Annotated in this window: 50 protein-coding genes and 1 tRNA gene (1 of these 51 cut by a window edge); 25 read left to right on the top strand and 26 right to left on the bottom strand. The window is 72.4% G+C overall.

Annotation, left to right across the window (positions count from 1 at the left end):
- On the top strand, positions 1–1,017 hold the 3' portion of the coding sequence (gene xseA / locus ABGB11_RS01685; RefSeq protein WP_347628001.1) for an exodeoxyribonuclease VII large subunit. 198 nt of this gene lie to the left of the window's left edge; the window shows 1,017 of its 1,215 coding nt (coding positions 199–1,215); its start codon lies off the left edge, out of view; its stop codon occupies positions 1,015–1,017.
- A 10-nt stretch (positions 1,018–1,027) separates the two neighbouring features.
- A complete protein-coding gene (locus ABGB11_RS01680; protein WP_347627999.1) occupies positions 1,028–1,264 on the top strand; it encodes an exodeoxyribonuclease VII small subunit in 237 nt (78 codons plus the stop codon).
- Positions 1,265–1,275: 11 nt separating this feature from the next.
- On the opposite strand, the gene ABGB11_RS01675 is transcribed toward ABGB11_RS01680, so the two are convergent.
- Both ABGB11_RS01675 and ABGB11_RS01670 read right to left on the bottom strand, forming a co-directional pair.
- Positions 1,276–1,965, bottom strand: coding sequence for a DUF4245 domain-containing protein (locus ABGB11_RS01675; protein ID WP_347627997.1), 690 nt, complete (start codon positions 1,963–1,965; stop codon positions 1,276–1,278).
- 20 nt (positions 1,966–1,985) lie between these two features.
- Positions 1,986–2,651, bottom strand: a complete 666-nt coding sequence (locus ABGB11_RS01670) for a TetR/AcrR family transcriptional regulator (protein ID WP_347627995.1) — start codon at positions 2,649–2,651, stop codon at positions 1,986–1,988.
- A gap of 202 nt (positions 2,652–2,853) precedes the next feature.
- Between ABGB11_RS01670 and glpX the strand changes: the two genes are divergently transcribed.
- Positions 2,854–3,888 (top strand): class II fructose-bisphosphatase, encoded by a 1,035-nt coding sequence (gene glpX, locus ABGB11_RS01665; protein WP_347627993.1) that lies wholly within the window; start codon positions 2,854–2,856, stop codon positions 3,886–3,888.
- A 2-nt stretch (positions 3,889–3,890) separates the two neighbouring features.
- Here glpX and ABGB11_RS01660 read toward each other — a convergent pair whose 3' ends face one another.
- Positions 3,891–4,502 carry a DUF1707 domain-containing protein gene (locus tag ABGB11_RS01660; protein WP_347627991.1) on the bottom strand — a complete coding sequence of 204 codons (612 nt, stop codon included), beginning with the start codon at positions 4,500–4,502 and terminating at the stop codon, positions 3,891–3,893.
- A gap of 83 nt (positions 4,503–4,585) precedes the next feature.
- Here ABGB11_RS01660 and ABGB11_RS01655 point away from each other — a divergent pair, with 83 nt between their 5' ends.
- The 3 genes from ABGB11_RS01655 (at position 4,586) to ABGB11_RS01645 (ending at position 7,845) form a co-directional block, all read left to right on the top strand.
- Positions 4,586–5,539, top strand: coding sequence for an ABC transporter ATP-binding protein (locus ABGB11_RS01655; RefSeq protein ID WP_347627989.1), 954 nt, complete (start codon positions 4,586–4,588; stop codon positions 5,537–5,539).
- Between the two features lie 158 nt (positions 5,540–5,697).
- On the top strand, positions 5,698–6,495 hold the full coding sequence (locus ABGB11_RS01650) for an ABC transporter permease (protein ID WP_347627987.1): 798 nt from the start codon (positions 5,698–5,700) through the stop codon (positions 6,493–6,495).
- Between the two features lie 120 nt (positions 6,496–6,615).
- Positions 6,616–7,845, top strand: coding sequence for an MFS transporter (locus ABGB11_RS01645; RefSeq protein WP_347627985.1), 1,230 nt, complete (start codon positions 6,616–6,618; stop codon positions 7,843–7,845).
- A 24-nt stretch (positions 7,846–7,869) separates the two neighbouring features.
- Here the strand turns inward: ABGB11_RS01645 and ABGB11_RS01640 are convergent, their stop codons facing one another.
- Positions 7,870–8,100: a hypothetical protein gene (locus tag ABGB11_RS01640; RefSeq protein ID WP_021595371.1), complete on the bottom strand. Its 231-nt coding sequence runs from the start codon at positions 8,098–8,100 to the stop codon at positions 7,870–7,872.
- Between the two features lie 29 nt (positions 8,101–8,129).
- Positions 8,130–9,554: a PLP-dependent aminotransferase family protein gene (locus tag ABGB11_RS01635; RefSeq protein WP_347627983.1), complete on the bottom strand. Its 1,425-nt coding sequence runs from the start codon at positions 9,552–9,554 to the stop codon at positions 8,130–8,132.
- A gap of 113 nt (positions 9,555–9,667) precedes the next feature.
- Between ABGB11_RS01635 and ABGB11_RS01630 the strand changes: the two genes are divergently transcribed.
- The 4 genes from ABGB11_RS01630 (at position 9,668) to ABGB11_RS01615 (ending at position 15,143) form a co-directional block, all read left to right on the top strand.
- The gene (locus tag ABGB11_RS01630; RefSeq protein WP_347627981.1) at positions 9,668–10,609 is read left to right on the top strand and encodes a DMT family transporter; all 942 of its coding nucleotides are present in this window, start codon (positions 9,668–9,670) and stop codon (positions 10,607–10,609) included.
- 1 nt (position 10,610) lies between these two features.
- A complete protein-coding gene (locus ABGB11_RS01625; RefSeq protein WP_347627979.1) occupies positions 10,611–12,251 on the top strand; it encodes a fumarate hydratase in 1,641 nt (546 codons plus the stop codon).
- A gap of 130 nt (positions 12,252–12,381) precedes the next feature.
- The gene (locus tag ABGB11_RS01620) at positions 12,382–13,644 is read left to right on the top strand and encodes a serine/threonine-protein kinase (RefSeq protein ID WP_347627977.1); all 1,263 of its coding nucleotides are present in this window, start codon (positions 12,382–12,384) and stop codon (positions 13,642–13,644) included.
- Between the two features lie 98 nt (positions 13,645–13,742).
- Positions 13,743–15,143, top strand: coding sequence for a class II fumarate hydratase (locus ABGB11_RS01615; protein ID WP_347627975.1), 1,401 nt, complete (start codon positions 13,743–13,745; stop codon positions 15,141–15,143).
- A gap of 69 nt (positions 15,144–15,212) precedes the next feature.
- On the opposite strand, the gene ABGB11_RS01610 is transcribed toward ABGB11_RS01615, so the two are convergent.
- The 8 genes from ABGB11_RS01610 to ABGB11_RS01575 form a co-directional block, all read right to left on the bottom strand.
- The gene (locus tag ABGB11_RS01610) at positions 15,213–16,103 is read right to left on the bottom strand and encodes a lytic transglycosylase domain-containing protein (protein WP_347627973.1); all 891 of its coding nucleotides are present in this window, start codon (positions 16,101–16,103) and stop codon (positions 15,213–15,215) included.
- A 510-nt stretch (positions 16,104–16,613) separates the two neighbouring features.
- Positions 16,614–17,993, bottom strand: coding sequence for a PhoH family protein (locus ABGB11_RS01605; RefSeq protein ID WP_347627971.1), 1,380 nt, complete (start codon positions 17,991–17,993; stop codon positions 16,614–16,616).
- 75 nt (positions 17,994–18,068) lie between these two features.
- Positions 18,069–18,956: an isoprenyl transferase gene (locus ABGB11_RS01600; RefSeq protein ID WP_347627969.1), complete on the bottom strand. Its 888-nt coding sequence runs from the start codon at positions 18,954–18,956 to the stop codon at positions 18,069–18,071.
- 161 nt (positions 18,957–19,117) lie between these two features.
- The gene (locus tag ABGB11_RS01595) at positions 19,118–19,639 is read right to left on the bottom strand and encodes a hypothetical protein (protein ID WP_347627967.1); all 522 of its coding nucleotides are present in this window, start codon (positions 19,637–19,639) and stop codon (positions 19,118–19,120) included.
- Positions 19,640–19,777: 138 nt separating this feature from the next.
- The gene (locus ABGB11_RS01590) at positions 19,778–20,947 is read right to left on the bottom strand and encodes a C40 family peptidase (RefSeq protein ID WP_347627965.1); all 1,170 of its coding nucleotides are present in this window, start codon (positions 20,945–20,947) and stop codon (positions 19,778–19,780) included.
- Positions 20,948–21,161: 214 nt separating this feature from the next.
- On the bottom strand, positions 21,162–23,147 hold the full coding sequence (locus ABGB11_RS01585; RefSeq protein WP_347627963.1) for a thioredoxin domain-containing protein: 1,986 nt from the start codon (positions 23,145–23,147) through the stop codon (positions 21,162–21,164).
- Positions 23,148–23,178: 31 nt separating this feature from the next.
- Positions 23,179–24,555, bottom strand: a complete 1,377-nt coding sequence (locus ABGB11_RS01580) for an NAD(P)/FAD-dependent oxidoreductase (protein ID WP_347627961.1) — start codon at positions 24,553–24,555, stop codon at positions 23,179–23,181.
- Between the two features lie 24 nt (positions 24,556–24,579).
- Entirely contained in the window at positions 24,580–25,515 is a 936-nt protein-coding gene (locus tag ABGB11_RS01575; RefSeq protein ID WP_347627959.1) for a ribonuclease Z, read from the bottom strand.
- A gap of 79 nt (positions 25,516–25,594) precedes the next feature.
- Between ABGB11_RS01575 and ABGB11_RS01570 the strand changes: the two genes are divergently transcribed.
- Positions 25,595–26,071: a pyridoxamine 5'-phosphate oxidase family protein gene (locus ABGB11_RS01570; RefSeq protein ID WP_347627957.1), complete on the top strand. Its 477-nt coding sequence runs from the start codon at positions 25,595–25,597 to the stop codon at positions 26,069–26,071.
- A 25-nt stretch (positions 26,072–26,096) separates the two neighbouring features.
- Here ABGB11_RS01570 and ABGB11_RS01565 read toward each other — a convergent pair whose 3' ends face one another.
- Genes ABGB11_RS01565 through mca form a run of 3 tightly spaced genes read right to left on the bottom strand, consistent with a single transcriptional unit; the run spans position 26,097 to position 27,814 of the window.
- The gene (locus ABGB11_RS01565) at positions 26,097–26,666 is read right to left on the bottom strand and encodes a tetratricopeptide repeat protein (protein WP_347627955.1); all 570 of its coding nucleotides are present in this window, start codon (positions 26,664–26,666) and stop codon (positions 26,097–26,099) included.
- Between the two features lie 48 nt (positions 26,667–26,714).
- Positions 26,715–26,957 (bottom strand): hypothetical protein, encoded by a 243-nt coding sequence (locus ABGB11_RS01560; RefSeq protein ID WP_347627953.1) that lies wholly within the window; start codon positions 26,955–26,957, stop codon positions 26,715–26,717.
- Entirely contained in the window at positions 26,957–27,814 is an 858-nt protein-coding gene (gene mca, locus ABGB11_RS01555) for a mycothiol conjugate amidase Mca (RefSeq protein ID WP_347628541.1), read from the bottom strand. Before mca ends, ABGB11_RS01560 begins: the two co-directional genes overlap by 1 nt.
- 180 nt (positions 27,815–27,994) lie before the next feature.
- Here mca and ABGB11_RS01550 point away from each other — a divergent pair, with 180 nt between their 5' ends.
- Both ABGB11_RS01550 and greA read left to right on the top strand, forming a co-directional pair.
- The gene (locus ABGB11_RS01550; RefSeq protein WP_347627951.1) at positions 27,995–28,378 is read left to right on the top strand and encodes a DUF4307 domain-containing protein; all 384 of its coding nucleotides are present in this window, start codon (positions 27,995–27,997) and stop codon (positions 28,376–28,378) included.
- A 204-nt stretch (positions 28,379–28,582) separates the two neighbouring features.
- Complete coding sequence (greA, locus tag ABGB11_RS01545) at positions 28,583–29,083, top strand: transcription elongation factor GreA (protein WP_347627949.1); 501 nt, start codon at positions 28,583–28,585, stop codon at positions 29,081–29,083.
- A gap of 85 nt (positions 29,084–29,168) precedes the next feature.
- On the opposite strand, the gene ABGB11_RS01540 is transcribed toward greA, so the two are convergent.
- Entirely contained in the window at positions 29,169–29,690 is a 522-nt protein-coding gene (locus ABGB11_RS01540; protein WP_347627947.1) for an Lrp/AsnC family transcriptional regulator, read from the bottom strand.
- A 128-nt stretch (positions 29,691–29,818) separates the two neighbouring features.
- Here ABGB11_RS01540 and hppD point away from each other — a divergent pair, with 128 nt between their 5' ends.
- The 6 genes from hppD (at position 29,819) to ABGB11_RS01510 (ending at position 36,979) form a co-directional block, all read left to right on the top strand.
- Positions 29,819–30,910 (top strand): 4-hydroxyphenylpyruvate dioxygenase, encoded by a 1,092-nt coding sequence (gene hppD, locus ABGB11_RS01535; RefSeq protein ID WP_347627945.1) that lies wholly within the window; start codon positions 29,819–29,821, stop codon positions 30,908–30,910.
- Positions 30,911–31,005: 95 nt separating this feature from the next.
- Positions 31,006–31,812, top strand: a complete 807-nt coding sequence (locus tag ABGB11_RS01530; RefSeq protein ID WP_347627943.1) for an RDD family protein — start codon at positions 31,006–31,008, stop codon at positions 31,810–31,812.
- Between the two features lie 109 nt (positions 31,813–31,921).
- Positions 31,922–32,785, top strand: coding sequence for an RDD family protein (locus ABGB11_RS01525; RefSeq protein ID WP_347627941.1), 864 nt, complete (start codon positions 31,922–31,924; stop codon positions 32,783–32,785).
- A 77-nt stretch (positions 32,786–32,862) separates the two neighbouring features.
- Complete coding sequence (locus ABGB11_RS01520) at positions 32,863–33,729, top strand: RDD family protein (RefSeq protein WP_347627939.1); 867 nt, start codon at positions 32,863–32,865, stop codon at positions 33,727–33,729.
- A 64-nt stretch (positions 33,730–33,793) separates the two neighbouring features.
- Positions 33,794–35,398, top strand: a complete 1,605-nt coding sequence (locus tag ABGB11_RS01515; protein ID WP_347627937.1) for a M1 family metallopeptidase — start codon at positions 33,794–33,796, stop codon at positions 35,396–35,398.
- A gap of 159 nt (positions 35,399–35,557) precedes the next feature.
- Entirely contained in the window at positions 35,558–36,979 is a 1,422-nt protein-coding gene (locus ABGB11_RS01510; protein ID WP_347627935.1) for a M1 family metallopeptidase, read from the top strand.
- 4 nt (positions 36,980–36,983) lie between these two features.
- Here ABGB11_RS01510 and ilvA read toward each other — a convergent pair whose 3' ends face one another.
- Genes ilvA through ABGB11_RS01495 form a run of 3 tightly spaced genes read right to left on the bottom strand, consistent with a single transcriptional unit; the run spans position 36,984 to position 40,412 of the window.
- Positions 36,984–38,207 (bottom strand): threonine ammonia-lyase, encoded by a 1,224-nt coding sequence (gene ilvA / locus ABGB11_RS01505; RefSeq protein WP_347627933.1) that lies wholly within the window; start codon positions 38,205–38,207, stop codon positions 36,984–36,986.
- 25 nt (positions 38,208–38,232) lie between these two features.
- Positions 38,233–39,183, bottom strand: coding sequence for an ROK family protein (locus ABGB11_RS01500; protein WP_347627931.1), 951 nt, complete (start codon positions 39,181–39,183; stop codon positions 38,233–38,235).
- Between the two features lie 50 nt (positions 39,184–39,233).
- Entirely contained in the window at positions 39,234–40,412 is a 1,179-nt protein-coding gene (locus tag ABGB11_RS01495; RefSeq protein ID WP_347627929.1) for an FIST N-terminal domain-containing protein, read from the bottom strand.
- 154 nt (positions 40,413–40,566) lie between these two features.
- Here ABGB11_RS01495 and ABGB11_RS01490 point away from each other — a divergent pair, with 154 nt between their 5' ends.
- Both ABGB11_RS01490 and ABGB11_RS01485 read left to right on the top strand, forming a co-directional pair.
- A complete protein-coding gene (locus tag ABGB11_RS01490) occupies positions 40,567–41,988 on the top strand; it encodes a sigma 54-interacting transcriptional regulator (protein WP_347627927.1) in 1,422 nt (473 codons plus the stop codon).
- A gap of 37 nt (positions 41,989–42,025) precedes the next feature.
- Positions 42,026–44,140 carry a hypothetical protein gene (locus ABGB11_RS01485; RefSeq protein ID WP_347627925.1) on the top strand — a complete coding sequence of 705 codons (2,115 nt, stop codon included), beginning with the start codon at positions 42,026–42,028 and terminating at the stop codon, positions 44,138–44,140.
- Between the two features lie 43 nt (positions 44,141–44,183).
- Here ABGB11_RS01485 and ABGB11_RS01480 read toward each other — a convergent pair whose 3' ends face one another.
- Positions 44,184–45,203 carry an alpha/beta hydrolase gene (locus ABGB11_RS01480; protein ID WP_347627923.1) on the bottom strand — a complete coding sequence of 340 codons (1,020 nt, stop codon included), beginning with the start codon at positions 45,201–45,203 and terminating at the stop codon, positions 44,184–44,186.
- A gap of 147 nt (positions 45,204–45,350) precedes the next feature.
- On the bottom strand, positions 45,351–46,499 hold the full coding sequence (locus tag ABGB11_RS01475; RefSeq protein WP_347627921.1) for a cystathionine gamma-synthase: 1,149 nt from the start codon (positions 46,497–46,499) through the stop codon (positions 45,351–45,353).
- Positions 46,500–46,654: 155 nt separating this feature from the next.
- Between ABGB11_RS01475 and ABGB11_RS01470 the strand changes: the two genes are divergently transcribed.
- Positions 46,655–48,814 carry an MMPL family transporter gene (locus ABGB11_RS01470; RefSeq protein WP_347627919.1) on the top strand — a complete coding sequence of 720 codons (2,160 nt, stop codon included), beginning with the start codon at positions 46,655–46,657 and terminating at the stop codon, positions 48,812–48,814.
- Positions 48,815–48,949: 135 nt separating this feature from the next.
- On the opposite strand, the gene ABGB11_RS01465 is transcribed toward ABGB11_RS01470, so the two are convergent.
- On the bottom strand, positions 48,950–50,341 hold the full coding sequence (locus tag ABGB11_RS01465) for a cystathionine beta-synthase (protein ID WP_347627917.1): 1,392 nt from the start codon (positions 50,339–50,341) through the stop codon (positions 48,950–48,952).
- Positions 50,342–50,524: 183 nt separating this feature from the next.
- Between ABGB11_RS01465 and ABGB11_RS01460 the strand changes: the two genes are divergently transcribed.
- The 3 genes from ABGB11_RS01460 to ABGB11_RS01450 all read left to right on the top strand — a co-directional run bounded on the left by ABGB11_RS01460 (position 50,525) and on the right by ABGB11_RS01450 (position 53,465).
- Positions 50,525–51,523 (top strand): SGNH/GDSL hydrolase family protein, encoded by a 999-nt coding sequence (locus ABGB11_RS01460; RefSeq protein WP_347627915.1) that lies wholly within the window; start codon positions 50,525–50,527, stop codon positions 51,521–51,523.
- Between the two features lie 315 nt (positions 51,524–51,838).
- Positions 51,839–53,059 carry an acetyl-CoA C-acetyltransferase gene (locus tag ABGB11_RS01455; protein WP_347627913.1) on the top strand — a complete coding sequence of 407 codons (1,221 nt, stop codon included), beginning with the start codon at positions 51,839–51,841 and terminating at the stop codon, positions 53,057–53,059.
- A gap of 178 nt (positions 53,060–53,237) precedes the next feature.
- A complete protein-coding gene (locus tag ABGB11_RS01450) occupies positions 53,238–53,465 on the top strand; it encodes a DUF4287 domain-containing protein (protein WP_347627911.1) in 228 nt (75 codons plus the stop codon).
- Positions 53,466–53,642: 177 nt separating this feature from the next.
- Here ABGB11_RS01450 and ABGB11_RS01445 read toward each other — a convergent pair whose 3' ends face one another.
- The 3 genes from ABGB11_RS01445 to ABGB11_RS01435 form a co-directional block, all read right to left on the bottom strand.
- Positions 53,643–54,449, bottom strand: a complete 807-nt coding sequence (locus ABGB11_RS01445) for a Bax inhibitor-1/YccA family protein (protein WP_347627909.1) — start codon at positions 54,447–54,449, stop codon at positions 53,643–53,645.
- 294 nt (positions 54,450–54,743) lie between these two features.
- Positions 54,744–54,816, bottom strand: a tRNA-Leu gene (locus tag ABGB11_RS01440).
- A gap of 113 nt (positions 54,817–54,929) precedes the next feature.
- The gene (locus ABGB11_RS01435; RefSeq protein ID WP_347627907.1) at positions 54,930–56,279 is read right to left on the bottom strand and encodes an NAD(P)/FAD-dependent oxidoreductase; all 1,350 of its coding nucleotides are present in this window, start codon (positions 56,277–56,279) and stop codon (positions 54,930–54,932) included.
- Positions 56,280–56,587 lie beyond the last annotated feature (308 nt).

Genomic DNA, 56,587 nt, shown 5'->3' with positions numbered 1-56,587 from the left:
GTGTTCGAGGCCGCCGGTCCCGCGGTGACCGACGGGGCCCGGGTCGTGGTGCACGCCAAGCCCGACTTCTGGATCAACCGGGGGACGTTCTCGCTCAGCGCCCTGGAGATCCGGCCGGTCGGCGTCGGCGAGCTGCTCGCCCGCCTGGAGCGGCTCAAGCGGGTGCTCGCCGCCGAGGGGCTGTTCCGGCCCGAGCGCAAGCGCCCGCTGCCGTTCCTGCCCGGGAAGATCGGGCTGATCTGCGGGCGCGACTCCGACGCCGAGCACGACGTCCTGCAGAACGCGCGGCGGCGGTGGCCGGCGGTGGCGTTCCGGGTGGAGAACACCGCGGTGCAGGGTTCGTACGCGGTCGGCGAGGTCATGGAGGCGCTCCGCACGCTGGACGCCGATCCCGAGATCGATGTGATCATCATCGCGCGCGGCGGGGGCGCGATGGAAGACCTGCTGCCGTTCTCCGACGAGGCGCTGGTCCGGGCGGTCTCCGTGGCCCGCACCCCGGTGGTCAGCGCGATCGGGCACGAGCAGGACAGCCCGCTCCTGGACCTGGTCGCGGACGTGCGCGCGTCCACCCCGACCGACGCGGCGAAGAAGACCGTCCCGGACGTGCGGGAGCAGCTCCAGCTCGTCCGGCAGCTGCGCGACCGCGGCCGGCGGTGCCTGTCCGGCGCGGTGGAGCGGGAGGTGGCGTGGCTGCGGTCGGTGCGGTCGCGGCCCGCGCTGGCCGACCCGATCCGGGAGATCGAGCGGCAGTCCGAGCAGGTCACGGCGCTGCGCGACCGGGCGCGCCGGTGCCTGTCCGCGGCGCTGGACCGGGCCGGGGACGAGCTGTCGCACACCCGCGCCCGGCTGCTCGCCCTCTCCCCCGCCGCGACGCTGGAGCGCGGGTACGCGATCGTCCAGCGGGACGACGGGTCGGTGGTGCGGGAGTCGGCCGCGGTCAAGGACGGGGAGAGCCTCACCGTCCGGCTGGCGGAGGGCCGCCTCGGCGTGACCGTGTCCGAGCGCGCGGGGTCGTAGGGTGGGGCGGGTGGCGGACGACAAGGAGACGGCGGAGAAGCCGTCGTACGAGCAGGCGCGGGACGAGCTGGCCGAGGTCGTCAAGCGGCTGGAGGCGGGCGGGCTCACGCTGGAGGAGTCCCTGAACCTGTGGGAGCGCGGCGAGCGGCTCGCCGCGATCTGCGAGGAGTGGCTGGAGGGAGCCCGCGCGCGGCTGGCCGCGGCCCTCGACCGGCCCGAGAACGGCGACGCCGCCGCACCCTTCTAGTCGTCTTCCGTTCAGGAGCGGGGCGTGGCCGTCGCGGACGGGGTGAGCTTCGCGTCCTTCTGCTGCGGCCGCAGGGAGGCGGCCAGGACCGCCAGCTCCTCGTAGGACGCGGTGCCCGTCACGACGAGGCTGACCCCGTCCGGAAGGGTCCGGGCGAGCGAGTTCGCCTTCTTGTCCTTGCGGTAGTACGTGCTCCACGTGACGCCGTTGACCTGCCGCGTGCCGGTCGGCGTGCTGCTGTTGGTCATGCGCGGGACGTACTCGGACGCCTTCTCGTTGCTCTGCTCCAGCGCCGCGTACTCGTCGCTGGGCGTGACGAAGCCGAGGTGCCACGCGACGGGCTTCCGTCCGCCGGAGTCGAGCCCGGACACCCGCGAGCTGGTGGGACGCCACCGCGGGCCGAGGTTCTCCGGCGAGTACACGGTGAAGGGCGCCTCGTTGCGCATCGCCCACAGCTGCGAGCCGTAGTCGACGGTCGGCAGGACCTCCTCGTTGCTGCGCGGCGTGATGACGTAGATCGCCAGCACCAGCAGCAGGCACGCCCCCATGGCCATGGCGAAGCCGCTGAGGCCCGTGGTCAGCCGCTTGTGCACGCCGGGGCTGACCTGCACCACGGGACGTCCCGCCGGGGCGCCCTGGTCCGGCGCCGCGTCGCCCTGGGGCGGCGCCTCCTGCTCGCGTGTCGCGTCCTGCTCGGTCACCCCTCCAGGATCCCCCACGGTCAGCGCAGCTCCCTACCGGGGTTCCTGATCGTGCCGACGATGGCCATGATCTCGTCGGCGAGCCGGCGGGCGGCCTGCTCGTCGTCCAGCAGCGCGATCTCCGACACCGCGCCCGCCATCGCGCCGGTCAGCACCGTGACCAGGGCCTCGTCGACGCCGCCGTCGGCGGTGTGGAACAGGGCGGCGTTGCGGCGGGCCCACTTGTTCAGCCGCTGCCGGTTGACGCGGTCGAACCCGGGCGGGCCGTCGCCGGAGATGAACAGCCGCGCGACGTCCCGCTCGTCGAGGCATCCGTCCAGATAGGCGCCCGCGCCCGCGATGAACTGCCTCATGGGGTCGGTCTCGCCGGCCTCCCGGAGCGCGTTGATCGCCTTGCGGGTGCGCTCCTGCTGGCGTATCTGGAACTCGTCGAACAGCGTCAGGTACAGGTCGGCCTTGCCGTTGAAGTGGTGGTAGAGGCTCCCCACGCTGGCGCCGGCCTTGGCGACGATGTCGGTCACCGCGGCCTGGGCGAAGCCCGACTCGCAGAAGACGTCCCTCGCCGCGGCCAGCAGGGCGCCGCGCGTGGCCGCGCCGCGGTCGGAGGTCCGGGCCGGGCCCTCACCGGACGGGGCGCCCCCGTTCTGTACCGCCCCACCGGACGAGACGTCGATGTCGCTGCTCATGACGCCAGAGATTACGCCCTCTCCCAGGGGGAAACGATCCCTTGTCCGCGCGACCGTCGAAACCCGGCTCCGCCCGCGCACGTCCGACCCGCGTTCCACCGGTGCCGAAAGACCCGCGGACCGGCTGGTCTGGTCCAATTTGTGGCCTGCCGTCCGGTCCACGGAGAATCCGTGGCACCACCGACCGAAGGGGCTGCTTCGCATGTCCGAAGAGACCACCGTCACCTCGCCGCTCGAGACCGAGCCGGCGGCGCCGGACCGCAACCTGGCGATGGAACTGGTCCGCGTGACCGAGGCCGCCGCGATGGCCGCGGCCCGCTGGGTCGGACGGGGAGACAAGAACGGGGCCGACGGCGCCGCCGTGAACGCCATGCGCCAGCTGATCAACACGGTGTCCATGCAGGGCGTCGTGGTGATCGGCGAGGGTGAGAAGGACAACGCGCCCATGCTGTTCAACGGTGAGGAGGTCGGGGACGGCTCCGGCGCGGAGTGCGACGTCGCGGTCGACCCGGTGGACGGGACGCGGCTGACCGCGCTCGGCATGAACAACGCGATCGCGGTGCTGTCGGTGGCGCCGCGCGGGTCGATGTTCGACCCCTCCGCGGTCTTCTACATGGAGAAGCTCGTCACCGGCCCGGAGGCGGCGGACGCCGTCGACATCGAGCGCCCGATCGCCGACAACATCCGCGCGATCGCCCGCGCGAAGGGCTCCTCGCCGCACGACGTGACGGTCTGCATCCTGGACCGGCCGCGGCACGAGGGCATCGTCAAGGAGGTCCGGGAGGCCGGGGCGCGGATCAAGTTCATCATGGACGGCGACGTGGCCGGCGCGATCATGGCGTCCCGCCCGGGGACGGGCGTCGACCTGCTGCTCGGCATCGGCGGCACCCCGGAGGGCATCATCGCGGCGTGCGCGATCAGGGCGCTCGGCGGGGTGATCCAGGGCCGGCTGTGGCCGCAGGACGACGAGGAGAGGCAGAAGGCCGCCGACGCCGGGCACGAGCTCGGCACGGTGCTGACCACCGACGACCTGGTGACGTCCGACGACGTGTTCTTCGCCGCGACGGGCATCACCGACGGCGAGCTGGTCGACGGCGTCCGCTACAGCAAGGGCACGGCGGTCACGCACTCGCTGGTCATGCGGTCCCGCAGCGGCACGATCCGGACGATCCACAGCGAGCACCAGCTGAGCAAGCTGCGCGCCTACAGTTCGATCAACTTCGACACGGCGGTGTAGGGCTACCGGCCCCGGGTGAGGCGCTTGCGGACGCGGGTGCGCAGCGGGAGCCTCGGCGCCCGCGCCCGCACCGACCCGAAGATCATCGTGCCGGCCACCTCGATCGTCGGCCCCTCCGCCGCGGGCCGGGCCCGCAGGTCGCGGGTGGTGAGGACGGTCCGGCCGGTGACGTCCACGCGGACGCCCTCGGGGACGAGCAGCCGGATCCGGCCGCCGAGCACCATCGAGTCGACCACGATGTGGCGGCGCTGCAGCACGGCCTCGCGCAGGTCGAGCTCGACCGTCCCGAACAGGGCGAGGATCGGGAGCTTGACCGGGACGACCCAGCGCCCCTCCCGGCGGGTGCGGCCGAAGACGACCGACACCGGCCGGTCGTCGACGAGGATCGGCTGCGCCTCCTCGGGGCTGAGGTCGCCGGTGAGGCCGGTCAGCTCGCCCAGGGTGCGGGCGGCGTACGCGCGGGAGGTGCGCTCGGAGTGCTCCTCCATGGTGAGCCGCCCGTCCGCGAGGGCCTCGCCCAGGACGGCGACGACGCGTTCCCGGTCGGCGTCGGACGCGCGCAGATCGCGCACGCGGGTGACCTTCTCGGCGGCCGGGCGATGGGGGACGTCCACAGGTAGAGGTTAACCTCCGACCAGAACCCGGCCGGAGGAAAACCAGTGGGGTTTTGTCCGGCCCCATCCTTAGTGTGAGGTGTATGACCCTGCAACGTGCCCAGCTCGCCGACGCCCGCGAGGGGGCCGAGACAGCGGCGATCAGTCTCCGCGGCGTGGTCAAGCGGTTCGGCGACTTCACCGCCGTCGACGGGCTCGATCTCGAAGTCCCGGCGGGCGTCTGCCTGGGATTGCTGGGCCCGAACGGCGCGGGCAAGTCGACGACGATGAAGATGCTGACCGCGCAGGCGATCGCCACCGAGGGCAGCATCCACGTGCTCGGCTTCAGCATCCCGCGCGAGTCCAAGCGCGCGCGGGCGGCGATGGGGGTCGTCCCGCAGCAGGACAACCTCGACGAGGAGCTGACCGCCCGGGAGAACCTGGAGGTGTTCGCGCACCTGTACCGGGTGCCGCGCAGAGCGCGCCGCCAGGCGGTCGACGACGCGCTGGCGCTCGCGCACCTCACCGATCGCCAGCTGACCAAGGTCGACGACCTGTCCGGCGGCATGCGGCGCAGGCTGCTCATCGCCCGGGGGCTGGTGCACCGTCCCGCGCTCGTGCTGCTGGACGAGCCGACCGTGGGCCTGGACCCGCAGGTGCGGGCGGAGCTGTGGGGGCTGATCGACGGGCTGCGCGCCGGCGGCACCACGGTGCTGATGTCGACGCACTACATCGAGGAGGCCGAGCGCCTGGCGGACGAGTGCGCGCTGATGTCGCACGGCCGGGTCATCGCGCGGGGCTCGCCGTCGGACCTGGTCGCCGAGTACGCGGGCGAGCGGGTCGTCGAGCACTACGGGCCGCCGGACCGGCTGACGGAGGTGGAGCGGCTCGCCAGGGCCGCGGGGCTGCCGACGCGCCGTACCGGCCCCTCGGTGTCGGTGCTGAAGGCGGAGACCATCACGCCCTCGCTGGAGGACGACCTGGGCCCGGACGGCGTCCGCCGCGCGGCCAACCTTGAGGACGTGTTCGTTGTGCTTACCGGGGAGCGCGTGGAATGAGCGAAGCGAACCGGGGGGGCGTGGGGGGTCGCCCCCCACAGAGGAAACGAATGAGCGAAGCGAACCCGGGGGGCGTGGGGGGGCGCCCCCCACGGAGGAAACGAATGAGCGAAGCGAACCGGGGGGCGCGGGGGTCGCCCCCCACGGAGGCAACGCGTATGAGTGTTGACGTTGAGCGGGCGCCGCGGTTGCGGCGGTTCGAGATGGCGCCGGTGCGGGGGATCTGGCGGCACGAGCTGGCCCTCTACAAGCGGTACTGGAAGTCGCAGTCGTTCGCTTCGATGGTCGAGCCGACGTTCTTCCTGCTGGCCTTCGGCTACGGGTTCGGCTCGATGGTCGCGGTGATCGGCGACTACCGGTACCTCGACTTCGTCGCGACGGGCGTCGTCGGGACGGCCGCGCTGTTCACCTCGGTGTTCCCGGGCATGTTCAACGGCTACATCAGGCGGGTGTTCCAGCACACCTACGACGGGATGCTGGCGGCGCCGGTGGACGTCCACGAGCTGGTGACGGCCGAGGCGCTGTGGATCGCGGCGAAGTCGGCGGTGTACTCGTGCACGCCGATCGTCGTGGCGTTGTTCTTCGGCCTGGACCCCTCGCCCGGGATGCTGCTGGTGCCGATCGTGACGTTCTTCACCGCGCTCGGGTTCGGGCTGTTCGGCATGTGGACGTCCTCGGTGGTGCCGTCGATCAACTCGTTCGACTACGTGATCACCGGTGTGGTGACGCCGCTGTTCCTGATCGCCGGGACGTTCTTCCCGATCGAGGCGCTGCCGGGGTGGGCGCAGAAGGTCTCCTACTTCAACCCGCTCTACCACTGCGTGGAGCTGGTGCGGGACGCCGTGTTCGGGCTGCACCCGCTGGCCGACCTCGGGCACCTGGCCGGGCTGGTGCTGTTCGCCGGGCTGATGTGGCTGATCGCCGTCCGCGGCATGCGCAACCGCCTCATCGACTGACCATTGACCTGTCATTCCGGGGGCAACCCCCAGGCCCCCGGCATTGACCTGGCACGTCCCCCCTCTCTACGCTGACGCGAATCTTTCTCGCGTTATGCAGGTCGGAGAGGTCGGGGCCGCATGAGCCAGGGCACCACCGCGCGGGACCGCCAGGCGCGGTTCGCCGCCTACACGGCGTTCGCCGTCCAGGGGCTCTGCTTCGCCTCCCTGGTGACGCAGGTCCCGCAGATGCAGAAGGCGCACCACCTGAGCGACGCCACGCTGTCGCTGGTGCTGCTGATGGTGCCGCTGATCGCCGGGGTGGGCAGCGTCGCGTCCGGGGCCCTGTTCCAGCGGTTCGGCAGCGGCCCGGTGCTGCGGGTGTCCCAGCCCGCCGTCGCCGTGACGATCGCGCTCATCGGCCTCACCGGCGACAACGACGTCGCGCTCTACGTCGCGGTCGCCGCGTTCGGCCTGTTCGTCGGGGCGGTCGACGCGTCGATGAACGCGCAGGCGATCGCGGTCGAGCGCCGGTACGGCGTCAGCCTGATCACCGGCTTCTACGCGGTGTGGAGCGTCGCCGGGATCCTCGGTGGCCTGTGGGCGTCCCTCACCAACAAGCTCGACCTGTCGCTGTTCACCGGCTTCGCGATCGCCGCCGCCGTGGGGGTCGCCGCCGCGCTCGCCACCGGCCCGCGCCTCTACCGCCGCGCCGAGGAGGGGGACGGGCCGACCGCCGCGGAGCTGAAGGCCGCCGGGCGCCGCGTCCCGTGGCGCCCGATCCTGGTGGTGGGCGCCGCGATGGCCGTCGCCTACCTCGCGGACTCGGCGATCTCCAGCTACGGCGCCAAGTACCTGGACGACGAGCTGTCGGCGAGCGACTGGGTCGCGCCGCTCGGTTACGTCGCCTACCAGATCACGATGGTGATCAGCCGGGCGGTCGCCGACCTCGCCGTGCGCCGCTCCGGCGCCGTGCAGGTGGTCCGGATCGGCGGGCTGGTCGGCATCGTCGGCATGTTCGGGGTGGTGGCGGCCCCCAACGCGGCCTTCGCGATCGCCGCGTTCGCGCTCGCCGGCCTCGGCCTCAGCGTGATCGCCCCGGTGTCGTTCTCCGCCGCCGGGCGGGTCGACCCGACGGGCCTCGGCGTCGCCGTGGCCCGGGTGAACATCTTCAACTACGTGGGGTTCGTCCTCGGTGCCGCCGTGGTCGGCGCCATCGCCCCGCTCAGCGACGACCACGGCCTGCGGCTGGCGTTCATCGTCCCGTCCGCCCTGATCCTGGTCGTCTTCGCCACGGCCAAGGGATTCGCCCCGGAACCGGTCAGGGGCGCCCGGCCGGACGCCCCCGCCATGGAACGCCCGGTGGCCTGACGGCCACCGGGCGCTACCGGAGGATCATGCGTCTTCCAGGGCCTTGAGAGCCCGTTCGCCTTCGGCCTGGGCCTGTTCGGGGCTCATGTCCTGCAGGGCGCGGCTGAGCGCCACCTCGGCGGCGTCGGCCGCCGCCCGGAGCGTCACGGCGTGCTCCTGTGCCCGTTCGAGGTCGCCCAGGCCCACACAGTCGAAGGCCACCTGCGCGTCGTGGCCCGCCATCTTCAGCTGCCGCGCGGCCTCTTCCAGACTCATCCATACCTCCTACACCAGGGATGCTGGTCCTACCCCCCGGCACCGTGCGTAACCGCTTGACCCAGCAGTTGCGCCGCCTTGACCAGGCGAGGCTCGGAGAGCCGGGCGTAGCCGAGGACGAGCGCGGGCGGCGCGCCGGCGGCGCGCTCGGGCGACCACATGGGCCGGCCCGCCGCGACCGCGACACCGAGATCGGCGGCGCGCGCCACGACCTCGTCCTCGTCGCATCCGTACGGGAGTTCCACATAGAGGTGGATGCCCGCCGACACGCCGCGAACCATCGTGCCGGGGAGATATTCGCGCAGGGCCCCGGCGAGGGCGTCGCGCCGGGCCCGGTACCGGCGCCGCATGGTGCGCAGATGCCGGTCGTAGCCGCCGCCGGCGAGGAACTCGGTCAGCGCGTGCTGCTCCAGGACGGGCGCCCCGAGGTCGCTGTGCACGCGGTGGTCCCGCAGCCGCCGGGCGACGGACGGCGCCGCGACGGCCCACCCGAGCCGCAGCGCGGGCGCCAGCGACTTGCTGACCGAGCCGAGGAGGACGACCCGGTCGGGGTCGACGCCCTGCAGGCAGCCGACGGGATCGCGGTCGTAGCGGAACTCGGCGTCGTAGTCGTCCTCCAGGATCAGGCCGTCCACGCCGCGCGCCCAGGCGATCAGCTCCGCGCGGCGGGCCGCCGACAGCACGACGCCGGTCGGGTACTGGTGCGCGGGGGTGACCAGGACGGCCCGCGCGCCGGAGGCGGCGAGCGCGGCGACGTCCAGGCCCTCGGCGTCCACGGGGACGCGGACGACGCCGGTCCCGGCCGCGGCCAGCATCGGCAGCTGCCGGTCGCTGGTGGGGTCCTCGACGGCGAGCACGGTGTGCCCGTCGGCGCGCAGCAGCGCGATCATGGCGGACAGCCCGTGCGCCACCCCGTTCATGATCACGATCCGGCCGGCGTCGGCGTGCGCGGCGCGCACCCGGCCGAGGTAGGACGCCAGCTCGGCGCGCAGCGCGGGGACGCCCGCGGGGTCGGGATAGGTGAGCGCGTCGTGCGGCAGGGTGCGCAGCGCCGCGCGGGCGGCGGCGATCCAGCGCTCGCGGGGGAAGGCCGACAGGTCGGGCTTGCTCGGCCACAGGTCGTACCGCACCTGCGGGCCGGGCGAGGGCTCGCCGTGCGGGGCGGGGGCGGAGGGCCGGTCCGGCGGCAGGGCCTCGTCGTCGGGACGCGCCAGCGGCGCGATCCGGGTTCCGTCGCCGCGCCGGGCGATCAGGAAGCCCTCGGCGGTGAGCTGCTCGTAGGCGGTCACGACGACGCCGCGGGAGACGTCCAGGTCGCGTGCCAGGTCGCGGCTGGAGGGCAGCCGCGTCCCGGCGGTCAGCCGGCCTGACCGCACGGCCGCGCGGAAGCCGGCCGCGATCTGCGCCGCCAGCCGGCCGGCGGACCGGTCGAGGGGAAGATGTAGGTCGGTCACATGACACTCAGCGTCGGTGGGGAGCCCGGACGTCACGGGCACCCAAATGGTCCACGATTTGACATGTCGATTGGCACTGGGGCATGGACCAAGCGGCTTCTAGCGTTCCGTCCATGAACAGTTCACACAGACGCGGCACGGCCGGCGCGGGCGCCGCGATGTTCTTCGTCGGCACGCTGACCGCCGTCTCGGCGACCATCTCCGGCTATCCCGTCTTCGGCGGCCAGGCGGCCCGCTACGCCGTCGCCGCGCTCGTCCTGCTGGCCGTGGCCCGGTTCACCGGGCGGCCCGCCCGCCGGCCGTCCGCGCGGGACTGGCTCCTGCTGGCGGCCCTGGCGGCGACCGGCCTGGTCGCGTTCAACGTGTGCATCGTGGCGGCCACCGCGGACACCAGCCCGGCCACGATCGGCACGGTGATCGCGACCGTCCCGATCGTGCTGGCGCTGGCCGGACCGCTGCTGGAGGGCCGCCGCCCGGCGCCGGCGATCATCGTGTCGGCGTGCGTGGTGGCGGCCGGGGCCGGCCTCGCCAGCGGGTTCGGCGGCGGCAGCGCCCGCGGGCTGCTGCTCTCGCTCGGCGCGCTCGCCGGCGAGGTGTGCTTCTCGCTGCTGGCCGTCCCGCTGCTGCCGCGGATCGGCCCGCTGCGGGTCTCCGCCTACTCCGCCGCGCTCGCCGCCCCGATGCTGCTGGCGGCCGGCCTCGTCACGGACGGGACGGCGGCGCTGCGCGTCCCGACCGCCGCCGAGCTCGCGGGCTTCGCCTACCTGTCGGCCGTCGTCACCACGATCGCGTTCCTGCTCTGGTACGACGCGATCGGCCGGCTCGGCGCCGACCGGGCCGGGCTGTTCGCGGGCCTGATCCCGGTCAGCGCGGTGATCACGACGGTCGTGCTCGGCATCGACCGGCCGGGACCGGCCGACCTCGCGGGCGCCGCGCTGGTCGCGGCGGGCGTCGTGCTCGGCCTGCGCAGCCGGGTCGCCCCCCGTGAACCCGCGGTTCCCGAGCCCGTAACCTGTGAGGCGGCCCCCATCGGAATCGCGCGAGGATCTGCCTGAGATGCCTGAGTTCTCCTACACCGACCTGCTGCCGCTCGGCCCGGACGACACCGACTACCGGTTGCTGACCTCGGACGGGGTCTCCACGTTCGACGCGAACGGGCGGACGTTCCTGCAGGTCGAGCCGGAGGCTCTGCGGCTGCTCACCGAGACCGCGATGCGCGACATCGCGCACCTGCTGCGCCCGGCGCACCTGGCGCAGCTCCGCCGGATCCTGGACGACCCCGAGGCGTCCCCCAACGACCGCTTCGTCGCGCTCGACCTGCTGAAGAACGCGGGCATCGCGTCCGGCGGCGTCCTGCCGATGTGCCAGGACACCGGGACCGCGATCGTGATGGGCAAGCGGGGCCAGCACGTCCTCACCGACGGAGCCGACGAGGAGCACATCTCCCGCGGCGTGTACGACGCCTACACGAAGCTGAACCTGCGCTACTCGCAGATGGCGCCGGTGACCATGTGGGAGGAGAAGAACACCGGTTCCAACCTCCCCGCGCAGATCGAGCTGTACGCGGCCCCCGGCGACGCCTACAAGTTCCTGTTCATGGCCAAGGGCGGCGGCAGCGCGAACAAGTCGTTCCTCTACCAGGAGACCAAGGCCGTCCTGAACCCCAAGCGGATGATGTCCTTCCTTGAGGAGAAGATCCGCTCCCTGGGCACTGCCGCGTGCCCGCCGTACCACCTGGCGATCGTCGTCGGCGGCACGTCGGCCGAGTACGCGCTGAAGACCGCCAAGTACGCCTCCGCCCACTACCTCGACACGATGCCCACCGAGGGCTCGCCGCTCGGGCACGGCTTCCGCGACCTGGAGCTGGAGCTCCAGGTGTTCGAGCTGACGCAGAAGCTCGGGATCGGCGCGCAGTTCGGCGGCAAGTACTTCTGCCACGACGTGCGGGTGATCCGGCTGCCGCGGCACGGCGCGTCCTGCCCGGTGGCGATGGCGGTGTCGTGCAGCGCCGACCGCCAGGCCCTCGCCAAGATCACCACCGAGGGCGTGTTCCTGGAGCGGCTGGAGACCGACCCGGCCCAGTACCTCCCCGAGACGACCGAGGAGCACCTGGACGACCAGGTCGTGCGGATCGACCTCAACCGCCCGATGGCGGAGATCCGCGCGGAGCTGACCAGGTACCCGGTGAAGACGCGGCTGTCGCTGACCGGCCCGCTGGTCGTCGCCCGCGACATCGCGCACGCCAAGATCAAGGAGCGCCTGGACGCGGGCGAGCCGATGCCGCAGTACATGCGCGACCACGCCGTCTACTACGCGGGCCCGGCGAAGACGCCCGAGGGCTACGCGTCCGGCTCGTTCGGACCGACCACGGCCGGGCGCATGGACTCCTACGTCGAGCAGTTCCAGGCCGCCGGGGGCTCGCTGGTCATGCTGGCCAAGGGCAACCGGTCGAAGCAGGTCACCGACGCGTGCAAGGAGCACGGCGGGTTCTACCTCGGTTCCATCGGCGGCCCCGCCGCCCGGCTCGCCCAGGACTGCATCAAGAAGGTCGAGGTCCTGGAGTACCCGGAGCTCGGCATGGAGGCCGTCTGGAAGATCGAGGTGGAGGACTTCCCCGCTTTCATCGTGGTGGACGACAAGGGCGAGGACTTCTTCGCCGACACCACCGGCCCCGTCCTCACCATCGGCCGCCGCTGACACCGGCGCCCCCGCCGTACCGTGTTCGCGCAGGGGTTTCTGGTGAGTAGGTCACAGTATTGGGCCAAAATCGACGTTGGTCATGAGGTCTCCCGGATGACCGGCTGGCCACTCCGGTATCTTTTCCGCCATGTCTCAGTCAGAGCGCCTCGTTCTCGCGACGCGCTACCGGCTGGTCTCGGAGATCGGTCAGGGTGCCAACGGCACCGTGTGGAGAGGGCATGACGAGCTCCTCGATCGCGCCGTGGCGATCAAGGAGCTGCGGCTCCCCGAGGACCTCTCCGAGGACGACCGGGTGGTCTTCTACCGCCGCACCCTCCGGGAGGCGCGCGCACCCGCACAGCTGCGCACGCACTCCATCGTCGAGGTGTACGACGTGGTCATCGAGCAGGGCCGTCCCTGGATCGTGATGGAGATGATCGAGGCACCCAGCCTCGAACAGCTCATCGAGCGCTCGGGACCGCTCCCGCCCGACCGCGTCGCGCACATCGGCCGCGCCCTGCTGGACGCGCTGAACACCGCGCACAAGTCCGGCATCGTGCACCGCGACCTCAAACCGAGCAACGTCCTGCTGGACGGGGACCGGGTCGTCCTCACCGACTTCGGGCTCGCGTTCTCCTCCGGTTCGGCGAGCCTCACCAAGACGGGCCACTTCATGGGCTCGCCCGCCTACGTCGCGCCGGAGGTCGCCGCCGGGGACAAGGCCACCCCCCGCTCCGACCTCTGGTCGCTCGGCGCGACCCTGTACGCCGCGCTGGAGGGCCGCCCGCCGTTCGAGCGCGAGAACGTCATGGCGACGCTGTCCGCGCTGGCCAACGAGTCGCCCCCGGCCCCGCAGAACGCCGGCGCCCTCGCCCCGGTGATCAGCGGACTGCTGGAGAAGAACCCGACCCGCCGGCTCAGCCACGCCCGCGCCGTCGACCGGCTCGAACGGGCCATGGCGGGCCCGCGCTCCGGGCGCCGGGCCCCGACGCCGCGCTACCGGCTGATGGTGGTGATCGGCCTCATCGGCGCCACCGTCGCCTCCTGCGGGATCGGCGCCACCGCCCTCATCGTCGGGATGATGCGCGAGAGCCCGGGGCCGTCCCCGACCGCCTCGTCGTCCGGCCCGGCGGGCACCGGCCAGGTCGCCGCGCCCCCGGGCGTGGAGTCCAGCACGCTGGTCGTCCGCGCCCGCAGCGACTCGTGCAAGATCTTCGTGTCCGTGCCGGGCAACGCGATCACCGTGCTCAGCGACGAGACGCTGCGCCAGGGCGAGGCGCGCCAGTACGACCAGCCCCGCATCAACGCGGTGATCTACGACGCGTCGGCCTGCGACGTCTGGGTGAACGGGACGCAGAAGCCGGTCGGCAAGCCCGGCGAACGCCAGAACTACACCCTGACCAAGGAGTGATCCGCCCCTCACCCGGGAATGCGTGAGCCACCCGGCCGGCTGCCATGGACGACGGCGGCCGTCCGCGCCGGCCGAGCGATGTCGAGTGGAGGCGTTCCATGAGCGAGCAGGGGTTCCGGGTCGAGCACGACTCCATGGGCGAGGTCCGGGTGCCGGCCGCGGCCCGGTGGCGGGCGCAGACGCAGCGCGCGGTGGAGAACTTCCCGATCTCCGGGCGGGGCCTGGAGGCCGCGCACATCGCCGCGCTCGGCCAGATCAAGGCCGCGGCGGCGAGGGTGAACGCCGAGCTCGGGGTGCTCGACGAGGACGTGGCCGCCGCGATCGCCGAGGCCGCCCGGGAGGTCGCGGACGGGCGCTGGAACGACCACTTCCCCATCGACGTGTTCCAGACCGGGTCCGGGACGTCGTCCAACATGAACGCCAACGAGGTCGTGGCGACGCTGGCGCAGGAGCGGCTCGGCCGCCCGGTCCACCCGAACGACCACGTGAACGCCTCCCAGTCGTCCAACGACGTGTTCCCGTCCTCCATCCACGTCGCGGCGACCGGGGCCGTCCTGAACGATCTGATCCCCGCGCTGAGGCATCTGGAGGCCGCCCTGGCGCGGAAGGCGGAGGAGTTCCGGGACGTGGTGAAGTCGGGCCGCACCCACCTGATGGACGCGACGCCCGTGACGCTCGGCCAGGAGTTCGGCGGGTACGCCGCCCAGGCCGCGCACGGCGTGGAGCGGCTGGAGGCCGTCCTGCCCCGGCTGGCGGAGCTGCCGCTCGGCGGCACCGCGGTCGGCACCGGCGTCAACACCCCGGAGGGCTTCGCCGCCCGCGTCATCGCGGAGATCGCGCGGGCCACCGGCCTGCCGCTGACCGAGGCCCGGAACCACTTCGAGGCGCAGGGGGCGCGGGACGGCCTGGTGGAGGCCAGCGGCGCACTCCGTACGATCGCGGTGAGCCTCCACAAGATCGTCAACGATCTGCGCTGGATGGGGTCCGGGCCGCGCGCCGGGCTCGCCGAGATCCGGCTGCCCGACCTGCAGCCCGGCTCGTCGATCATGCCGGGCAAGGTGAACCCGGTGATCCCCGAGGCGGTCGCGCAGGTCGCCGCGCAGGTCGTCGGGAACGACGCGGCGGTCGCGTTCGGGGGCGCGTCCGGCAGCTTCGAGCTGAACGTGATGCTGCCGGTGCTGGCCCGCAACGTGCTGGAGTCGATCACCCTGCTGGCGAACGTGTCGCGGCTGCTCGCGGACCGGTGCGTGGACGGCATCGAGGCCGACGAGGAGCGGATGCGCGAGTACGCCGAGTCGTCACCGTCGATCGTGACGCCGCTGAACCGCTACATCGGGTACGAGGAGGCGGCCAAGGTCGCCAAGCAGGCGCTCAAGGAGCGCAGGACGATCCGCGAGGTCGTGCTGGAGCGCGGTTACGTGAAGGACGGGAAGCTGACCGTCGAGCAGCTCGACGAGGCGCTCGACGTGCTCCGCATGACCGGATCGTTCGGGCGCTGACCCGCCCGGACGCTGACGGCCGCGCGCGTCCCAGGAGCCCGCAGGGCGCCCGGGACGCGCCGGCCGGGATCAGTACCAGCCCGCCGACTGGAAGTGCGACCAACCGCCGCACGGCGTCTTGTAGCGGTTCTTGATGTAGCCGAGGCCCCACTTGATCTGCGTAGTGGCGTTGTTGCGCCAGTCGGGGCCGGCGCTCGCCATCTTCGACCCGGGCAGGGCCTGCGGGATCCCGTACGCGCCCGAGGGATTGGCCGCGTGGGTGTTCCAGCCGCTCTCCCGATCCCACAGCTTGACCAGGCAGCCGAACTGGCCGTCGCCGGTGAAGCCGAAGCTCGGCATCAGCTTCTTGGCGATCTGCTGCGCCTCGCCCTTCGGCACCGGGTCGCCGATCGGGGCGCCGCCGCCCTCGCCCTTGTCCTTCTTGGGGGTCTTGGTCGGAAGCGGCTTGCCCTTGGGACGCAGGGACGGGGCCTTCTGCCCGTCCTCCCGCGCCGCGCGGGAGGCGCGCTCCAGCGCCAGCTTCTTGCGCTGCTGCTCCAGGACCTTCGGATCGACCTTCGGAGCGGTGTCCGCGAGCTGCTTGCTCGCCTGGACGGTCTGCGTGCCGTCGTCACCGCCGCCGGTGAACGCGAACGCGGCGACCGCGCCGCCGCCGAGGACCACGGCGGCGCCCGTGACGACCGCGGCGATCCGCATGCCGTTGCGCCCGCCCGAGCCGCTCTCGGGGGCCGGCCCGCCCGGCGCGGCGCCCTGCGGGGCCGAGGCGATCTCGTCGCGGCCGCCGTCGGCCGGGCGCGCCGGTTCCGGCACGGGCTGGAACCCGAGCGTGTCACCGGCGGGCGCGGCGGCCCGGGTGCGGTCGGTGCCGGCGACGCGCACGTCGTCCTCGTGCGGGGCGTGGGGGCCCTCCACGGTGGGGGACGCGGCGGCGGGGCCGGGGGCCGGGGCGGGCTCCTGCATCGGCGTCCGGGGGTCGAAGCTCTGTCGATCGTCTCGCCTAGGGGACCCGGGACGGTCTCCGTACAAGGCGGTCCTTCCGACGGTCGCACGCGCATGGACACGCGCACGAACTGTTTCCACCCTCGGCCCACCGGGCCGCCGGGAGGTCGGGCGGCCCCCGGGCCGGGCCGGTGCCGTGCCCGTCGCGCGGTGGATCAGGGGGGCCGCGCTCCGGCCGGGCACCGTTCGGGGGTGCTTACGGGGAGACACAATGCCCGAGGCCGAGGGATGCTCCGCAACCGAAACGAGATGAATGCGGCTCGTGGGGCGGTTGTCAACCCGCCTCTTCGATCACCGAAACCCCGAGCGGACCAGGGGATCTCGGACGTTCGCCCGCGATGTGTGACGTTCATCACAACTCTACGGTACGGGGTTTAATGATCACGCTCTGTAGGAGATCTCACCCGTCGTGCCGAAACGCGCGGAACCCCGGCGACCCGTCCCAGGGCCGCCGGGGTTCCCGCGCCGTCCTCAGAGGCCTACGTCGCCCAGCATGTCGGTGACCAGCGCGGCGATCGGCGACCGCTCCGACCGGGTCAGCGTGACGTGCGCGAACAGCGGGTGGCCCTTCAGCCGCTCCACCACCGCCGCGACGCCGTCGTGCCGCCCGACGCGCAGGTTGTCGCGCTGCGCCACGTCATGCGTCAGCACGACCCGCGACCCGGCGCCGATCCGCGACAGGACGGTCAGCAGCACGCCGCGCTCCAGCGACTGCGCCTCGTCCACGATCACGAACGCGTCGTGCAGCGACCGCCCCCGGATGTGCGTCAGCGGCAGGACCTCCAGCATGTCACGGTCCACGACCTCGTCGATGACCTCCGGGGTGGTCACCGCCGACAGGGTGTCGTAGACGGCCTGCGCCCACGGCGACATCTTCTCGTTCTCCGACCCCGGCAGGTAGCCGAGGTCCTGGCCGCCGACCGCGTACAGCGGGCGGAACACCACGACCTTGCGGTGCTGGCGGCGCTCCAGGACGGCCTCAAGGCCCGCGCAGAGGGCGAGCGCCGACTTCCCGGTGCCGGCCCGGCCGCCCAGCGAGACGATGCCGACGTCCTCGTCCATCAGCAGGTCGAGCGCGATCCGCTGCTCGGCGGACCGGCCGCGCAGCCCGAACACCTCGCGGTCGCCCCGCACCAGCTTCACCGACTTGTCGGGCTGGACGCGGCCGAGGGCCGAGCCGCGCTCCGACAGCAGCCGCAGGCCCGTGTGGCACGGCAGGTCGCGCGCCTCCTCCAGGTCGGCGGTCCCCGCCTCGTACAGCCCCTCCAGGTCCCCGGCCGGGACCTCCAGCTCGCGCATGCCCGTCCAGCCGGACTCCACCACGGCCAGCTCGGCGCGGTACTCCTCGGCGGCGAGCCCCACCGCGGACGCCTTCACCCTCATCGGCAGGTCCTTGGAGACCAGGACCACGTCCCGCCCCTCGCGGGCCAGCCACGCCGCCACCGACAGGATCCGGGTGTCGTTGTCCCCGAGCCGGAACCCGTCCGGCAGGACGCTCGGGTCGGAGTGGTTCAGCTCCACCCGCAGCGTGCCGCCCTGGTCGCCGACCGGCCCCTCGACCGCCACGGGCTCGTCCAGCCGGCCGTGGCGCAGGCGCAGGTCGTCCAGCGTGCGCAGGGCCTGCCGGGCGAAGTACCCGAGCTCGGGGTGGTGCCGCTTGGCCTCCAGCTCGGAGATGACGACGATGGGGAGTACGACCTCGTGCTCGGCGAACCGGGTCATCGACCCCGGGTCGGCGAGCAGGACGCTGGTGTCGAGGACGTACGTGCGCCTGCCGACGGGGCCGCCCGCGAGGGGCGTTCCAGTGGGGTTCCCGGACGGGCCGGGACGGCGCGCGGAGGTTGTGGCCACTCGATCTCCCTGATCATGGGGAAACTGCCGGTGGCGCGCAGGTCCGCCGCAGGGGCGGTGGTCCGCGGTGGACGGTCAGGTACCGTAGCGCCGGTGCCGCGCGGCGTAGGAGCGCATGGCCCGGAGGAAGTCGACCTTGCGGAAGTCCGGCCAGTGGACCTCGCAGAAGTGGAACTCCGAGTGGGCGCTCTGCCAGAGCATGAAGCCGGAGAGACGCTGCTCCCCCGAGGTGCGGATGACCAGGTCAGGATCCGGCTGGCCGCGCGTGTAGAGATGCTCCGCGATGTGCTCCACGTCGAGGACCTCGGCGAGTTCCTCGATGCTGGTGCCACGACTCGCCTGCTCGATGAGCAGAGAGCGCACCGCATCAGCGATCTCACGCCTACCTCCATACCCAACCGCGACGTTCACAATCAGGCCGGGTGCGTCGGAAGTGGCCTCACCGGCATCTTTCAGGACGCGGGCGGTCTTGTCGGGCAGCAGGTCGAGGGCGCCGACGGGCTTGACGTGCCAGCCGTCGGCGGCGAGCTTGCGGACGGTGTTCTCGATGATCGTCAGCAGCGGGTCCAGCTCCGCGGCGGGGCGGTTCAGGTTGTCGGTGGACAGCAGCCAGAGCGTGACGTGCTCGACGCCGGCCTCCGCGCTCCACTGGAGCAGCTCGGAGATCTTCTGGGCGCCGCGCTGGTGGCCGGAGTTGACGTCGGCGAGGCCCATCGACCGCGCCCAGCGCCGGTTGCCGTCCAGGATCACGCCGACGTGCCGCGGGGTGACGTCGGTCGGCAGGTCGGCCTCGACCCGGCGCTCGTACAGCCGGTAGACGGCGTCGCGGACGGCCGCGTACGGGCCGCTGCGGCGGACGGCGTCGAGCAGCCGCGCGCCCTCGGCGGGGCGCCGGCGCTCGCCGTCCCTCCGCGCGCCGCGCGCCCGCCTGGTGCGCGGCTCTCCCGTACGCCGAACCCCCATGTGGGCTTCCTTTCGAGCGACCGTCCGCTTTTGGAAAAGACGCTCAATTATGGCCCGGCGGCGACACTTCTCCCACCGTTTCCGTATTCGAGACTAACGCGCGACCGCGGTGCGGGCCCGGTGGACGGCCCGCTCCGGCCTGCTCCGGCGCAGGTCGCGCGTCAGGCCTGCGGGCCGGCGGCGCGGGCGCGCTCGACGTGCTGCAGGGCGCTGCGCAACTCCGCCAGCCACTCGTCGGTGTTCTTGCCGACGAGCCGGACGCACCAGGCGAGCGCGTCGCTGCGGCTGCGCGCGACCCCGGCCTCCACGAGCGTGTCCAGGACCCGGCGCTCCGGCTGCCGCAGCCGCGTCATCACCGGCACCGACAGGGTGGTGAACATCTCCCGCTCGCCGCCGCACTCGACGCCCCAGGAGACCTTGTGGCCGAAGCGCTGCTCGGCCTCGCGGGCGATGCCGATGCGCCGGTCGCGGGTCTCGTCCCGGAAGCGCTCGACGTGCCCGGCGATCACGCCGGCGCGCTCGGCGTCCGACACGCCCTCGGCCGCCGCCGGGACGGGCAGCCGGCCGATGACGCTGACCTCCTCGCGGTCGAGGACGATCTCGGGCGCGTCCTCGAACCAGTCCTCCGGGAGCCGCCCGGCGAACCAGCCGCGGAGCCGCTTCGCCGCTTCGCTCGTAGTCATGTAATCAAAATTACATCGTATCGGGCCGCGGCGCCAGAGCAGTGCCGGATCGGGAAAGGAGTGATCAAGGCCTCGGCGCAGGCCGCAGGCACTCGCCGAGCGTGGCATGGATCCCCGGCGCCGGCCGGGCGCGGTGGGTCAGCGCGTGAGGGCGGCGGCCATCTTGGGGCTCACCCGGACGGCTCCCCGCATGTTGCGGGTGTAGACGTTCTGGACCTGCACCACGGTCCCCGTCCGCGGCGCCGCCAGCATCTTGCCGTTGCCCAGGTAGAGGGCGATGTGGGAGATGTAGCCGGGCGCGGTCGGGTCGTTGGCCCAGATGAGCATGTCGCCGGGCCGGGCCTTGGAGTACGGGATGACCCAGCCGGCGCGGGCCTGGTCGGCGGCGACGCGCGGGAGCCGGATGCCGGCCTTCGCGAACGCGAACTGCATCAGGCCGGAGCAGTCGTACCCGCCCTCGGCCTCGGACTCGCCGCCCCACACGTACGGCCAGCCGAGCCGCGTGTAGGCGGCCTTGATGACCGTCCGCGTCTGGCTCGCCGTCATGACCTGCCCGTTGGCGGCCGGCACGTCCCCCGGCTCCGGGAAGTCGATCTCGGGGTTGACCGCGACCGCCTTGGCCTGCTTCGGCATCGCCTTGCGGAGCTTCTTGATGAACGCCTTCGGCTCGGTCTTCGGGACGCTGATCAGCATCGCGTTGCCGGTCGGCATGCCGAGGGCCTGCGCGGTGGTGTGCGAGATGACCGCGTCGACGTCGCTGATGCCCATCGTGGCGTACGCGCCGACGCGCAGCTGCGACTGGCTCTGCCGGCCGCCGACGGGCACCTGGCTGCCGAGCTTGACGCCGCCGTCGTTGCCCATCGTGAAGGAGATCGCGACGTCGCCGGACGCCACGTTGCGCCAGAGCGCGTCCGACTTGGCGGTCGGCTTCGGCGTGTAGTTGCGGAACGTGGAGGGGTCGACGCCCATCAGCCCGACCCGCTTGCCGGCGACCATGCCCTGCACGGCGTCCACGACCTCGACGCCCTGCACGCCCTTGGCGCCCCGGACCTTCTGGACGAAGGCCGAGGGCAGCGTGGACGGCGCGGCCACGAGCACGTGCGGGGTCAGCCGCTTGCCCAGCGGCGCGACCGCGTAGGGCGACAGCTTGCTGCTGCCGGACGCGGCCACGAAGCGCGCGCGCTGCTCGCGATGCCGGGCCTCGGCGGGATCGTCGCGCGCGACGAGGACGGCGACGTTCGCGGCGAGCGTCGTCAAGACGGAGACACCGATGATCGTCGGAAGGACCCGGCGGTTCGGCTTCCCCACTGCCACACTCCCTCGATCCTCGCCCCGCACCCGCCCCGTCGGCCGGGCTCCCGGGACACGACTATGACTCAGATGTCCGGCCACCGTCCAGATACCCGACGCGCCTTCCGGCACCCTCGTCCGCCACGCCGCATCGGGTCAGTTCTGTTCCAGCTACTCAGTAGTAACAGCAAGCGGGCATGAGATCAAGGTCACGCTGCCACAAAGTGGACTCTCAGTCCAATTGCCCACGTAGTTCGCGGGTCAGCTCGGCCGGGGTCGTCACCGGCAGCCGGCAGGCGAAGTTGCGGCACACGTACGCGGCGGGCCGGCCGTCCACCAGCCCGCGCCCCTCCAGCAGCGGGACGCCGGCCGCGTCCGGCGGGCCCGTGCTCACCACCGCCCCGGGCACGGACGCCATGAGGGCCGTCCTGTGCAGCGCCCGGGTGCGGTCGTCGTCCGGGTCCCCGATCACGGCGATCTCCACCGGACCGGTCGCGTACGCCTCGGCGACCGCGAGGCCCCAGCCCGCGAACCGCGCGTGCCGGTCCGCGAGCGCCGCGGCCGGCCCGAGCGCCGCCCCCGCGGCCTGCCGGTGCCGGTCGGACCCGGTCAGCGCGGAGAACGACAGCAGCGCGCCGGCCGCCGCGAACTGGCCCGAGGGCGTCGCGTTGTCGGTCGGGTCCTGCGGGCGCCGGAACAGCCGCTCCGCGTCGTCGGCGGTGTCGTAGAACCCGCCCTCGCCGTCCCCGAACCGGTCGAGGACGGTGTCCAGCAGCTCTCCTGCCAGCCGCACATGCCGCGGGTCGCCGGTGACCGCGTGCAGGGCCAGCAGCCCCTCGGCCACGTCCGCGTAGTCCTCGAGGACGCCGGCGTTCGCGCCCGCCGTTCCGTCCTTCGACGTGCGCACAAGCCGGCCGTCGCGCACATGGACGTCCACGAGCAGCCGCGCGACCTCCTCGGCCGCCCGGACCAGATCCGGACGGTCGAGCAAGGCGCCGCACTCGGCGAGCGCCGCGATGGCGAGCCCGTTCCAGGCCGCCACCACCTTGTCGTCCCGAGCCGGAGGAATCCTGTGCGCGCGCGACGACAGCAATGCCGTCCGCACTCGCTCGTACCGTTCGACGTCTTCCGGGTCGTTCAGGAGCTGGAGGACGGACGACCCTTGCTCGAACGTTCCCGTCACCTCGAACAGGCTCTCCGCGAACGCGCCGTCCTCGTCGCCGAGCACCTCGCGCAACTGCGCGGGCGTCCACACGTAGTACTTGCCTTCGACGCCCTCGCTGTCGGCGTCCAGCGCCGAGGCGAGGCCGCCCTGGTCGGTCCGCAGGTCGCGCAGCATCCAGTCGCACGTCTCCAGCGCGACCCGCCGCGCGAACGGCGTCCCGGTGAGCCGCCACCAGTGCGCGTACACCCGCGCCAGCAGCGCGTTGTCGTAGAGCATCTTCTCGAAGTGCGGGACGACCCACGTCGCGTCGACCGAGTAGCGCGCGAACCCTCCGCCGAGCTGGTCGTACATGCCGCCCCGGGCCATCGCCTCCAGGGTGTGCGACGCCATGGCGAGCGCCTGGTCCTCGCCCGTCCGCGCATGGTGCCGCAGCAGGAATTCGAGCGCCATCGACGGCGGGAACTTGGGGGCACTCCCGAACCCGCCCCGGATCGTGTCGTACGAGGCGCCGAGCGACTTCACCGCGTGCGCGAGCACCCGCTCACCGGGCGCCTCGGCACCGACCGGGCCGCTCCCCCGCGACGTCAGGGCCTTGACGACCTGCTGCCCCTGCCCGACCACCTCGTCGCGCTGCTCCGTCCACGCCTTGTGGACGGCCTGCAGCAACGCCCGGAACTGCACGCGCGGGAAGTAGGTCCCGCAGTAGAACGGGTGCCCCTCCGGAGTCATGAACACCGTCATCGGCCAGCCGCCCTGGCCCGTCATGGCCTGGGTCGCCTCCATGTAGACGGCGTCGATGTCCGGACGTTCCTCCCGGTCCACCTTGATGTTCACGAACAGCTCGTTCATGACCCGCGCCGTCTCGGCGTCCTCGAACGACTCGTGCGCCATCACGTGGCACCAGTGGCAGGCGGCGTATCCCACGGAGAGGAGTACCGGGACATCCCGCCGCCGCGCCTCGGCGAACGCCTCGTCGCTCCACTCCCACCAGTCCACCGGGTTGCCGGCGTGCTGGAGCAGGTACGGGCTGGTCGCGTCCTTGAGCCGGTTCATGCCCCCGATCCTGCCCGATCCGGCGGCCCCCTCACTCCCCCGCGGGGCCCCTCCGGGCGAGACCGGCGAGGGCGGTCTCGATGGTGCGGTGGAAGGTGGGGTAGGCGTAGATCATCTCGCGGAGGGTGGCGGTGGGGATCTCGGCGTGCACGGCCACGGCGAGGAAGCCGAGGATCTCCCCGGCGGCGGGGCCGGCGACGGTGGCGCCGGCGAGGGTGCCCCACTCGGCGTTCTCCACCAGCTTGACGAAGCCGTCGTTGCCGGCCTTGTGGATCCAGCCGCGGGCCGACTCGGCGATCGGCGCGACGGCCGTGCGGACCGGCAGGTTCTGGTCGCGCGCCTGCGCCTCCGTCAGGCCGACGGAGCCGATCTCCGGATCGGTGAAGGCGACGTGGGGGACGGCGCGGTAGGCGGCCGGGGAGCCCTCCTCGCCGAGGATGTCGCGGACGGCGATGGCCGCCTGGTACATCGACACGTGGGTGAAGGCGCCCACGCCGGTGATGTCGCCGATCGCCCAGAGGCCGCCGGCGGCGCGCATGTGGCCGTCCACGGGAATCCGCCGGGCGTCCTCGTCCAGACCGGCGTGGTCCAGCCCGAGGTCCTTCAGGTTGGGGCGGCGGCCGGCCGCGACGAGGAGCCGCTCCGCGGTGAGCGTCTCGTCGCCGAGGTGCAGGGTGAACGCATCGCCGCCGTGGGTGACGCGGGTGACGTCCACGCCGGTGCGGACGCCGATGCCCTCGCGCTCGAAGACGTCGCGCAGCAGGGCGCCCGCCTCGGGCTCCTCGCTGAGCAGGAGCCGGTCGGCGGCCTCGACCACCGTGACACGGCTGCCGAAGCGGGAGAAGACCTGCGCCATCTCCACGCCGACGACGCCCCCGCCGAGGACGAGGAGCGACGCCGGGGCCTCGGTGGCCTGGACGGCCTCGCGGTTCGTCCAGAACGGAGTGCCGGCGAGCCCGTCGATGGGCGGGGCCGCGGGGGACGTTCCGGTGTTGAGGACGATCCCCTTGCGTGCGCGGAAGACCTGGCCGTTCACCGCGACCTCGTTCGGGGCGGTGAGGCGGCCATGGCCGTGCACGACCCGCACGCCCTTGCCGGTGAGGCGTTCGACGGCGACCTTGTCGTCCCAGGAGTCGGTCGCCTCGTCGCGGATCCGGGCGGCGACCACCGCCCAGTCCGGCCGCGGCGTCGCCTCGCCCGCCATCCCGGGGACGCGGCCGCCCTCGGCGAGCAGCCCGGCGGCGCGCACCATCATCTTGGTGGGGACGCACGCGTAGTAGGGGCATTCGCCGCCCACCAGGCGGGACTCCACCCCGACGACCGAGAGGCCCGCCTCGGCGAGCCTCCCCGCGGCGTCCTCTCCCCCGGGTCCCAGACCGATCACCACGACATCGACTTCGTCAGCCATGGAGGGAGTACTGCCCCGTACGCGTCAGGTCAGACGGCGCGGCGGCAGCGGGATCCTGTCGAGATCGTGGACCAGGGTGACGTCGCCGGTGAAGGCGGCGGACGCCTCCTCCACGAAGCGGTGCTCCTCGTCGCTCCGGTAGCGCTCCGAAAGATGCGTCAGGACCAGGTGCCGGACGCCCGACTCCGCCGCCACCGCCCCGGCCTGCGCGGCGGTGAGGTGCCCGTACTCGGTGGCCAGGGCGGCGTCCTCGTGCAGGAACGTGGACTCGATGACGAGCATGTCCACCCCGTCGGCCAGTTCGCGGACGCCGTCGCAGAGCCGGGTGTCCATGACGAACGCGACCTTCTGCCCGGGGCGGGCCACGCTGCACTCGTCCAGCGTGACCGTGCGGCCGTCGGGGGCGGTGACCCGCCCGTCGGTCTGGAGACGGCGGATGAGCGGCCCCTTCACCCCCCGCGCGGCGAGCTCGGCGGGCAGCATCGTGACGCCGTCCGGTTCCTCCAGCCGGTACCCGTACGCCTCGACCGGGTGGGAGAGCCGCCGCGCGACCAGCGTGAAGGGGGCGTCGCCGGTGTCGAGCGGCATCCGCTCGCCGGACACGGGGCGGGGGCGGATCACATCGGTCTCCCGGAAGGCGGCGGCGTGCCGCAGCCGGTCCCAGTACTCCCGCCCGCTCGCCGGGAACGCCGCGTCCACCGGGTGCTCGACGCCGTCGCGGGCGATGCGCTGCACGACCCCGGGGACGCCCAGGCAGTGGTCGCCGTGGAAGTGCGTCACGCAGATCCACGTCACGTCGCTCGCCGACACGCCGGCGTGCGTCATCTGCCGCTGCGTCCCCTCGCCCGGGTCGAACAGGACGCCGTGGCCGTCCCAGCGCAGCAGGTAGCCGTTGTGGTTGCGGGACTTCGTGGGCACCGCGCTGGCGGAGCCGAGGACGATCAGATCGCGAGCCGACATCCGTCCATGGTGCCGGTCCCACGGTCGGGCAAGCGCTTGGTTATCGTGTGCACGGTACAGGCGACCCTGGGAGGCTCCGTTGGCCGGGAACAAGCGCGACAAGATCAAGATGACGCCCGACGAGGTGGCGTCCTACCTCGCCGAGAACTACAAGGTGCAGGTCGCGACCGTCGGCAAGGACGGCGCGCCGCACCTGGTGACGATGTTCTACACCCTCTACGAGGGCAAGATCGCCTTCACCACCTACAAGGCCTCCCAGAAAGTCCTGAACCTGCGCCGGAACCCGACCATGACGTGCCTGGTCGAGGACGGCGTCGAGTACAACGAGCTGCGCGGGGTCGCCCTGTACGGCCGCGGCCTCATCGTCGAGGACCCGGAACCGCGCACCAAGGTCGGCAGGGTCGTCGGCTCCCGGATGGCGGGCCTGCCCGTCCCGGCCCTGGGCGAACCGATCGACCCGGTCGTCGCCGAGGGCATCGAGCAGGCCCTCGCCAAGCGCGTCCTCGTCCTCATGGACCCCGACCGGGTCGTCAGCTGGGACCACGGCAAGGCCTGACCTCGCTCGATCCGAACCCGGCGGCTCACTCCGCGGGGAGGGCCTCCTGGAGCTCCGCGGCGCGGGCGCGGGCCGCCTTCTCCGCCGCGCCGTCGCCGCGGAGGCGGGCGGCCTCGGCGATGTGGGCGAACATGGCGGCCTGCCGGTCGACGGCGCCGAGCCTGCGGTAGATCTCCAGCGCCTGGCCGAAGAAGTTGGTCGCCGCGACGGGGCGGCGGGCGCGCAGGTAGGCCGCGCCGAGGCTCGACAGCGCGCGGGCGCGGGCGTTCTCGTCGGGCTCGGGCAGGGCGGCGAACTCGTCCGGCAGCGGGCCGAGCAGGCCGATCGCGCGGTCGAGGTCGCCGGTCCCGGTCAGCGCGCGGGCGAGGTCGAGGCGGGCGCGCAGCACCTCGTGCCGATCGCCCCCTCGGCCGGCACGGCGCTCGGCGCGGTCGAGGGCCTCCTCCAGAACCTCGGCCGCCTCGGCCCAGCGCTCGCGGTCGAGCAGGGCCAGGCCCTCGGCCTCCGGCTCGCCCTCTCCGGCCGCGGTCGCGGCGAGACGCTCGTCGAGGGCGCGGCGGGGTCCGGCGTCCTCGGGTTCGGTGTTCGCGGGCACGTCGAGGGTCCTCCCCGGGCGCGGCCGGGTCCAACCGGGCGGCCGGGCTCAGCCGTCGTCGTCGGACGTCTTCGCGGCGGTGCCGGCCCCGGCCGCCTTCTCCTCCTCGGCGCGCTCCCACTCCTGCTGCTTCAGGTCCTCCTCGCGGGGCGCCTGGATCTTCTTCATCTGCTTGGTCATCGAGCGGATCAGGAAGATCGTGGCGGCCAGCAGGGCGAGGAAGACCGCGAAGCCGAGGACGCCGGGGCTGACCGTGTCGTCGTTCAGCGGCATCGCGGACAGGGGAGGCATCACAGACACACCTTCTCCCGGATGCCGGCGAACAGGTCGTCCTCCGGCAGCTCGGTGTCGACCAAGGACCTGGCCAGATGGTAGTCCTCGGTCGGCCATGCCTCGCGCTGGACGTCCAGCGGGACGACGAACCAGAAGCCGTTCGGGTCGATCTGGGTGGCGTGCGCGAGCAGGGCGCGGTCACGGGTCTCGAAGTGGTCGGCACAGGGGACGCGGGTGGTGACCTCCCACTTCGGGGCCCCGTCGTCCTCGAAGCGCTTCAGCCAGTCGCCGTAGGGCGACTCCAGGCCGGCCTTCTCCATGGCGCCGTGCAGGGCGAGGATGCGGTCCTTGCTGAAGGTCATGTGGTAGTAGAGCTTCAGCGGCTGCCAGGGCTCGCCGGTGCCCGGGTAGCGCTCCGGGTCGCCGGCCGCCTCGAACGCCTCCACCGACACCTCGTGGCACTTGACGTGGTCGGGGTGCGGATAGCCGCCCTTCTCGTCATAGGTGAGCATCACGTGCGGACGGAAGTCGCGGACGGCGCGCACCAGCGGCTCGGACGCCTTCTCCAGCGGCTCCAGGGCGAAGCAGCCCTCGGGCAGCGGCGGCAGCGGGTCGCCCTCGGGGAAGCCGGAGTCGACGAAGCCGAGCCAGCGCTGCCCGACGCCGAGGATCTCGCGGGCCTTCGCCATCTCGGCCTCGCGGACCTTGCCGATGTCGGCCTTCACCTCGGGACGGTCCATCGCCGGGTTCAGGATGTCGCCCCGCTCGCCGCCGGTGCAGGTGACGACGAGGACCTCGACGCCCTCGGCGACGTACCGCGCCATCGTGGCCGCGCCCTTGCTCGACTCGTCGTCGGGGTGGGCGTGCACTGCCATGAGGCGCAGCGGCTCGTCACCGCCGCACGGGCGTTCGAGCGTCGTACCGTCGATGACCTCGGACACTGGGGGTTCTCCCTCTCCAGACTCTGAGCGGCCCCCGGTTCGAGGCACGCGGCATGACAGACGAGAATGAATTGTCCCTGACAACGTCCCCACCCCGCACGGAGATTCCCCGCCATGACGACGAGCGTGTCGAAACCAGCGGCGCCCGCCGGATCCCGCCGGAGCCGGGCCGGGCTGGCGGTCATCGGCCTCCTGGCGGCGCTGGGGGCGGCCGGCTTCGGCATCCTCGCCGCGCACGCTGGGCAGACGCCCGGCATCGTCGCGCAGACGGTGACGTACTCCATCACCGACACCTCGGTCGTCATCAACTACACGATCGCCAAGGGGAAGGACGACGATGTGCGGTGCACGGTCGACGCGTTCGACACCGACTTCGCCGTCATCGCGCAGAAGGAGGTCTCCGTGCCGGCGGGGAGGTCCAGCATGAAGGGATCGGAGACGCTGCGGACACCGCGCCGGGCCACCGGCGCCCGGATCCGCGACTGCCGCAGGGCCTGACCGCCGGGGCCTCGGCGCCGACCGGCGGACCGATACGCCGGGTGAATGACGAATCACGATTGGCGGATTGCGGACGCCGAGTTCAGGGAACCTTTACCCGCACACACCGGATAGGCTTGAGGTTTCACCCGGCCGCACTTCATGTCGATGTGACGCCCGCCCGCGGGGGCGGGCCAGATCGCACCATGTGGATGAGGAGTACCCGTGACCGAGACCCGCGCTGACAACGTCACCTGGCTGACCCAGGAGGCGTACGACCGGCTCAAGGCTGAGCTGGACCACCTGTCGGGCCCGGGCCGCATCGAGATCGCTCAGAAGATCGAGGCGGCGCGGGAGGAGGGCGACCTGCGCGAGAACGGCGGCTACCACGCGGCCAAGGAGGAGCAGGGCAAGATCGAGGGCCGCATCCTGCAGCTCCAGGGCATCCTGGAGAACGCCCGGGTGGGCGAGGCGCCGCGCACCGAGGGCATCGTCGGCCCGGGGATGACCGTCACGGTCTCGTTCGAGGGCGACGACGAGGAGGTCACGTTCCTGCTCGCCTCCCGCGAGGAGGTCGGCGCCCCCATCGACGTCTACTCGCCGAAGTCGCCGCTCGGTGCCGCGATCGACGGCAAGAAGGTCGGCGACAAGGCCACCTACACCCTCCCCAACGGCCGCTCGATGACCGTGGAGATCCTCGACGCCACCCCCTACGGCGGCTCGTAGGCACCGCCGTCCGGCAGCGCCGCGAAGGCCGGCCGCCCGCCGGGCGGCGGTCGCCCGGCCGGGAGAACGTCCGGTCCGCCGTCCCTCACCGGGGCGGCGGACCGCTCGCTTTTCCGGCCGCCTTTCCGCCTCCGCGTCCCGCGCGGGACGCGGCGAGGACGAGCGGCAGCGTGCGGTGGGGGATCTGGGTGGCCAGCGAGATCACCGAGGACGCCCGCTCCACGCCCTCCACGTCGACGATCACGTCGATGACGCGCTGCAGGTCGGTGTTGCTGCGGGCGACGATGCGGCACAGCATGTCGCCGGGGCCGGTGATCGTGTGCGCCTCGATCACCTCAGGCACCTGGGCGAGCCGCACCGCGACCGGGTCGTGGCCGCCCGCCTGCCGGAGCTGGAGCGTGACGAAGGCCGTCACCCCGTAGCCGAGCGCCGCGGGGTCGATCTCGGGGCCGTGGCCCGCGATGACGCCGTCGCGCGCCAGCCGGTCGAGCCGCGCCTGGACGGTGCCGCGCGCGACGCCGAGCCGCCGGGACGCCTCCAGGACGCCGACGCGGGGTTCGCGGGTGAACAGCTCGATCAGCCGCCCGTCCAGTTCGTCGATCGCCACGCGACCCTCCCGTGGTGGTGGTCACAATGTACGGAGAGACCGTCAGATCGCCGGTTCTACTGAGCACATTGTCCAGCGTTACAGCTCACCCTTGCGCAGCTTGTAGGTCCATGTCGAGATTGGGTGGCATGGATGAGTTTCCGGTCAAGGGTATGGACGCCGTCATCTTCGCCGTCGGCAACGCCAAACAGGCCGCCCACTACTACTCGACCGCGTTCGGGATGCGCAGGGTCGCCTACCGGGGCCCGGAGAACGGAAGCCCGGACGAGGCGGTGCACGTGCTGGAGTCGGGCGGAGCCCGGTTCGTGTTCCGCGGCCCGGTGAAGGCGGGCACCGCGATCGGCCGGCACATCGCCGAGCACGGCGACGGGGTCGTGGACCTCGCGATCGAGGTCCCGGACGTCGAGCACGCCTACCGGCACGCGGTCGCGAAGGGCGCGAAGGGCCTGGAGGAGCCGCACGTCCTGGAGGACGACCACGGCAAGGTCACCGTCGCCGCCATCGCCACCTACGGCGAGACCCGGCACTCGCTGGTCGACCGCTCCACCTACGCGGGCCCCTACCTCCCGGGGTTCGCCGCCGCCGACCCGATCGTCGAGCCGCCGGACCAGAGGTTCTTCCAGGCGATCGACCACTGCGTCGGCAACGTCGAGCGCATGGAGGAGTGGGCCGACTACTACCACCGCGTCATGGGCTTCACCGACATGGCCGAGTTCGTCGGCGACGACATCGCGACCGAGTACTCGGCGCTGATGTCGAAGGTCGTCGCGGACGGCACCCGCAAGGTGAAGTTCCCGCTGAACGAGCCGGCGGAGAGCCGGCGCAAGTCGCAGATCGACGAGTACCTGGAGTTCTACGGCGGGCCCGGCGTGCAGCACATCGCGCTCGCCACGAGCGACATCCTCGCGTCGGTCGACCGGATGCGGGCCGCGGGCGTGGAGTTCCTGGACAGCCCCGACTCCTACTACGAGGACCCGGCGCTGCGCGAGCGCATCGGCCAGGTGCGGGTGCCGATCGAGGAGCTGCGGAAGCGCCGGATCCTCGTCGACCGCGACGAGGACGGCTACCTGCTGCAGATCTTCACCAAGCCCGTCCAGGACCGCCCGACGGTGTTCTTCGAGCTGATCGAGCGGCACGGCTCGCTCGGCTTCGGCAAGGGCAACTTCAAGGCCCTGTTCGAGGCGATCGAGCGGGAGCAGGAGCGCCGCGGCAACCTGTGACGTCCCGCCCGGGAGCCCTGGACGTGCGCCGCGTCCGGGGCTCCCGACGTATCCGGGGTGTCCGTGCGTCGCCTGCGCGTGCACACTGTGTGGCCATGAGCGAACCGCCGAAGAACCCCCCACCGGACGGCGAGTGGCCCGCCCCCGACCCCGCGTCCGGTGACGCGAACGACTCCGGGGACGCCGCGACGCCCGAGCGCCCGCCCCCGTACCAGGGCACGTACGGCGGGCAGCCCGCCCAGCCCCCGCCGGGCGGCCCGCTGCCGCAGGCACCGCCGGTCCAGGGCTACGGCCCTCCAGGGGTCCCGCAGCCCGGCGCCCCGTACCCGGGCGGGCCGCAGGACATGCTGGCCGGACGGGGTGCCCGGCTCGGCGCCGGGATCCTGGACAGCATCCTGATCAGCGTCGTGGCGATGCCGGCCGTCCTGTTCTCGATCCGCTGGGACAAGATGCAGGAGTCCGTCGAGTCCAACCAGCCGATCACGGACCCGATGGACGTCTACAACATCCCGCGGCTGCTGACCGGGTACGCGATCGTGTTCGTGCTGAGCTTCGCGTACTTCACCGTCCTGCACGCCAAGTACGGCCAGACGCTCGGCAAGAAGGCCTGCGGCATCCGGCTGGTGAAGGCCTCGGACCAGTCGGCGGTCACCTGGGGGCAGGCGCTCGGCAGGCAGGGATTCATCTACGCCATCAGCGTCACGACCGGCGTGCTGAACCTCTTCTCTCCCGCCGCCGGAATCCTCGGGCTCGTTGGCCTGCTCGACCTCGCCTGGATCCTCTGGGACGACCGGAGGCAGGCCCTGCACGACAAGGTCGCCAAGACGGTCGTGGTGAAGGCGACCCCGTGGACGCCGAACCCGTACGCCCGGGACGCGGCACCAGGCCCCGGCAACGGTTGATCATGCGGGGGTGAAGATTCCGGCCACCCCCGGACGCGGCGGTGTTCGCGTCCGGGGGTGGACATGCGCGGAACCACCGATCGCCGCCCTGAACGGCCACACTGAGGGCATGAGCCAATCGCCCGAGAAGCCCCCTTCCCCGGACGACGCCTGGCACCCCCCGGACCCGCAGTCCATCGACCCCGTTGCCGCGGGCACTCCGGAACGCCCTCCGCCCCATCAGACCCCGTACGCCTGGCCGCCGTCGCAGGGCACCTACGGCGGGCAGGCTCCTCCGGCGGCCGGTCCCGGCCACCCCGGCGTCCCGCTGCCGCAGGCTCCGCCCATGCCGGGGTACGGACCGCCCGGCACCCCCTACCCAGGCACCCCGTACCCCGGCACCCCGTACCCCGGCATCGGGGCCGGTCCCCCGCAGGACATGCGGGCCGGGCGGTTGGTGCGCCTCGCCGCCGGGTTCCTCGACAACCTCATCCTCAGCGTCGTGACGACGCCGGTCGTGCTGCTGTCCATCCGGTGGGACACCATCCTCGACGCCGCCGAGGAGGGTCGGACGATCATCAACCCGGCGGAGTACTACAACCTCCCGTGGCTGTTCGCCGGATACGCGGTCGTGTACCTGCTGGCCATCGCGTACTTCGCCGTCCTGCACGCCAAGTACGGCCAGACGCTCGGCAAGAAGGCCTGCGGCATCCGGCTGGTGAAGGCCTCGGACCAGTCGGCGGTCACCTGGGGGCAGGCGATCGGCAGGCAGGTGTTCGTCTATGCCCTGACCATGGCGGGCGCGCTGACTCTCCTGACACCCTTCGGCTGGCTCCTCGGGCTCGCCGGTCCTCTCGACAACGCCTGGATCCTCTGGGACGACCGGAGGCAGGCCCTGCACGACAAGGTCGCCAAGACGGTCGTGGTGAAGGCGACCCCGTGGACGCCGAACCCGTACGCCCGGGACGCGGCACCAGGCCCCGGCAACGGTTGATCATGCGGGGGTAAACATTCCGGCCGCCCCCGGGCCCGGCGATGTTTGGGCGACGGTGACGTGGCGACGCTGTCGGCATGACGCAACCGCCGAACGACCCCGCGTCCGGGGGAGAGCCGGAGGACCGGCCGGACGGGCGGCAGGACCAGCCCGGACGGCCAGGCCCCTACGGCGGACCTCCGTACGGCGGTCAGCCGCCGCAGGGAGAACAGCCCTACGGCCAGCAACAGCCCTACGGCCAACAGCAACCGCCCTACGGTCAGCAGCCGCCCTACGGTCAACAACAGCCCTATGGCCAACAGCAACCGCCCTATGGCGAGCAGCAGCAGCCGTACGGAGGCCGGCAGGGATACGGCCAGCAGCAGCCGTACGGAGGCCAGCAGGGATACGGGCAGCAGTACCCCTCCTACGGAGGCCAGCCGGGACACGGCGCGCCGGGCTACGGCACGGGCGGGCAGGTGTCCCCGGCCGGCGAGCTCGCGAGCCGCTGGGCGCGGCTGGGCGCCGGGCTGGTCGACCTGATCCTCGTCGGCATCGTCACGGTTCTGATCTCGATCCCGTTCGTGAACTGGGACCGCGTGTTCGATCCGGAGCCCGGCGACTCGATGTACAACGGCGCCCAGGTGGGCACCAACGCGGTCAGCGTCGTGCTGGCGTTCCTCTACTACTGGCTGATGCACGCCAAGTGGGGGCAGACGCTCGGCAAGATGCTGCTGGGGATCCGCGTCGTCCGGGACGACGACGGCCTCGCCATCACCACCGGCCAGGCCGTGGGGCGTTCCGCGTTCTACAGCGTGCTCGGCGGGATCTGCGGCTGCATCGGCCTGATCGACGTCCTGTGGATCCTCTGGGACCCGCGCAAGCAGGCGCTGCACTGCAAGGTGGCCCGGACGGTCGTCGTCAAGGCCGACCCGTACCGTCCCAACCCCTACGCGGGCCGCTGACCTGCCCGCGTCCACGCCGAGTTGCCGGGCGGGGCCTCCCCCGGGCAGGCTGGACTGCGTGGATATGGCCGGTAACTCCCCCAGTCCCCGCCCGACCGGGCCGCGGGCCCCGCGCGGCACCGCGTTCCGCGGCGTGTCGGGGCTGGCCGCCCTCGCACTCGCGGGGTCGCTGACGGCGGCATGCCAGAGCCCGTTCGACGACCCCGGCGCGAGCGCGTCCGGCTCTCCCAAGGGCCCGGCGGTCGACGGCCCGGCGGGGCCGACCACCGCGGGCGACCAGTACGTCCCGGGCGACGGCAACGGGGGGTACGACGTCCAGCACTACGGGCTGAAGCTGACCATCACCCCGGACGGCCCCAAGCAGCTCGACGGCATCGCGACGATCACCGCGACCGCGACCGCGCGGCTCGCCCGCTTCAACCTGGACCTGACCGGGCTCGACGTGTCCTCGATCAAGGTCGACGGGGCGCCCGCGCGGCAGCAGCGCGGCGGCGGCGAGCTGGAGGTGACCCCGGCCAAGCCTCTGGAGAAGGGGAAGAAGTTCACCACCGTCATCGCCTACTCGGGGACGCCGAAGCCGGTGTCGGACCCGGTGCTCGGCACCTACGGCTGGATCCGCACGTCCGACGGCGTGTTCGTGGCGTGCCAGCCGAGCGGCGCGAAGACGTGGTTCCCGAGCAACGACCACCCGAGCGACAAGGCCACGTTCGACTTCGAGATCACGGTCCCGCAGGGGCTGACGGCGATCGCCAACGGCGAGCCGGACACGCCGCCGGCGAGTTCCGGCGGCGGCGCGCCGGGCCTGCCGCCGGGCGGTCCGGGCGGTCCGGGCGGCCCGCCGAGCGGCGCCCCGAGCACCGGCTCGACCGGCGGCCCCGGGGTCGTCCCGGTCGCCCGGCGCGGGATGACGACCTCGAAGTGGCGGGTCAAGGACCCGATGGCCACCTACCTCGCGACGGTCGACGTCGGCCGGTTCACGGTGCGGACGGGCAAGACGTCCGGCGGCATCCCGAACATCACCGCCGTGGACGCGACCACGTCCGGCGTGCCCATCGACCAGTTCCACCAGCTGAACGCCAGCATCGTCGACGAGTGGGCGAAGCTGTTCGGCCCGTACCCGTTCGGCTCCACCGGCGGGCTGATCGACAACGCCGACGTCGGCTTCGCGCTGGAGACCCAGACCCGGCCGGTGTACGGGGCGTTCGGGCTGCAGCCGACGATCGTCGCGCACGAGCTGGCACACCAGTGGTTCGGCGACAGCGTCAGCGTGACGACGTGGCAGGACATCTGGCTGAACGAGGGCTTCGCCACCTACGCCGAGTGGCTGTGGGACGAGAAGACCGGCGGCCAGAGCGTGCAGGAGCACTTCGACGAGGCCTACGGGGGCCTCGCCGGGCGCGAGCTCTGGGACGTCCCGCCGGGCGACCCGGGCCGCAAGCAGATGTTCGGCCGCTCGGTGTACGACCGGGGCGGCATGACCCTGGTCGCGCTGCGCGGCCGTGTCGGCGAGGACACCTTCTACAAGATCCTCCAGACGTGGACCAAGGAGCACCGGCACTCCAGCGGGACGACGAAGCAGTTCATCGAGACGGCGAACCGCGTGTCGGGCAAGAAGCTCGACGCGTTCTTCGACGACTGGCTGTACCAGAAGGGCCGCCCCGCCAAGTGACGGGCCGGGCCCGCCGCATCCTCCCCGGTTTCCGCTTCCGGCCACGGAAACGGCCCTGATCTGCCGATTCGAGACCGAATCGCGCTTGCGCCCGCGCGCTTCGCGGGAAAGTCTTGATCACGGTTGTGACCACCGATCGAGGGACCTGAGGACGGGCCGATGAGCAGAACCTCCAGAGCGCTGGCCGCCGTGTCGCTGGGCGTCGCGGCGAGCCTCGCGGTGACCGCCGCGCCCGCGGGCGCCGCCGCGCGGTTCACGCCCGGCGCGCCGGGCGTGGGCGACCCCTACTTCCCGGACATGGGCAACGGCGGCTACGACGTCGCCCACTACGACATCGGCCTGAAGTACGACCCGGGCACGAAGGGCATCCAGGCCGTCGCCAAGATCAAGGCGCGGGCGACGCAGAACCTGTCCCGGTTCGACCTGGACTTCCTCGGCCCGCTGAAGATCTCCTCGCTGCGGGTGGACGGGCGCGCGGCGTCCTACACCCGGACCGGCGCCCAGGAGCTCGTCGTCACGCCGCGCAAGGGGCTGCGCAAGCACCGCACGTTCACGGTCACCGTCGCGTACTCCGGCGTCCCCCAGACGATCAACGACGCGACGCTCGGCACATCCGGCTGGATCCCGACGGACGACGGCGCGGTGATGCTGAACCAGCCGTTCGGCGCGGCCACCGTCTTCCCGGTGAACGACCACCCGACCGACAAGGCGACGTACACGTTCACCCTGTCGGCGCCCACGAACCTCACCACGCTGTCCAACGGCGACCTGCGCGGGCGGTGGACCAAGGGCGGCTGGACGACGACCCGCTGGGACGTCCGGAACCCGATGGCCAGCGAGCTCTCCATGGTCGCCATCGGCAAGTACGACGTGCTCACCGGGCGGACGAAGGCCGGCATCCCCAACCTGACCGCCACCGACCTGGCCATGGCCATCAAGCCGGACGACGCGAAGACGTTCCACCGGCAGACCGCCGAGGTCACCGACTTCCAGAGCAAGCTGTACGGCCGCTACCCGTTCACCTCCACCGGCGGGATCGTCGTGAAGGCCGGCGTCGGCTACGCGCTGGAGACGCAGGGCCGCCCGGTGTACGACCTCGGGCGCCGGCCGGGCAGCATCCCGAGCGAGGGCCTTCTCGCCCACGAGCTGGGCCACCAGTGGTTCGGCGACGCGGTCTCCCCGGCCCGGTGGTCGGACATCTGGCTGAACGAGGGCTTCGCGACGTACTCCGAATGGCTGTGGGCCGAGCACACCAGCGGGACGCCCGTCCAGCAGTCCTTCGACGACGTGTACGCGACCCCGGCCGACAACCCCCTGTGGAAGGGCAAGGTCGCCGACCCGGGACGCGACCACATCTTCGACGGGCTCGTCTACGACCGCGGTGCGATGGCCGTCCACGTCCTGCGCAAGACCATCGGCGACAAGGCGTTCTACCGGCTGCTGAAGGCGTGGCCTTCCGCGTACCGGTACGGCAACGCCTCCACCAAGGACTTCGTCCGCTTCGCCGAGCGCCTCTCGCACAAGAACCTGGACGCGTGGGCCAAGGCGTGGCTCTACTCCGAGGGCAAGCCGTCCCTGTGAACGGCTAGCTCAGCGTGAGGGTGTAGCCCTTCTCGCGGAGGCGGCCGATCACGTCTTCGGAGTGGCCGGCGCCGCGCGTCTCCAGGTGCATGAGGACTTCGGCCTCCTCCACGTGGAGGCGCGCGGCGACCCGCTCGTGCATCACGTCCAGGACGTTGACGCCCAGCCCGGCGAGCTCGCCCAGCAGCGTCACGAGCGCGCCCGGACGGTCCTTCAGCCGGCAGCGGACGACGAGGTACCGTCCGGCGCCCGCGAGGCCGTGCCGCAGCACCTTCGACAGCAGCAGCGGGTCGATGTTGCCGCCCGACAGCAGGACCACCACGGGCGGCTCGACCGCGTAGGCGTGCTCCAGCAGCGCCGCCACCCCGGCGGCGCCGGCGGGCTCGACGACCTGCTTGGCGCGTTCGAGGCAGAGCAGCAGCGCCTGGGAGATGGACTCCTCGGTCACGGTGACGACGGCGTCGACCAGCTCGGTGAACATGGCGTAGGTCAGGTCGCCGGGGCGGCCGACCGCGATCCCGTCCGCCATCGTCGGCTCCACCTCGATCTGCGTGGGCCCCCCGGCCGCGAGCGAGGGCGGGAAGGCCGCGGCGCGCCGGGCCTGCGCGCCGACGAGCTTGATCTCGCCGCCGCCGGACTCCTTCGCCAGCCCCTTGGCCGCCGCCGCGATGCCGGACATCAGCCCGCCGCCGCCGACCGGCGCCACGATCGTCCGGACGTCCGGGAACTCCTCCATGATCTCCAGGCCGATGGTGGCCTGCCCGGCGACGACGTCGGGATGGTCGAACGGGTGGATGAACACCGCGCCGCACTCCTCGGCGTACTCCTGCGCGGCGACGAGGCACTCGTCCACGGTCGGGCCGGGGAACACGACCTCCGCGCCGTAGCCGCGGGTCGCGGCGATCTTGGGGAGCGGGGCGCCGACCGGCATGAACACCGTGGCCTTGCAACCGAGCATGGACGCGGCGAGGGCGACGCCCTGCGCGTGGTTGCCGGCGCTGGCCGCCACGACGCCTCCGGCCCGCTCCCGCGGGCTCAGCCGGGCGATCCGCACGTACGCGCCGCGGATCTTGAACGAGCCGGTGCGCTGCAGGTTCTCGCACTTGAGCAGGACGGGCCCGCCGAGCTGCTCCGACAGCACCCGGGACGGGATCAGGGGGGTGGGGACGGCGACCCCGCCGAGCAGGTCGCGGGCCGCGCGGACGTCGTCGACACTGACGGCAGTCATGGTCCGATCTTCGCACCCCCCGGAGTCAGCCCGCACTCCAATAGCGATCTTGAGAGTGGATCAGGGCGGCGGCGCCGACGAGCCCGGCGGTCTGCCCGAGCACCGCCGGGACGATCCGCAGGCGGCGCGCGAACAGCATCCGGGCGTGCGCGCGGAACGCCTCCTCCAGCGGGTCGAAGAGCAGCTCGCCCGCCTGGGACAGTCCGCCGCCGATCGCGGCGACCTCCAGGTCGCACAGGTGCGTCGCGGACGCGAGCGCGATGCCGATGGCGCGCCCGGCGCGGCGCATCGCCGCGCCCGCGACGGGGTCCCCGCGGCGCGCGTCGGCGGTCAGCTCCACACCGGTGGCGCCGCGCTCCCCCGGGTCCCAGCCCTGCTCCCGCGCCCACGCGACCAGCCCCGGGCCGCGGGCGACCGCCTCCAGGCAGCCGCGGCCCCCGCACTCGCAGGGCGTGCCGCCGGGCTCGACGATGACGTGCCCGATGTGCCCGGCGTTGCCGCTGGCGCCGTTCACGAGATGCCCGCCGAGGATCAGCCCGCCGCCGACACCCGTGGACACCACCATGCCGAGGACGTTGCCGCGGCCGCGGCCCGCCCCCAGCCAGTGCTCGCCGACCGCGACGCAGATCGCGTCGTTGTGGACGCGGACCGGCAGGCCCGGGTACCGGGCGCGGAGCCGGCCCCGCAGCGGGAAATCGCGCCACGCGGGGATGTTCAGCGGGGACACCTCGGCGGCCGGCCAGGTCATCGGGCCCCCGCAGCCGACGCCGACCCCCGCGAGCGGCGGGTCGCCCCCGGCGGCGGCGACCTTGTCGAGCAGCCCCTCCAGCGCCCGCCACAGCTGCTCGGCGTCCGTGCCGGGCTCGTTCGGGGTCGGGATCCGCTCGTGGGCGGCGATGCCCCCGTCCGGCCCGACGAGCGCGGCGGCCAGCTTCGTCCCACCGATGTCCACCGCCAGAACCTGCTTCTCGCTCAACGGAGTCTCCTGCGGGGGGACGCCCCCCCGCACCCCCCGGTTCGCTGCGCTCAAGCTGGGTCCTCCACCCGCCCGAAAGCCAGGATGGACGCGGTGAAGCCGTGCACGTGGTTGCGTCCGGCGACCGGGCCGATCTCCCCGGAGGCGAAGAACCCGCCGACCCCGGCCGGCCCGAACGCGCGGTCGAGCACCTTCGCGTCATGGTCGGAGTCGGGGAACATCGCCTGGCCGCGCCCGTTGCAGGAGAACAGCAGCGCGCCCTCGACCGGCGCCAGGTCGAACCGTTCGAGCAGCGCGGCGAGGTCCTCCTCGGCGGCGCCCGCGTCCCGGACCTGGAACCGGACGGTCCGCCCGACGTCCACCACGTCGCCGATCGCGATGGCGCCGCTGTCGGTGTCGGCGCCCACCACCCCGCGGACCAGGAAGTCGCCGTGCTCGTGCTCGTCGGCGTACTCGTCCATCGCGACGCCGATCAGCAGCCCGCGGCCGGCCATCTCCTGCTCCTCCTCGGGCAGGCCGAGGACGATCTGCTCCAGCTTCTCCAGCGCGGGGACCCCGGCCAGCTCGTACAGGACGTTCTCCTCCGCCTTGGTCACCACCATGTCGGGGCCGATCGGGCGGGCGCCCTGGCTGACCACCGTGGCGGCGGCGACGGAACCGCCGATCACCACGCCGACCGCGCCGTCCCGGTGCACCTCGCCGCCGACGAACAGGCGGACCTCGCCGTGCCCGGTCTCGCCGAGCCCGCTGCCCTCGGCGAGGCCGCCCACCAGCGGCAGCCCCGGCAGCGCCTCGTCGGAGCGCTCCACGAACGCGTCCACCGGGAAGCTGTAGGGGTCGGCGAGCAGCACGCCGACGACGTCGTCGGGCTGCGCCTCCGGCATGCCGACCACGATGAGCCGGTCGTCCCCCTTGAGGGTCTCCAGCCGGAACGCGTCCAGCCGCGCCCCGGGCAGCACCGCCGCCCAGGCGCTGACCGCGCCGCGCTCCTCCACGCCGCGTCCCGCGCCGATCACCCCCGACGCGCTGCAGCCGAGCAGCAGCGCGGGCCCGGCCGCCCGCTCCGCGGCCAGCGCCGCCGCCTCGACCTCGTCCGGGTCGTCCCCCGTGACGAACACGCACACCAGGTCGGGCGCCGCGCTGAGCGGGGCGAGCGCCTGCTCGACCGCCGACTCCGCGGCACTGGACAGATCGGGTCCGAGGGCCAGGCCATCACCGAATCGCGCCATCGGCGCCGCCTCCCTCACTCCGTTCGCCGGCTCGCTTCACATCTCCAGTCTCCCCCTCCGCACGCCCTCCACCCAAACACTCCCGGACGGGGCACCCCGGGCTATTCCCCGGCGGGGGTGCGATTCCGCGGGGAGGCGACGTAGTGTCGATCGCGTGCGTTCATCCACACCACGCGAATCAACACTGGGCGAGCTGCGCAACAGCGGTCACGCCCGGCTTTCCGTGAAGGCCGAGATCCGCCGGAACCTGCTCGACCGCCTGAGATCCGGCGAGCCTCGTTTCCCCGGCATCCTCGGGTTCGACGACACCGTCCTGCCCCATCTGGAGCGCGCCCTCCTCGCCGGGCACGACCTGGTGCTGCTGGGCGAGCGCGGGCAGGGCAAGACGCGGCTGATCCGCACCCTCGCCGGGCTCCTGGACGAGTGGACCCCGGTGGTCGCCGGCTGCGAGATCAACGACCACCCGTACGCGCCGGTGTGCGTGCGCTGCCGCCGGCTCGCCGACGAGCTGGGCGACGAGCTGCCGGTCGAGTGGCGGCACCGCGACGACCGGTACGGCGAGAAGCTCGCCACCCCCGACACCAGCGTCGGCGACCTCATCGGCGACGTCGACCCGGTGAAGGTGGCCGAGGGCCGCACCCTCGGCGACCCGGAGACCGTCCACTTCGGCCTCGTGCCGCGCACGAACCGCGGCATCTTCTCCATCAACGAGCTGCCCGACCTGGCCGAGCGGATCCAGGTGGCGCTGCTGAACGTGCTGGAGGAGCGCGACGTGCAGGTCCGCGGCTACGCGCTGCGGCTGCCGCTGGACGTCCTGCTCGTCGCCTCCGCCAACCCCGAGGACTACACCAACCGCGGCCGCATCATCACCCCGCTGAAGGACCGGTTCGGCGCGGAGATCCGCACCCACTACCCGCTGGAGCTGGACGCCGAGCTGGCGCTCATCCGGCAGGAGGCCGACTTCGCCGACCTCGCCGGGCTCCCCGCCGAGGTGCCCGACCACCTGGTCGAGGTGATCGGCCGGTTCACCCGGCTCGTCCGCGAGTCGACGGCGGTGGACGCGCGGTCGGGCGTGTCGGCGCGGTTCGCGCTCGCCGGCGCCGAGACGGTCGCGGCGGGCGCGGTGCGACGGGCGGCGCTCTCCGGTGAGGAGCGCGCGGTCGCGCGCATCTGCGACCTGCAGGCGGTCGTGCCGTCGCTGATGGGCAAGGTGGAGTTCGAGGTCAGCGAGGAGGGCCGCGAGCAGGAGGTGCTGGAGCACCTGCTGCGCCGCGCGATCGCCGAGACCTACCGGCGGACGCTCGGCGCCGCCGACCTGAACGGGCTGCTGGACAAGTTCGACTCCGGGGAGAGCGTGGAGTCGGGCGAGCTCGTGTCCGCGGCGGAGCTGCTGCGCCGCATCGGGCAGGTTCCCGGCCTCGCCAAGATCATGGAACGGCTCGGCATGAGCGGGGAGTCCCCCGGGCAGGCCGCGGCCGCGCTGGAGTTCGCTCTGGAGGGGCTGTTCCTCACCCGGCGGCTGTCCAAGGACGTCGCCGACGGGCGCTCCGGCGGGACGGCCACCTACCGGACGTGACGCCGGGACCCGAGGTCTTCGCGGGCAAGGAGATTCGATGAGCCGATACCGCTACGGCGCCTACGAGGACGGCCCCGACCCGCTCGCCCCGCCGTACGACGTCCGGGACGCCCTCGACGCGATGGGCGACTCGGTGCTGGACGGCACCCGCCCGGACGACGCGCTCCGGGAGCTGCTGCGCCGCGGCCTCCCGGGGGCGCGGAACCGGCGCGGGCTCGACGACATGCTCCGCCAGGTGCGGGAGCGGCGCCGCGCGCTGCGCGACCGGGGCCGGCTGGACGGCACGCTGGAACAGGCCCGCGCGCTGCTGGACACCGCGATCGGGCAGGAGCGGGCCGAGCTGTTCCCCGACCCGAGCGACGACGCGCGGGTGCGGGAGGCGGAGCTGGACACGCTGCCGTCCGACACCTCCCAGGCGATCCGGCGGCTGTCGGACTACGACTGGCGCTCCGACGCCGCGCGCCGCACCTTCGAGCAGCTGAAGGACCTCCTGCGCCGCGAGGTGCTGGACGCGCAGTTCCAGGGGATGAAGCAGGCCCTGGAGAACCAGGACCCGGCCGCCCTGGAGCGGGTCAAGGACATGATGGCCGCGCTCAACGAGATGCTGGAGCGGGACGCCCGCGGCGAGCACACCCAGGAGGACTTCGACCGGTTCATGCAGCAGTACGGGGACATGTTCCCCGACGACCCGCAGAACCTGGAGGAGCTGGTCGACTCCCTCGCCCGCCGCGCCGCCGCGATGGACCGGCTGCTGGCCTCGCTCAGCCCTGAGCAGCGCGCGGAGCTGGCCGGGCTGATGGAGCAGGCCATGCAGGACGCGGGCCTCGCCATGGAGATGACGCGGCTCGGCGACGCGCTGCGGGCCCGCCGTCCCGACCTCGGCTGGGGCCAGTCCGAGCAGATGACCGGCGAGGACCCGCTCGGCATGGGCGACGCCACGACCGCGCTGGCGGAACTGGCCGACCTCAGCGAGCTGGAGGCCGCGCTCGGGCAGGACTACCCGGGCGCGCGGCTCGACGACATCGACGAGGAGGCCGTCCGGCGGGCGCTCGGCCGGCAGGCCGTCGACGACCTGGCCGAGCTGCGCCGCATCGAGGCGGAGCTGGAGCGGCAGGGCTACCTGCGGCGCAACCGCGGCACGCTGGAGCTGACGCCGAAGGCGGTGCGGCGGCTCGGCGAGACGGCGCTGCGCCGGGTGTTCTCGCAGCTGACCTCCGGCCGGCAGGGCGACCACGACCAGCGCGACGCGGGCCAGGCCGGCGAGCTGACCGGGTCCAGCCGCGAGTGGCGGTTCGGCGACGAGCAGCCCCTCGACGTCGTCCGGACGGTGAGCAACGCGATCCGCCGCAGCGCGATGGACGGCGGCGCGGGGCTCGTCACCCGCCCGGCCGCGCAGGTCGTCGAGCCCGGCACGGCGGAGGTCGCGAAGATCAACGGCGACCGCGACGGCGGAGTGCGACCCGGCGGAGTGCGACCCGGCGGAGTGCGACCCGGCGGGGTGCGGCCCGGCGGGGTGCGGCCCGGCGGGGTGCGGCTCAGCGTGGACGACTTCGAGGTGCAGGAGACCGAGCGCCGCACCGGCGCGGCCGTCTGCCTGCTCGTCGACCTGTCCTACTCGATGGTGCTGCGCGGGACGTGGGCCGTCGCCAAGCAGACCACGCTCGCCCTGCACACGCTCGTCACCAGCAAGTTCCCGCAGGACGCGATCCAGATCATCGGGTTCTCCAACTACGCCCGGGTGCTGCACCCGACGGAGATGGCCGGCCTCGACTGGGACATGGTGCAGGGCACCAACCTGCACCACGCCCTGATGATCGCGGGACGGCACCTGGACCGGCACCCGGACTTCGAGCCGATCGTCCTCGTCGTCACCGACGGCGAGCCGACCGCGCACCTGCGGCCCGACGGCCGATCGCTGTTCGACTACCCGCCGTCCACCGACACGCTCGTCCTCACCCTCGCCGAGGTCGACAAGATGACGCGGCGGGGCGCCTGCATGAACTTCTTCATGCTCGCCGAGGACCGCCGGCTCGTGTCGTTCGTGGAGGAGGTCGCGCGCCGCAACGGCGGCCGGGTCTTCGCGCCGGACGCCGACCGGCTCGGCGAGTACGTCGTGAGCGACTACCTGCGGGTCCGGCGCGGCCGCCGCTGAACCCACGGGCGGCGGTCCCGGCCGGGACCGCCGCCCGCCCTCGTCACTGCCCCGGGCGCAGGTGCTTCTTCAGCCACTCGACGATCGTCGGGTACGTCTGCTCGTCGTTCAGCATCTGCGAGGCGTGCATCTCGCCCTCGATGGTCTTCACGGTCGTCTGCACGCCCGCGGCGCGCAGCGCGCTCGCCAGCCCGGTGCTCTGGGTGACGGGGACGAAGTCGCCGGTGGCGTGCATCAGCAGCATCGGCGCGTCGCCCGCGGAGACGTGGGTGACGGTGCTGGCGTCGTCCAGGCGCGTCCAGCAGTCCGGCGCGGCGGCCGCGCCCGGCAGGCACCGGACGAGGTCGGTGACGGCCACCCGCAGCTTGCGCTGGTTGGGCGTGGCCCCCGGCTTCTCGCCGTCCTGGAAGGCCAGGTACGGGTTGTTCGGCGGCGACAGCGCGATCACCCCGCGGACCTGCCGGGTGCCCGTCCCGAGCGTGCCGAGCTGCGTGGCGAGGTGCCCGCCCGCGGACGAGCCCATCACGGCCACACGGTTCGGGTCGACGTTCCAGACCCGGGCGTGCTTCTTGATGAACGCGAGGGCCGACAGCGCGTCGACGCGCTGCGCGGGCCAGTGGGCCTTCGGCGCCAGCCGGTAGTTCGCCGACAGGACGACGAAGCCCTCCTCGGTCAGCCGGCGCGCGAAGTACTTCCAGCCGCCGCCCTTGTCGCCTTCGAGCCAGTAGCCGCCGTGCAGGAGCAGCAACGCGGGTCGCGGCGTGGCGCGCGGCCCCGGGTCGCGCCAGTAGGCGTCGATCTTCTGGGCGGGCGCCCTGCCGTAGGCGTAGGTGCGGAACCTCGGCAGCTCCGGCGTCACCATGACCGCCTGCGCGGTGACGGTGGCGTCGGGCTCCCCGTCCGTGCCGGCCTGGCCGTTCCCCGGCTGCGCCGTGGACGACGCCAACGGGGAGCCGGTCCCGGGCGGCGCGGTCTCCTGCCCGGCGGACGGCTCCCCGGTCCCCGGCGCGGACGGCACGGACGCGCTGGGCGTCGGCGCCGGAGGGTCCGCGTGGGCTCCCACGGGAACCGCCACGGCGGAGACACACGTCGCGGCGAACGCCGCCCCACACACGAGTACTTTGCGCACCCCGGTCCCTTTCTTTACCGAACCTGGCGCGCTGAGTATAGATGTTTTGATCAAGTACGGCGGGGAACGCTCAGCTGATTTTCAGGCGAGCGCCCGGTCCAGATCCCTGAGCAGGTCGCTCGCGTCCTCGATGCCGACCGACAGTCGCACCAGGTCGGCGGGGACCTCCAGCGGCGACCCGGCCGCCGAGGCGTGCGTCATCCGCCCCGGGTGCTCGATCAGCGACTCGACGCCGCCGAGCGACTCGCCGAGCGTGAAGAGCTTCGTCCGCTCGCACACCCGGACGGCGGCCTCCTCCGACTCCATCCGGAACGAGACCATGCCCCCGAACCCCCGCATCTGCTTCGCGGCGACGTCGTGGCCCGGGTGGCCCGCCAGCCCCGGGTAGAGGACCTGCCGGACGGACGGGTGCCGCACCAGCATCTCCACGATCTTCTCGGCGTTCGCGCAGTGCCGGTCCATCCGGACGCCGAGCGTCTTGATCCCGCGCAGCGCGAGCCAGGCGTCGAACGGGCCCGCGACGGCGCCCATCGCGTTCTGGTGGAAGGCGAGGCGCTCCCCCAGCGCCGCGTCCGCGGCGATGAGCGCGCCGCCGACGACGTCGGAGTGGCCGCCGATGTACTTGGTGGTGGAGTGGACGACGACGTCCGCTCCGAGCTCCAGCGGGCGCTGGAGGTACGGCGAGGCGAAGGTGTTGTCGACGACGAGCAGCGCGCCCGCGTCGCGGGCGACGGAGGCCAGCACCGCGATGTCGGCGATGCCGAGCAGCGGGTTCGTCGGCGTCTCCACCCAGATGATCTTCGTTTCGGGGCGGACCGCGGCCCGCACGGCGTCGATGTCGGCGAGCGGCACCGGGTCGAACGCCACGCCCCACGGTTCGGCGACCTTGGCGAAGAGCCGGTAGGTGCCGCCGTAGGCGTCGTCCGGGACGATGACGTGATCGCCGGGCCGGCAGACCGCGCGCAGCAGCGCGTCCTCGGCGGCGAGCCCCGACGCGAACGCCAGACCGCGCGCGCCGGCCTCGATCTCGGCCAGGCATACTTCCAGCGCGGTACGTGTCGGGTTGGCCGACCGGGAGTACTCGTAGCCGCCGCGCAGGCCGCCGACGCCGTCCTGCTTGTAGGTGGAGACCTGGTAGATCGGCGGGACGACCGCACCGGTCGCCGGATCGGGCTCCTGCCCCGCGTGAATGGCCAGGGTCTCGAACCCCTGCTGAACCTCGTTGTCCATGGGTACGAGGCTATCCATCCGCCGCCCCTCCTCGAGGAGGAGAGGCTCCCCCGGAGGTATCACCCCCCATTTCGGCGCTGGGGGTGACCCCAACGCCCTGTCGGGTCTCTACCGTTTTACAGGTATCCCTACGACCTTGATCTAAGGAAGCCCCCATGTTCGCTCGGCTCGCGCGCTTCGTCGTGAGACATCCGTGGTGGACCATCGTGGCCTGGCTCGTGGCCGCGGTGCTCATCATCGCCTTCTCCCCCAAGCTCACCACCGAGTCCGACCAGGGCGACTTCCTGCCCTCGAAGTACGAGTCGGTCCAGGCCATGAAGATCGCCGAGAAGGCGTTCCCCCAGCAGGAGGACACCTCCTCGCTGATCGTCGTCAAGCGCTCCGACGGCAAGCCGCTGACGGCGCAGGACACCGCGAAGGTGAACGAGGCCGCCAAGTCCCTGAACGCCGACAAGCCGCAGACGGTCCTCGGCTTCGCGACGGGCGCGGAGGCGGTGGCGCCGAACAAGGCCGTCCAGGTGATCATGGTGCCGATGAAGGGCACCTCGATGGCCGACAGCGAGAAGCAGGGCGACGCGGTCAAGGAGATCCGCAAGGACCTGCCGGGGCTGCTGGGGAGCAGCGGCCTGGAGGCCAAGGTCGGCGGTGACGTGGCCAGCTTCGTCGACAACGAGGACTCGTTCAACCAGTCCTTCGAGATCGTCGGCATCGCCACCTTCGTGCTGATCATCGGCCTGATCCTGGTGATCTTCCGGGCGCCGCTGGCCGCGGTGCTGCCGATCATCGTGATCATGGTGACGATGCAGGTCTCGATGAGCCTGATCGGCGCCGCCTCGAAGCTCTTCAACTTCTCCGGCGACGACAGCCTCTCCACGATCATCCTCATCGTGCTCTTCGGCATCGGCGCCGACTACTACCTGTTCCTGATGTTCCGGTTCCGGGAGCGGTTGCGGGCCGGCGACGACAAGAAGACCGCGATGATCACCGCGGTGGAGCGGGTCGGCGAGGTCATCTCCTCGGCCGCCGCCGCCATCGCCGTCACCTTCCTGGTCCTGCTGCTCGCGACGTTCGGCGTGTTCAGCGCCTGGGGCCCGTCCCTTGCCATCGCCGTGGTGGTGATGGGCATCACCTCGCTGACGCTGTTCCCGGCGCTCGTGTCGCTGCTCGGCACCGCCGTCTTCTGGCCGTCCAAGGCGTGGAAGAAGCAACCGAAGGGGACGATGTCCGCGGCCATCGGCCGGGGCGTCGGCAAGCGCCCCGCGGTCGCGGCGGCGGCGTCCGGGCTGGTGCTGGTCGTGCTGGCGCTCGGCGCCCTCGGGTTCAAGGCGGACTACGACTTCGCCGCCGGCTTCCCGCAGGACACCGAGTCCGCGCAGGCCACCAAGGACATGGAGAAGGGCTTCCCGCCCGGCCTGACGACCCCGGTCCAGGTGTTCCTCAAGAGCGACGGCGGGCAGCCGATCAGTCAGCAGCAGCTGGCCTCCTTCTCCGAGGCGGCCAAGTCCGCGCCCGGCGTCGGCAAGGTGCAGCAGCCCGTCCCCGGCCAGGACAAGTCGGTGGCCCGGGTCGACCTGGTCCTGAAGACCAACCCGGCGTCCAACGAGGCGATCAGCCTGGTCAAGGACGAGCTGGCGCCCGCCGTGCACAAGGCGGCGCCGGAGGGCACCCGCGCCTACGTCGGCGGCTCGACGGCGATCTTCGCCGACATCAACGCCGTCAACAACCGCGACCTGTCGGTGATCCTGCCGGTGGCGGCGGTGCTGATCGCGATCATCCTGGCCCTGCTGCTGCGGTCGGTGGTCGCGCCGCTCTACCTGGTCGTGTCCGTCCTGCTGGGCTTCGCGGCGACGCTCGGCTCCGCGGTCTACGTCTTCCAGGGCGGCATGGGCGAGGCCGGCGTCACCTTCCAGCTGCCGATCATCCTCTACCTGTTCGTGCTGGCCATCGGGACCGACTACAACATCCTGATGACGGCGCGGCTGCGCGAGGAGGCCAAGGAGGGCAACGAGCCGCGGCAGGCGGCGGCCCTGGCCGTCCAGCACGGCGGCCCGACGGTCGCCGCGGCGGGACTCATCCTGGCCGGCACCTTCTCGGTGATGATGCTCGCGCCGGTGTCGATGCTGAAGCAGATGGGCTTCTCCGTCGCGATCGGCATCGCCCTGTCGGCCTTCGTGATGTCGACGTTCCTGGTGCCGGGGCTCACCGCGATGCTGGGCCACAAGGCCTGGTGGCCGGGGCACGGCGACGAGCCGGACGCGCCGCCGCGCCCCGCCGACACGCGGGAGGACTTCGCCCCGACCGGGTACCGCGCCTAGCCGCGGCGCCCCCGAGACGTCGGGTTGCGGGGACCGGCCCATAACGCCGCCCACCGGCCGGGCCCCGCAACCCGACACCCTAGAGAAGAGCGCCTGGAGATCACCGCGATCTCCAGGCGCTCTGCCGTGCCAGGGTCAGCCGGTGGCGTCGGACAGGAAGGCGAGCAGGTCCTGGCGGGTGATCAGGCCTTTGGGCTTGCCGTCCACGAGGACGACCGCGGCCCCGGACTTCTCCAGGACGCCCACGGCCTTGCTGACGGGCTCGCCGGAGCCGAGCGTCGGCAGCGGCGCCGCCATGTGCGCCTCCACGGGCTCGGTCATCTTGGCGCGGCCCTGGACCATGATGTCGAGCAGGTCGGTCTCCCCGACCGAGCCGACCACCTCGGCCGCCATGACCGGCGGCTCCTCCTTCATCACCGGCAGCTGCGACACCTCGTACTCGCGCATGATGGCGATCGCGGTCTGCACGGTCTCGTGCGGGTGGACGTGCACGAACTCCGGCAGCGTGCCGCCCTTGCGGGTGAGCACCTCGCCGACCCGGGCCTCCTCGGTGGACGGGGTGAGGAATCCGTAGTCCGCCATCCAGGCGTCATTGAAGATCTTGCCGAGGTAGCCGCGGCCGCCGTCCGGCAGCAGCACGACGATCACCGCGTCGGGGTCGGCCCGCTCGGCGACGCGCAGCGCGGCGACGACCGCCATCCCGCAGGAGCCGCCGACGAGCAGCGCCTCCTCGCGGGCGAGCCGCCGGGTCATCGTGAAGGAGTCCTTGTCGGACACCGCGATGACGTCGTCGCAGATGTCGCGGTCGTAGGTCTCCGGCCAGATGTCCTCGCCGACGCCCTCGGTGAGGTAGGGGCGGCCGCTGCCGCCGGAGTACACCGAGCCCTCCGGGTCGGCGCCGATGATCTGCACCCGCCCGCCGGAGACCTCCTTGAGGTACCGGCCGGTGCCGCTGATCGTGCCGCCCGTGCCGATCCCCGCGACGAAGTGGGTGATGCGCCCCTCGGTCTGCTCCCACAGCTCCGGGCCGGTCGTCTCGTAGTGCGACCGCGGGTTCTGCGGGTTGGTGTACTGGTTCGGCTTCCAGGCGTCCGGGATCTCGGTGACGAGCCGGTCGGACACCGAGTAGTAGGAGTCGGGGTGCTCGGGATTCACCGCCGTCGGGCAGACGACGACCTCGGCGCCGTAGGCGCGCAGCACGTCGATCTTGTCCTTGCCGACCTTGTCGGGGCAGACGAAGACGCAGCGGTAGCCGCGCTCCTGCGCCACGATGGCGAGCCCGACCCCGGTGTTGCCGGACGTCGGCTCGACGATCGTCCCGCCGGGCCGCAGCTCGCCGGACCGCTCGGCGGCGTCGATCATGCGGACCGCGATGCGGTCCTTCACCGAGCCGCCGGGATTGAAGTACTCCACCTTGGCCAGCACCTGCGGCCGGGGGCCGGCGGCCCCCCGCCACTGGGTGACCTTGCGCAGTCGAACGAGCGGGGTGTTGCCCATCAGTTCGACGAGTGAGTCGTGTACGTGCACCGCGACATCCTTGTCGTTCAGTGTGGATCTGACCGTTGCGTCCGTGTTCCGCCGCCGGTCACGCGTGGGAACGGGCGTGGGTCCGGAAGGTTTCCCGTTTCCGACGTTAGCCGAGAACGGCGCCCGCAGGTATCGCCGCCCCCAAGCGCGGGTAGGAACTAAATCACGGAGGGTCAGCGCAGCATGTTGAGAGCATTCACGGCACGCCGCATCGCGGCGGCCGCGGCTTATGGCGGCGGAGGAATCACGGCCCTGGGCGGCATCACGTTCGGCCTTCTGGTGATGGAGGCCCGGCTCGCCCGGAGGATCATCTCGGCGACGCCCAACGGCGACCCGCCCGTGGCGGACGGGCTGTACGGCGAGGAGCACGGCGGCTCCCCGCTGTCGCTGGTCATGCTGGGCGACTCGACCGCGGCCGGGCTCGGCGTCCACACCCCGGAGGAGACGCCGGCCGCGCTTCTGGCCAACGGCCTGGCGGCGATCGCGGGCCGGCCCGTCCGGGTGACGAACGTGGCCCGGTCCGGCTCCCGCTCGCACGCCCTGCGCGGCCAGGTCGACCGGGCGCTGCAGGCCCGCCCCGACGTCGCGGTCATCATGATCGGCGCCAACGACGTGACGGCGCGGGTGCCGCCCGCCGAGTCCGTCCGGCACCTCGGGTACGCGGTCGAGCGGCTGCGCGCCGCGGACGCGATGGTGGTGGCCGGCACCTGCCCCGACCTCGGGTCGGTCAAGTCGCTGATGCCGCCGCTGCGCTGGTTCGCCCGCCGCGCGAGCCGGCAGCTCGCCGCGGCGCAGACGGTCGCGGTCGTCGAGCACGGCGCCCGCTCGGTGTCGCTCGGCGACCTCCTCGGCCGCGAGTTCGCCGCCGACCCGCTCTCGATGTTCAGCGAGGACCGCTACCATCCGTCCGCCCGCGGGTACGCCGCCGCGGCGGCGGCCGTGCTGCCCTCGATGGCGTCGGTGCTCGGCCTGGAGCACGACCCGGCGGGCCACCTCGGCGAGGACGTCATCCCCATCTATCGCGCCGCCGTGGAGGCCGCCGAGCGGGCCGGCACCGAGGTGTCGGGCGCGTCGGTCGGCGGCCGCGACCGGGGTCCCCGCGGACGCTGGGCGCGCCTCCTGCGCCGCAGGTCCCCCGCCCGCGACGTGCCGCCCGCCCCGGCGGCACCCGACCCGGCCTGAGCGGCCGGGTACGCGGGACCGGGACCCGTCCGGTCACCTGTGACGAGCCCCGGTCGTCCGCCGCACCGGCCGGTCCCCCCGCCCACACTCGCGCGGACCGGCCGGTGGCGCCGGTACCAGCGTCCGGCGCCCGGCGTCCCGGGCACATGGGGCGGCCGTCATCCCGCCGCCGGGACAGCAGTAAGCGAGCACTTATGGCACGTGCCGTCCACCAGGGCGGCCGGGGGGCGGCGTGTACGACCCGGAGGACCAGCGGTTAGATTGCTCGTGAACCGGCGAGTAACGCCGTGACGGCCGCTGAGACAGGAGACCGCAATGCCCGAGGCAGTCATCGTCGCAACCGCGCGCTCGCCGATCGGCCGCGCCTTCAAGGGGTCGCTCAAGGACATCCGGCCCGACGACCTCACCGCCCAGATGGTCGGCGCCGCGATGGCGAAGGTCCCGCAGCTGGACCCGAGCCAGATCGACGACCTGCTGCTCGGCTGCGGGCTGCCCGGCGGCGAGCAGGGCTACAACATGGCGCGCGTCGTGTCGATCCTGCTCGGCTGGGACAACGTGCCCGGCGCCACCATCACCCGGTACTGCTCGTCCTCGCTCCAGACGACCCGGATGGCCCTGCACGCCATCCGCGCGGGCGAGGCGGACGTCATCGTCTCCGCGGGCGTCGAGACCGTCAGCCGGTTCGCCAAGGGCAGCAGCGACGGCCTCCCCGACACGCAGAACCCGGTGTTCGCCGACGCCGAGGCCCGCACCGCCAAGACGAGCGAGGGCGGCGTGCCCGTCTGGCACGACCCGCGCGAGGACGGCGCCCTGCCCGACATCTACATCGCCATGGGCCAGACGGCCGAGAACGTGGCCGGCCTGCGCGGCGTCTCCCGGCAGGCGCAGGACGAGTTCGGCGTCCGCTCGCAGAACCTCGCCGAGAAGGCCCTCGCCAACGGGTTCTGGGAGAAGGACATCACGCCGGTGACGCTGCCGGACGGCTCGGTCATCGCCAAGGACGACGGCCCCCGCCCGGGCACCACCTACGAGAAGGTCTCCCAGCTCCAGCCGGTCTTCCGGCCGGACGGGACGGTCACCGCGGGCAACTGCTGCCCGCTGAACGACGGCGCCGCCGCCGTGGTGATCATGAGCGACGCCAAGGCCGCCGAGCTCGGCATCACCCCGCTGGCCCGGATCGTCTCGACCGGGGTCACCGGCCTGTCCCCCGAGATCATGGGCCTCGGCCCGGTGGAGGCGTCCCGCAGGGCCCTCGCGAAGGCCGGGATGACCATCGACGACATCGACCTGGTCGAGATCAACGAGGCGTTCGCGGCGCAGGTGCTGCCGTCCGCCGAGGACCTCGGCATCGACATCGACAAGCTCAACGTCAACGGCGGCGCGATCGCGGTCGGCCACCCGTTCGGCATGACCGGCGCCCGCATCACCTCCACGCTGCTCAACGGGCTGAAGTTCCACGACAAGCAGTTCGGGCTGGAGACCATGTGCGTGGGCGGCGGCCAGGGCATGGCGATGGTGGTGGAACGCCTGTCCTGAATTCCGGCTCCGGGATGGCCCGTATGGCATGCCATGCGGGCCACCTGCGCGTTTCGGAGAGAACCCCCGTTACAGATGATCTACGTAACGTAATAGATAGGTCCCCGTTAGGGGGTTGTCACATCCGGGGTGGTGATGCAGAGTCGGCAGGAAGAGCCCCGCGACCTGGAGGTGCCAATTGTCACTGAACCACTCGCCGGAGACGCACAGCAAGTTGCTCGCCCGCATTCCGCAAGTCACAGGACGTGACATCCCCGAGTGGTTCACCACCATCGAGAACGGCCCGTCGTTCACCCGCTGCGAGGAACGCAGCACCTGGCTGGCCGACGAGCACAACCTCTCCCACGGCTACGCCGCGGCCCTCGTGCGCGAGCACGAGCGCACACGCCGGGCGCGCCACTACTGAACGCGCCCCCGTACCGAACTTCATACGCGTAACTTCATACGTGTCCATTCGTGGCGGGATCCCGCCAACGGACGCCCCCGCAGTCGTGCCGCCACGGCGCCACGACCCTGGCGCAGAGATCCCGCACAGATCAGCCCCACGCCGTCGGCGCGGGGCTGATCATTGCAGAGCGGAGCGCTAGTCGCGTCCGGTGAAGTAGCTGAGCAGCCGCAGGATCTCCAGGTAGATCCACACCAGGCTCAGCACCAGCCCGAACGCGCAGTACCAGGCGAACTTCTCCGGCGCCCCGGAACGGACGCCCTGCTCGATCGCGTCGAAGTCGAGCAGCAGGAAGAAGCAGCCGACGAGGATCGCGACGACGCTGAAGATGTAGGCGAGCGGGCTGCCGGGGTCGCGGATGCCGATCCCGTCCTCACCGCCGAAGGCGGTCACCAGCAGGTTGACGAGCATCAGCCCGATCAGCGCGACGCCGGCGGCGATGACGAACTTGGCGAACTTGGGCGTGACGCGGACGATGCGCAGCGCGTAGACGGCGAGGGTCGCGCCGAACGCCAGCGCCGTCCCGATCACGGCCTGGAAGACGATGCCGTTGTAGACGTCGTTGTAGGCATGGCTGACGATGCCGACGACGACGCCGTACACGGCGGCGAACGCCAGCACCATGGGGGCGTTGGCCTTGCGCCCGAACGTGATGAACGCCCAGATGCCGATCTCCGCGAGGAGCGCGACCACCAGTACGGGCATGGCGAGCTCGGTGGGCACCAGCATCCACGCCAGCGCCGCGGTGATCACCAGCAGCGCCAGGGTCGCGAACCCGCGGACGACGACGTCGTCCATGGTCATCGCGCGGACCTGCGGCGGCGCGGCGTAGCCGGGAGCGTAGGGTCCGGGTCCGTACTCCGCCGGGCCGTATCCGGGGGCGCCGTACCCCGTGGCCCGCTGGTCGAAGGCGTTCCCCCGGAACGCGGGGTTTCTGCTCTCCATCAGTCTCTCCAGTTCGGCCGATGTGACACCAAGCCAACCACACCCGACGCTCTTGGACGACGCTGACCACACCCCTCTTGGACGAAGCAGAACCCGTCCTCTTGGAGAGGCGCCAAGCCCGAGCACGAGCCTCGATCCGCACCCACGGGTCGGGCGGCCGGAGGGCGTCCAACGCCCGGAGGCCGCCCGACCCGACGGGCGGGGAGCCGTTTCACGAGACGCGCCAGCGGATCGGGAAACGGTTGCCCGCCCGTAACGGGGGTTCCAGGGGGTCGCCCCCCTGGGTAAACACAGTGCCCCTGGTCGGACTCGAACCGACACAATGGCTCTTTTAGGGAGCCCGCCTCTGCCATTGGGCTACAGGGGCGGCGTCATCATATCGAGTCAGCGGTCAGCACCGCGGGTCGCGAGGCCCGTGGAGCAGGGGCTCGCGCGGCCGGGTCCGGCCAGTGGAACGGTCCGGCCGGTCAAGAGGACCGGTCAGGTGTCGCGCTGGCGGCCCGCGGCCAGTTCGAACTCCTGGCGCGGCCATTCCAGTTCGCCCAGCGAGACGATCTCGCGCTGGAAGAACAGCGCGAGCGTCCAGTCCATGGTGATCCGGAACTTGCGGTTGACGGTCGGCATCCGCGACAGGTGGTAGGTGCGGTGCATGACCCAGGCGGGCAGCCCGCGGAGCTTCACCCCGTAGACGTTCGCGACGCCCTTGTGGAGGCCGAGGCTCGCCACGGAGCCGACGTAGGCGTGCCGGTAGGGCTTCCTGGGCTTGCCGCGCACGTCGGCCGCGATGTTGTCGCCGAGGCGCTTGGCCTGCCTGACCGCGTGCTGCGCGTTCGGCGCGGTGAAATCCCCCTTTCCGGTGAGGTCGGGGACGGCCGCGTTGTCGCCCGCGGCGTACACGTGCTCCAGCCCGTCCACGGTCAGCTCGGCGGTCGTCTTGATGCGCCCCTTGCCGTCGAGAGGGAGATCGCTCTCCCGGACCACGGGGTGCGGTTTCACGCCCGCCGTCCAGACGAGCGTGCCGGCGTCGAACTCCTCGCCGTCGCTCAGCACGATGTGCCGGTTCTCGGCGGACTTCAGGAGGGTCTCCAGCTTGACCTCGATGCCGCGGCGGCGCAGGGCGTCGGCGGTGTGCCGCCCCATCTCGGGCCCGACCTCGGGCAGGATCCGGTCGGTCGCCTCGACCATCATCCAGCGCATCTCACCGGCGTCGATGGTCGGGTACCACTTGCAGGCGTCCCGGGCCATGTCCTCCAGTTCGGCCATGGCCTCGACGCCCGCGAAGCCGGCGCCGACGAAGACGAACGTCAGCGCCCGCCTCCGGACGTCCTCGTCGCCGGGGTTGGAGGCGGCGATGTCGAGCTGGTGCAGGACGTGGTTGCGCAGGAAGATCGCCTCTTCGACGGTCTTGAAGCCGATGCCGCAGTCGGCCAGGCCGGGGATGGGCAGCGTCCGCGAGATGGAGCCGAGGGCGACGACGAGCATGTCGTAGTCGATGTCGCGCTCCGGCACCCCCGCGGTGCTCGCCCCGGCAGGCCGGATGGTGAGCCGCTTGGACGCGTGGTCGATCTGCGTCACGAAGCCGTTGACGACGCGGCAGTGCTTGAGGACCTTGCGCAGCGGCGCGACCACGTGCCGCGGTTCCAGGTTCCCCGCCGCGGCCTCGGGCAGGAACGGCTGATAGGTCATGTAGGACTGGGGGTCGATGACGGTGACGGCGACCTCGCCACGGCGCAGTTCACCGCGCAGCTTCTTCTGCAGCCTCAGGGCGGTGTACATGCCGACATACCCGCCGCCGACGATGACGATCTGTCTCGTGCGCTGAGAAGCCATGCCTGAGCGATACCCGCATCCGGGACAGGCTCACGTCTTTGCCCGCGCGGCGAACTTCTCACCCGATTCCCGCATCACACCGTACGTACCACCTGAAAGCAGACGGCGAGGCCAGGGCCGGACGGGGGCGCCAAGCGGCCGCGGGCGGCGGACCGGTGCAGGGGCCGGTCCGCCGCGCCACGGCCGCTTGGCCAAGGCCCTGCCTCGCCGTCGGGCACCCTCGGGGGAGGGGCCCGGCGCCGGCGGGGATGCTGATGGCGGGGTGTCCACCGATGTTGAACGCCCAGGTCAGGCTGACCGACATCGCG

Origin of the sequence: Actinomadura sp. B10D3 (assembly GCF_039871695.1) — a bacterium.
In the GTDB taxonomy this organism is placed as follows: Bacteria; Actinomycetota; Actinomycetes; order Streptosporangiales; family Streptosporangiaceae; genus Spirillospora; species Spirillospora madurae.
Note: the sequence above shows the minus strand (reverse complement) of the source record. Positions and strands in the feature narration are given on the sequence as shown.

Coding starts and splice junctions, on each gene's coding strand:
- ABGB11_RS01620 (WP_347627977.1), top strand. CDS start 12,382: ATGTCTCAGTCAGAGCGCCTCGTTCTCGCGACGCGCTACCGGCTGGTC.
- ABGB11_RS01470 (WP_347627919.1), top strand. CDS start 46,655: ATGTTCGCTCGGCTCGCGCGCTTCGTCGTGAGACATCCGTGGTGGACC.
- hppD (WP_347627945.1), top strand. CDS start 29,819: ATGGATGAGTTTCCGGTCAAGGGTATGGACGCCGTCATCTTCGCCGTC.
- ABGB11_RS01655 (WP_347627989.1), top strand. CDS start 4,586: ATGACCCTGCAACGTGCCCAGCTCGCCGACGCCCGCGAGGGGGCCGAG.
- ABGB11_RS01510 (WP_347627935.1), top strand. CDS start 35,558: ATGAGCAGAACCTCCAGAGCGCTGGCCGCCGTGTCGCTGGGCGTCGCG.
- ABGB11_RS01460 (WP_347627915.1), top strand. CDS start 50,525: ATGTTGAGAGCATTCACGGCACGCCGCATCGCGGCGGCCGCGGCTTAT.
- ABGB11_RS01525 (WP_347627941.1), top strand. CDS start 31,922: ATGAGCCAATCGCCCGAGAAGCCCCCTTCCCCGGACGACGCCTGGCAC.
- ABGB11_RS01455 (WP_347627913.1), top strand. CDS start 51,839: ATGCCCGAGGCAGTCATCGTCGCAACCGCGCGCTCGCCGATCGGCCGC.
- ABGB11_RS01670 (WP_347627995.1), bottom strand. CDS start 2,651: ATGAGCAGCGACATCGACGTCTCGTCCGGTGGGGCGGTACAGAACGGG.
- ABGB11_RS01650 (WP_347627987.1), top strand. CDS start 5,698: ATGAGTGTTGACGTTGAGCGGGCGCCGCGGTTGCGGCGGTTCGAGATG.
- ABGB11_RS01485 (WP_347627925.1), top strand. CDS start 42,026: ATGAGCCGATACCGCTACGGCGCCTACGAGGACGGCCCCGACCCGCTC.
- glpX (WP_347627993.1), top strand. CDS start 2,854: ATGTCCGAAGAGACCACCGTCACCTCGCCGCTCGAGACCGAGCCGGCG.
- ABGB11_RS01630 (WP_347627981.1), top strand. CDS start 9,668: ATGAACAGTTCACACAGACGCGGCACGGCCGGCGCGGGCGCCGCGATG.
- mca (WP_347628541.1), bottom strand. CDS start 27,814: ATGGCAGTGCACGCCCACCCCGACGACGAGTCGAGCAAGGGCGCGGCC.
- ABGB11_RS01530 (WP_347627943.1), top strand. CDS start 31,006: ATGAGCGAACCGCCGAAGAACCCCCCACCGGACGGCGAGTGGCCCGCC.
- ABGB11_RS01615 (WP_347627975.1), top strand. CDS start 13,743: ATGAGCGAGCAGGGGTTCCGGGTCGAGCACGACTCCATGGGCGAGGTC.
- ABGB11_RS01585 (WP_347627963.1), bottom strand. CDS start 23,147: ATGAACCGGCTCAAGGACGCGACCAGCCCGTACCTGCTCCAGCACGCC.
- ABGB11_RS01625 (WP_347627979.1), top strand. CDS start 10,611: ATGCCTGAGTTCTCCTACACCGACCTGCTGCCGCTCGGCCCGGACGAC.
- ABGB11_RS01575 (WP_347627959.1), bottom strand. CDS start 25,515: ATGTCGGCTCGCGATCTGATCGTCCTCGGCTCCGCCAGCGCGGTGCCC.
- ABGB11_RS01435 (WP_347627907.1), bottom strand. CDS start 56,279: ATGGCTTCTCAGCGCACGAGACAGATCGTCATCGTCGGCGGCGGGTAT.
- ilvA (WP_347627933.1), bottom strand. CDS start 38,207: ATGACTGCCGTCAGTGTCGACGACGTCCGCGCGGCCCGCGACCTGCTC.
- ABGB11_RS01445 (WP_347627909.1), bottom strand. CDS start 54,449: ATGGAGAGCAGAAACCCCGCGTTCCGGGGGAACGCCTTCGACCAGCGG.
- ABGB11_RS01550 (WP_347627951.1), top strand. CDS start 27,995: ATGACGACGAGCGTGTCGAAACCAGCGGCGCCCGCCGGATCCCGCCGG.
- ABGB11_RS01595 (WP_347627967.1), bottom strand. CDS start 19,639: ATGACTACGAGCGAAGCGGCGAAGCGGCTCCGCGGCTGGTTCGCCGGG.
- ABGB11_RS01580 (WP_347627961.1), bottom strand. CDS start 24,555: ATGGCTGACGAAGTCGATGTCGTGGTGATCGGTCTGGGACCCGGGGGA.
- ABGB11_RS01520 (WP_347627939.1), top strand. CDS start 32,863: ATGACGCAACCGCCGAACGACCCCGCGTCCGGGGGAGAGCCGGAGGAC.
- ABGB11_RS01640 (WP_021595371.1), bottom strand. CDS start 8,100: ATGAGTCTGGAAGAGGCCGCGCGGCAGCTGAAGATGGCGGGCCACGAC.
- ABGB11_RS01475 (WP_347627921.1), bottom strand. CDS start 46,499: ATGGACAACGAGGTTCAGCAGGGGTTCGAGACCCTGGCCATTCACGCG.
- ABGB11_RS01515 (WP_347627937.1), top strand. CDS start 33,794: ATGGCCGGTAACTCCCCCAGTCCCCGCCCGACCGGGCCGCGGGCCCCG.
- ABGB11_RS01560 (WP_347627953.1), bottom strand. CDS start 26,957: ATGCCTCCCCTGTCCGCGATGCCGCTGAACGACGACACGGTCAGCCCC.
- ABGB11_RS01600 (WP_347627969.1), bottom strand. CDS start 18,956: ATGGGGGTTCGGCGTACGGGAGAGCCGCGCACCAGGCGGGCGCGCGGC.
- ABGB11_RS01495 (WP_347627929.1), bottom strand. CDS start 40,412: ATGGCGCGATTCGGTGATGGCCTGGCCCTCGGACCCGATCTGTCCAGT.
- ABGB11_RS01645 (WP_347627985.1), top strand. CDS start 6,616: ATGAGCCAGGGCACCACCGCGCGGGACCGCCAGGCGCGGTTCGCCGCC.
- ABGB11_RS01610 (WP_347627973.1), bottom strand. CDS start 16,103: ATGCAGGAGCCCGCCCCGGCCCCCGGCCCCGCCGCCGCGTCCCCCACC.